The organism is Paenarthrobacter sp. PAE-2 (assembly GCF_026013155.1).
Taxonomy (GTDB): domain Bacteria; phylum Actinomycetota; class Actinomycetes; order Actinomycetales; family Micrococcaceae; genus Arthrobacter; species Arthrobacter ureafaciens.
Window position 1 is genome coordinate 173,015 of the sequence record NZ_JAPDNV010000001.1, and the last position, 57,263, is coordinate 230,277.

A 57,263-nucleotide genomic window follows, 5' to 3' on the forward strand; every position below is an offset into this window, starting at 1 on the left:
GGGAAGCGGATCGCCTTCAGGCAGCCCGGAGTCGACAAAACCGAGCCACCGCTGGCGGATGCCCAGGACGGCGGCCGCATTGGCCATTTCCAGCCGGCGTGCCCCTGCCATATCCCGTTTGGGATGCGGAGCGTCCTCCATGGCGGGGTTCTGGATATCACCGCGTGAGCCGTCCGTGCACGTGGCTACCATGACCTCGACGCCGTTGGCGGCATACATTGCCATGGTCGCCGCACCTTTGCTGGACTCATCGTCCGGGTGTGCGTGGACGGCGAGCAACCGAAGCTGCTCCGAATTGCTGGACGCGGTCACGGGACGGCTCCTCTTCCATGGTGTTGCGATGCAGGCTGTGCCGACGGTGCCGGGATCGGCACTAAACTGGACGGGTGACTTCTGAGGATCCATCGGCCACCGAATTTCCGGCAAGCAACAGCCTAGCCAATCGCTACGGCGGTCAAAAGCGCGGCCTGAGCCGGAAGGCCAAACGAAACATCGTCATTGGCGCCCTGGTAGTGGGCATCGGCTTCGCCGCCTACGTGGCCACCGGATCCGCCACTGCCCCTGTGACATTCAAGGACATCGGCTACAGCACTGTGGACGGGACGCAGGCCGAGGTGGACTACCAGGTCAGCAAGTCCCCTTCAGCAACCGCCAAGTGTGCCATCAAGGCCATGGATTCCAAGTTCGCCGTGGTGGGTTGGAAGGTCGTGGAAATTGGTCCCAACAATCCGGAGCAGGACGCGGACGGCGGGCGGACCACTGCCCAGCGGACGGTCCTGGCCACGGAATCCCCGGCAGTCTCCGGCGTAGTGGACAACTGCTGGATCGTGGATAGCGGTAAATAACAAGAATGTGACCCGCGACGCAACCGGTTTGGGTTCATCCAAAGGATTTACTACAATGGATGAAACCTTCAACCCCGTTAAGTTGGTTACTGAGTTTCACGAGTGGCCACCTCGGCGGGGTCTTTGCTTTGTCAGATCAAAAGGAGAAATCCGTGTCTACCACCAACAGCGCCACAGCAGCTTGGCTTACCCAGGAAGCTTTCGACCGCTTGAAGGCTGAGCTGGACCACCTTTCCGGCGCTGGCCGGGCGGAAATCGTCCAGAAGATCGAAGCCGCACGCCAGGAAGGCGACCTTAAGGAAAACGGCGGCTACCACGCAGCCAAGGAAGAGCAGGGCAAGATCGAAGCCCGCATCCGCCAGCTCACGGTGCTCCTGCGCGACGCCCAGGTCGGCGAGGCTCCCGCAGACGACGGAATCGTCGAGCCCGGCATGCTGGTTGTCGCCAAGATCGCCGGTGACGAAGAGCGGTTCCTGCTCGGTTCCCGTGAAATCGCCGGCGACTCCGATATTGACGTCTTCAGCGAGAAGTCCCCGCTGGGCGCCGCCATCATCGGCCACAAGGAAGGCGACAAGCTCAGCTACACCGCCCCCAACGGCAAGGAAATCACGGTGGAGATCGTTTCCGCCAAGCCGTACTCGGCCTAAAGTACCAAACGCTTAAAGCACGACGCCGGCCCTCCCCCTTTGCGTGGGAGGGCCGGCGTTTTGCGTCCCCGACTCCCCCAACCAGGTCGCATTAGTGCGCGTTTTCAGCCTTCAAAACGCGCACAGCTGCGACTCAGTTGGGTCAGACGGGGAAGCGGGAGCTGCTTGGCGTGTCCCGGGGCTTCGGGCGCAGGAGGATGGCAGCAACGACGCCGCCGATCGCGCCGCCAAGGTGGGCCTGCCAGGAGATGAAACCCATGACAGTGGGCAACACTCCGAAGAGGATGCCGCCGTACGCCATGAACAGCACAATGGACAGCAGGATCTGCCACCAGTTGCGGTTGAAGAACCCGCGGACCAACAAGAACGCGAACAGGCCGAACACCAGGCCGGAGGCGCCCACTGTGACGCTCCCCCCGCCAATCAGCCACACGGTCAGGCCCGAACCCAGCCAGCTGAACGCCAAGGCAGTGATAAAAACACGCAGGCCGGCCAGGAACACCAGGAACCCGAAGATCAGCAAGGGCAGGGTGTTGGACAACAGATGGTTCAGGTTGGCGTGCAGCAAAGGAAACGTCAGGATGTCCAGGACGCCGTCAAAGGTGCGGGACCGCAGGCCGAAGGTGCGGTTCAGTCCGTGCAGCATCAGGGTGTTCACGAATTCGATGGCGTAGAGCAGTGCCACGAAGCCGCCCATGAACAGCAGGCCGCCCCTGGCCCTGGCCGCCAGTGACTCCCGGGTCTCCGCACTGGAGCCGTCAGGTCTTCCAAGCACCATGGCGCCCCCTTAGTGCACCACGATCGGCTGGAAGCCCTCGGCCCGTAGCGCGCCAAGGACCTGTTCGCCGTGTTCGTGTCCCTTGGTTTCCAGGTTGATGGTGATGGACACATCGCCCATGCTGATCGAGCCGCCCAGGCGGGTGTGGTCCAGCCCGGTCACGTTGGCGTCGTTCTCGGCGATGATCCGGGCGATGGTGGCCAGCGAGCCCGGACGGTCGTCAAGCATCATCCGGACGGTCATGAACCTTCCGGCCGCGGACAAGCCGCGCTGGATGACTTTCAACATCAGCATGGGATCGATGTTGCCGCCGGAAAGTACGACGGCGGTGTTCCCCGGGTTTTCGATCTTGCCGTCCAGCAGTGCGGCTACGCCTACGGCACCGGCAGGTTCCACAACCATCTTGGCGCGTTCGAGCAGGAAGATCAGTGCCCGGGCCAGGGAGTCCTCGCTGACCGTCACTACATCGTCCACCAACTCGCGGATGATGCTGAACGGCAACTGTCCCGGCCGTCCCACGGCAATGCCGTCCGCCATGGTGGAAACCTTCTTCAGCGGCACCAAGGCATCGGCGGCCAGGGACGGCGGATAGGCGGCAGCGTTCTCCGCCTGGACACCGATGACGCGGATTTCCCGGCCGAGCTCCTTGGCCTTCGCCTTGATGGCCACGGCCACTCCGGCCAGCAGTCCGCCGCCGCCGACGCCCATGAGGACAGTGTCAACGTTGGGGATCTGCTCCAGGATCTCCAGGCCGATGGTGCCCTGTCCGGCTACGACGTCCACGTTGTCGAAGGGATGGACGAAGACCGCTCCGGTCTCATTGGCGTAGCGTTCGGCTTCGGCGAGTGCCTCGTCCACGTTGTGGCCGTGCAGCACCACCTCTGCGCCGTGGCTTCGCGTGGCGGCCAGCTTGGGCAGTGCCACGCCCAACGGCATGTAGATCCGGGCTTTGATTCCAAGGCTTTTGGCAGCAACTGCTACGCCTTGGGCATGGTTACCGGCTGAGGCCGCAACCACGCCGCGCTTTTTCTCCTCCTCGGACAAACGTGCCATCCGGACATAGGCGCCGCGGACCTTGAACGATCCTGCGCGCTGGAGGTTTTCACACTTGAAGAAGACGTTCCCGCCCACAAGGCTTCCCAGGGCACGGGACGACTCCACGGGAGTCTTGGTAATAATGCCCTCGAGCAGCTCCTGCGCCTTAAGGACATCGTCCAGGGTGACGGGCAGGGTTTCGAGGGTATTCACTGACTATTCTCCTTTTGTGGTGTCGGCTCCGGGTCGCTCCTCGGGGATGCTTCCTGAAGCCCTGGCCTTGCTTTCGGTACCGGTGGCGCCGCGTGATTGACCTACGGGCAGCTCCGCATCCTTGAAGTTGGAGTCACCGTCCGGTCCCGGCGAACCTTCAGCCGTTGGCGCTCCCACGGCACCCGGTCCCCCATCATGTTCCCACGATCGGCCGGCAATGTACCGAACGGCCGTGTTTACTACGGCGAGGATGGGGACTGCGAAGAGCGCTCCGGGAATGCCCGCGAGGTACGAACCAGCAGCCACGGTGAGGATGACGGCCACCGGATGCAGTGCCACGGCCTTGCCCATGACCAGAGGCTGGAGGATGTGGCTTTCCAGCTGCTGGACCAGCAGGACGATCGCCAACATGATCAGGGCGTTGACCGGACCGTTGGCCACCAGGGCAAGCAGCACGGCGATGGCACCGGTAACCAGGGCACCGACCACGGGGATGAATGAACCGATGAAAACCAGCACGGCCAAGGGCAGCGCCAGTGGTACTTGGATGATGGCGGCACCGACGCCGATGCCCACGGCGTCAACGAAGGCGACGAACATCTGGATGCGTACGTAGTTGACCATGGAGGTCCAACCGCGCCGGCCGGCTCCGTCAGTGGCAGCACGGGCCTTCTTCGGCAGGAGCCGGACCAGGAAAGCCCAGATCCGCTGGCCCTCGAGGAGGAAGAAGATCAGGATGAACAGCGCCAGGACCAGGCCTGCGGCGAAATGCCCGGCGGTGCTGCCGAAGGACAGGGCACCGCTGAGGATGCTGCTGCTGTTGTTCTGCAGGGCGTTGGCAGCATCGGCAATGTACTGGTCGATCTGGTCCGCGGTCAGGTGCAGTGGTCCGTCAGCAAGCCATGTCTGGATCTGCTGGATGCCGGCGAGCGCTTCCTGCCACAGTTCCCCGAATCCGGAAACAAGCTGACGGCCCACTAAAGCGAGCGAACCGGAGATCAACCCAATGAAGCCGAGGACCGTGATGGCCACAGCCAGGCCGTTGGGTACCTTCCGCTTGCGGAGCCACACCACCACCGGGTACAGCAGACCCGCCAGGAGGGAGGCCACCATGACGGGAATGATGAGGAAGCTGACCTTGCCGAGCAACCACACCAGGATGCCGATCATGACCAGGATCAGGCCTACCCGCCATGACCAGGCTGCTGCTATGCGCACGCCGTACGGGATATCTTCGGCAATTTGGCGGTCACTACGGGTTTTGGCGTCCGGTGTTGGCGTCATGAACCCATAATTCCGTAGCCCGGGCCGTATGGGAAACTGAGCGGCCCGGACGCGGAAAGTCCTGCTAAAGCGTCGCCGTGATTCCCCAGGACATGGTGAACGAACCGCCCGGCGGCAACCAGCGCAGCCCGTCTCCGCTGTTGAAGGCGTTGGCAGGACCGGTCATGGGCTCCATGGCCACTGATTTGGGACGTCCGGGGTACTTGTCGGTCACGAAGACGTGGACGTATCCGGCGCTCTGGTCATGGACCAGGCTGACGCTGCGTCCATCCGGTGCCGTCAACGTGTGACGCGCGATGCCGCCGTCGAACTCCAGATCCGTGAAGGAGGCGTCGATGTCCAGCCCGCCAACCGTCCTGCCTGCCGATAGGTTGAACTCCCCGTCCACCGCAGCTGTGCTGCGGGGTATCAGCCGCTCATCGGCTACCAGGCGCGTACCGGCTTTGACGGTGAGGGTGAGGTCCTCGCTCGCAACCTCGCCGATCCGGAGATAGGGGTGGGCGCCGAGGACGAAGGGGGCGTCCGCCGTCGAGTCGTTCACCAGCGTCTGCCGGACGCGAAGGTCCATATTCGCGTCCAGTTCGTAAGTGACGAGATGCCGTACCAGGAACGGGTACCCGTGTTGAGGGAAGACGGTGGCTTCGAGCGTGACGGAGAATTCGGATTCGTCCACCAGGGCGTACCCGGTGTTCCTGAGCAGTCCGTGGCTGGCGTTGTTGTGGGCGACCTCAGTGATGTCCAGCTGCTGCTTCTTGCCGTCGAGGTACCACACACCGTCCTCGACGCGGTTGGCCCATGGTGCGAGCGTAATTCCCGTGGCACCCGGCGGGATGTCCGCATCGCCGTAGGTTTCGGTCAGGTTCACGCCCGCCCGCGCATAGAGCCGCAGTCCGGCAGCCAACTCGGTAACGACGGCGACGGCGTCACCTCGCCGGAGTTCGAACTGGCGGCCGGTGGCGTACCGGCGCGGGGCGGTTTCGGGAGTGGATGCTGGGGGCGCGGAAGAATCGGGCATGGCAATACCGTACTCGTCCGGCCCGCAGCATCGGTCGTTGTTAAGTTTTGTTAGTAATTATGCGTTTTTGATCGATTGTGGAATCATGGTCCACATGAGCCGTCGCGTTACCAGCACCCGCCTCTCGGATAACCGCGAGTTGATCTACTTCGATGACCCGGAAACCCCCTCGCGTCCCCCAGGGGCTTTGGTGGACCACCGCAGCCTTCCGGCCCGCGGGGAACCCGGCGAAGTCCGGTTCGACGCGTTGTCCGGAGAATGGGTGGCCATCGCGGCCCACCGGCAAAGCCGCACCCATCTGCCGCCGGCCGATCAGTGCCCCATTTGCCCCACCACGGCAGCGAATCCGTCGGAGATCCCGGCACCTGATTACGACGTCGTGGTGTTCGAGAACCGCTTCCCGTCCCTGGGACCCGCTGCGGGTGACATCCCTCCGGCGCCTTCCGCCGGAGGCCACGGACTCAAAGGACCGGCATTGGGCCGCTGCGAGGTGGTCGCCTTTACCCCGCAGCACACCGGATCCTTCGCAGAGCTGGGGGAAACCCGCGCCCGGACCGTCATCGAAGCCTGGGCTCAACGGACTGAAGCCCTCAGCGCACTGCCCGGCGTCAAACAGGTGTTCCCGTTCGAGAACCGTGGTGCGGACATCGGGGTGACACTCCACCACCCCCACGGCCAGATCTACGCCTACCCGTACGTGACGCCGCGGGCAGCGAACCTGGGTGCGGTAGCCCGCCGCTACTATGACGACGTCGGTGCGAAAGAAACGCTGGCGGCATCCCTTCTCCGGGCGGAGAGGGAGGACGGCAGCCGCATGGTCCTCGAAGGCAAGCACTTCAGTGCCTATGTTCCCTTCGCGGCTCGGTGGCCCCTCGAAGTGCACCTTGTCCCGCACCGCCATGTGGCCGATCTGGCGGGACTCAGGGGCGAGGAAAAGGAAGAGCTGGCACACGTCTACCTTGACCTCCTCAAGCGCCTGGATGCCCTCTACCCAACGCCCATGCCCTACATCTCAGCGTGGCACCAGGCCCCGCTGGACCCGGTACTCCGGCCGTCCGGGCAGCTGCACCTCCAGCTGACCTCACCGCGGCGGGCGGCGGATAAGCTGAAGTACCTTGCCGGATCGGAGGCCGCCATGGGCGCATTCATCAACGACACCACCCCGGAGGCAGTGGCTGACCGCCTGCGCAGCGTTGCCGTGGCACCAGTCTCCGCCAAGACCATGGAGGACTCCCCCGCATGACCACCAGCACCGATGTCTTCACACTGACCGCGGCGTTCCATGAAGCATTCGGAACAGTCCCGGACGGCGTCTGGCAAGCACCGGGGAGGGTCAACCTCATCGGAGAACACACCGACTACAACGAGGGCTTCGTCCTGCCGTTCGCCATCGACAAGACAGCAAAGGTCGCTGTGCGGGTCCGCGACGATTCAACGGTCCGTTTGCTGTCCACCTTCGGCGGGCACGGTTTGGTCGAAGCCAGCCTTGACGGCCTTGAACCCGGTTCCGGGGAAGGGTGGTCATGCTACCCCTTGGGCGTCGCCTGGGCGCTGAAGGAACGCGGGGTCAGCGTCCCCGGCTTCGAACTCCTGCTGGACTCCGACGTTCCCCTCGGCGCCGGCCTGTCCTCCTCGCACGCGATCGAGTGCGCCGTCATCACGGCCCTCAATGAGCTCACCGGAGCCAACCTTGCGGCCGAAGAACTGGTTCTCGCTACGCAGCGGGCCGAGAACATCTTTGTGGGCGCCCCCACAGGCATCATGGACCAGTCCGCTTCGCTCCGCGGCGCCAAGGGACAGGCCGTGTTCCTTGACTGCAGGGACCAGCACGTCGAACTCGTTCCGTTCGACGCCGAGGCTTCCGGACTGGTCCTCCTGGTGATCGACACGAAGGTCTCGCACTCCCACGCGGACGGCGGATACGCCTCCCGGAGGGCTTCCTGTGAGCTCGGCGCCCAGGTGCTGGGAGTCACGGCGCTACGGGATGTTGGCGTGGAAGACCTGGAAGCGGCCTCCGGGCTGCTGGATGAGGTGACCATGCGGCGGGTCCGGCATGTGGTGACGGAAAACGACCGGGTGCTGCAAACGGTGGAATTGCTTGGTGCGCAAGGACCGGCCAGCATCGGGCCGCTGCTGGATGCCAGCCATGCGTCCATGCGGGACGACTTCGAAATCTCTTGCCCGGAACTCGATCTTGCGGTGGACACCGCCCGCGCCAACGGGGCCATCGGGGCCCGTATGACCGGCGGCGGCTTCGGCGGCTCGGCCATCGCCCTGACACCGGTGGGTGAGGAACAAAAGGTGCGTGACGCCGTCGTGCGTTCCTTCGCCGAAGCCGGCTACACCGCACCGGATATCTTCACCGTGACGCCTGCCGAAGGGGCTTTTCGTCTCGCCTAAGCGCCTGCAGCCCGGCCCGCACCGCGGGCGTAAGCTGGGGCAATGACTGAGGCTGTGATTGTTTCCACTGCCAGGAGCCCCATCGGGCGGGCCTTCAAGGGCTCCCTGAAGGACGAGCGCCCGGACGATCTTGCCACCGCCATGGTGGAAGCCGCCCTGGCCAAGCTTCCCGGATTCGATCCCGGAGCCGAGGATGGCCGTGGTCTGGACGATCTCCTGCTGGGCTGCGCCGAACCGAGCGGTGAGGCCGGCTCCAACATGGCCCGCGTCGTCGGTGTCCTCGCCGGGCTTGACCATGTTCCGGGCGCCACCATCAACCGCTTCTGCGCGTCCAGCCTGCAGACCCTGCGGATGGCCTTCCATGCCATCAAGGCCGGCGAAGCGCACGCGATCGTGTCCGCAGGCGTAGAAGCTGTATCCCGCTACCGGGACTGGGCCGGGGCCGGGGAAACCGACGCAGCCAACCACAACCCGGCCTTTGAATCTGCCGCCCAGCGGACCGCCGCCCGCGCGGCGTCGAACATTCCGTGGACCGACCCACGCCTCGGCGGACGGCTGCCTGACGTGTACATTTCCATGGGCCAAACAGCCGAGAACGTGGCCACGTCGTACGGCATCAGCAGGGCCGAACAGGACGAATGGGGCGTGCTGAGCCAGAACCGGGCAGAGGCTGCCATCGCTTCGGGCTTCTATGCCCGCGAAATCACTCCGTACACCCGCAAGGACGGATCCGTGGTTGATCGCGACGATTCGCCCCGGCCCGGCGTGACGCTGGAGGCGGTCTCGGCCCTGCAACCGGTCTTCCGGACCGAAGGCACAGTGACCGCGGGCAATGCGTGCCCGCTGAATGACGGCGCCGCGGCCATGGTGGTCATGAGCGATGCCAGGGCCCGTGAGCTGGAACTTGAACCCCTGGCCCGGGTGGTCTCCACGGGCGTCAGCGCACTCTCCCCCGAACTCATGGGCATGGGCCCCGTTGAATCCACGCGCCGCGCGCTGGCCACAGCCGGGCTCACCATGGCGGACATCGACCTGGTGGAACTCAATGAAGCCTTCGCAGTGCAGGTGATCGCGAGCGCGAGGGAGCTCGGCATCGATCCGGAAAAGCTCAACGTCCACGGCGGAGCCATTGCCTTGGGCCACCCCTTCGGCATGACCGGAGCCCGGATGACCACCACCCTGATCAACGGCCTGCAGGAACGCGACAAAACTTTGGGCCTGGCCACACTGTGCGTGGGCGGCGGACAAGGAATGGCCGTGGTGCTGGAACGCCTGCGCTAGGCCCGAGGCGTTGGCTCCCGGCACCCGGGCGCCGACAGGCCGGCTCTCAGCCGCGTGCTGGTACAACAATGCCCCCGAAGACTCTTCGGGGGCATTGTGTTGCTTGGGTCCGGGGCTAGTCGTCGCCCCGCAGGATTGCCAGGAGGCGGATGATTTCGACGTACAGCCACACCAGGGTGACCGTCAGGCCGAAGGCAGCCGTCCAGGAGTAGCGTTCCGGAGCGCCTGCACGAACGCCCTCCTCGATGCTGGTGAAGTCCATGATCAAGGAGAAGGCCGCAAGGCCGATCGCAAGGATGCCGATGAAGACGCCCAGCGGAATGCCGAAGATTTCAACGCTGGTGCGCAGGCCGAACGGCTCCTGCACGGCGCCGGTCCACATCATCACCAGGTTGATCAGGGCGAATACTGCGTAGCCGATGGTGGCGATCATGAAGAAGCGGACCATCTTGGGGGTCGCACGGACCTTGCCGCTCTTGAAGAGGGCGAGGGTCACGCCGAAGACGGCCAAGGTACCGATGACTGCCTGCAGGCCAACGCCCGGGTACATGGCGTCAAGGAAGCGGGTTAGGCCACCCAGGAAGAGACCTTCGAGGCCGGCGTACGCGAGGATCAGCGCGGGCGAAGGCTGCTTCTTGAAGGTGTTGACCAAGGCCAGGACGAAACCGCCCAGGGCGCCGACGATCATGAGCATGGTAGCCATGGCCGGTGCCACGAAGAGCGTGACTCCGGCGCCAAGCACCAGGACAACAAGGCACATGACGGTCTTCATGATGACGTCGTCGTACGTCATCCGTCCGGTGTCGGCCGGGCCTGCCGCAGGCTGGTTGTACATCTGCTGCAGTTGCTCGTTGGTCATGTTCTGCTGCTGCGCAGACCAAGCGGCGTGACCGTCCATGACCTGGCTCGGAGCACGTCCGGGGGCCTGGTTGAACTGCTGACCGTAGGGGTTGCCATACGGATTCTGCGGTACAGGCGGGGCCTGCTTCGCTCCACGGAAATTCTTTCCGTTGAAGATCGGGTTTCCGCCAAGGGCCATTGCGGGTGTCCTCCTGAGAAAGGGCTAAGTGATAATTTACGGTACCAATTACCACGACCGGACGGCAGGGATAGTTCCCTGCCCGCCCCAGCCGCAACCGAAACGTGATCCGCACCCTTGTTGCCGGTGGCGGCACAGTTGTTATCCGATCGCGATCTTCGCGCGCCTGACGTGGAGCTTTTTCAATCCCACCGAGCGGTAACATAGGCCACACACGGGTGACTTGGATCACATTTGAGGCAACTAGGTATGACCGTTTTCCGAGCCCCCTAACCGTTCGCACCGGCCGCAATGGCGCAGCCGGGACCACCCCCACTGTGGAGGTTTTCCATTTTGAGAAGCACACTGCGCGACCCGTCTACCAGACGGTCCAGAGGACTGCAGAGATCCGTGGGGGCGTTCTTTGCCGCCCTCATTGCCGTTCTGCTGATCGCCGCCCCCGCGGCGCAGGCAACTACCCCTTCGCCTTCGCCGTCAGCCACCAATTTCCAAAACAGCATCAGCGGCTTCCTCCGCGATGACAGCCGGAATCCCCTGTCGGGCGTCAAAATCAAGGCAACCGGCAACGGGTTCGAAGGCGAGGCCACCTCAAGCGAGAACGGATCCTGGCGCATCGGTGTTCCGGTCCAGGGCACCTACAAGGTCGAACTGGACGAATCCACCCTTCCGGACGGCATCAAGCTGGCGGACGGCCAGGAGAATCCCCGCGATGTCACCTTCAGCCAGACGTCCAACCTGTCCGTGATCTTCGCCTTCGGCGAAGGCATCGTGGTCCAGCAACAGGACTTCGGACAAAACCTGCTCAACCGCCTTGTGGCGGGCTTGAGTTTCGGCCTTCTGCTTGCCTTGGCGTCCGTGGGACTCTCCCTCATCTTCGGCACCACGGGCCTGACCAACTTCGCCCACGGCGAGATGGTAACCCTGGGCGCCGTGCTCGTGTTCCTTTTCAATGGACTCGGATTCCCCTTCTGGCTCGCCATCCTCCTGGCGCTGCTGGGCGGCGGCCTCTTCGGTTACGCCCAGGACGCGGGCCTCTGGCGTCCGCTGCGGCGCCGCGGTACGGGCCTCGTTCCCATGATGATCGTGAGCATCGGCCTGGCGTTGGCCGTCCGCTACGTCATCCAGTTCTTCTTTGGCGGCGCCACGCAGCAGCTGCCGGGGGCACAGAGCGCGGAGATCCAGATCGGCCCCGTCTCCATTTCCCCCAACAACCTGTGGTCCCTCATCATCAGCGCCGTCGTCATTGCCGTGATCGGCATCGTTCTTTTGAAGACGAGGCTCGGCAAGGCAACCCGTGCTGTCGCTGACAATCCGGCACTGGCCGCAGCCTCGGGCATCGACGTCGACTCCGTCATCCGCATCGTATGGGTAACGGGCGGCATCCTCGCCTCCCTCGGCGGCATCCTCTGGGCCTACTACCGCCCCGGCGTCACGTTCGACATGGGCTCCCAGATCCTGCTGCTCATCTTCGCCGGCGTTACCCTCGGTGGCCTTGGAACCGTCTTCGGTGCCCTGATCGGTTCCATCGTGGTGGGAATCTTCGTGGAGCTGACAACAGTGTTCGGCCTCCCCGCCGACCTCAAGTACGTTGGCGCCCTGTTCATCATGATCGTTGTCCTTTTGTTCCGACCGCAGGGCATCCTCGGCCGGCGTGAGCGTGTGGGTTAGGAGCGGGCCATGGATTTCGGATTCATTTTTTCCAGCGCCCTTGGCGAAATTTACAGTCCGACGACGGCGGCCTACGCACTTGCCGCTTTGGGCCTTGCGGTCCACTTCGGCTACTCGGGCCTGCTGAACTTCGGCCAGGCAGGCTTCATGGCCGTAGGTGCCTACGGCTTCGCGATCTCAACCCTGACTTTCAAGGCTCCGTTCTTCGTAGCACTGCTGATCGCCATTCTCTGCTCGGTCATCTTCGCCTTCATCCTCGGCATACCCACATTGCGCCTCCGGGCCGACTACCTGGCTATCGTGACCATCGCATCGGCGGAAATCGTCCGCTACGTGGTGACCACCAACCAGCTGACCAGCGTGACAGGTTCAGCCAATGGCCTGGCAGCCTTCGAAGGCGACTTCTACTCAATGAACCCCTTCCCGGAGGGGTCCTACCTGGGCATGAACAACAGGGACTTCTTCATCCGCGTCGTCGGATGGACCCTGGTGATCATCTGCTGCCTCCTCGTCTGGCTCCTGATGCGCAGCCCCTGGGGCCGCGTGCTTAAGGGCATCCGCGAGGACGAGAATGCGGTGCGCTCGCTCGGCAAGAACGTCTACGCCTACAAGATGCAAGCGCTCGTCATCGGCGGTGTCCTTGGCGCGCTGGCCGGCATGATTTTCACGCTCCCCCGCGGCGCCGTCCAGCCGTCCAACTATGGAACCGAACTGACGTTCTTCCTGTGGACCTGCCTCCTGCTCGGCGGCATGGCTACGGTGCTCGGCCCGGTGATCGGCGCCATGATCTTCTGGGTTGTCCTGTCCCTGACCCAGAGCATCCTGTACGGCCTCATCGAGTCGGGTGCCATCACGTGGCTGACCACTGTCCAGGCAGGCCAGTTGCGGTACATCCTTGTAGGTGTAGCCCTGATGCTCCTGATGATCTTCCGCCCGCAAGGCGTCTTCGGCAATAAGAAGGAGCTTGCATTCGCATGAGTGAAAGCAACAACCAAACCAGCCCCGGAATCGGCGGCTCCGGAACAACGGAGAACGTCGACTACATGACCGACACCCGCCCGATCGCCGTCGGCGAGAACACTCCCGGGTGCAAGAAACGCGATCCTATTGTGGTGGCCGAGAATGTCACGCGATCCTTCGGCGGCATTAACGCCGTCGACGTCGAGTACCTCGAGATTCCCCGGCACAAGATCACCGCCTTGATCGGCCCCAACGGCGCCGGCAAAACCACGCTGTTCAACCTGTTGACCGGCTTCGACACCCCCAACTCGGGGCAGTGGCAGTTCGAGGGCAACAGCCTGGCGGGCGTCTCCTCCTACAAGGTGGCGCGCATGGGCATGGTCCGGACCTTCCAGCTCACCAAAGTGATGGGCAAGCTGACGGTCATGGAAAACATGCGCCTGGGCGCTGCCAACCAGCCCGGAGAACGGTTGTCCAAGGCCCTCTTCAAGGGCATGTGGGGCGGCCGTGAGAAGGAGATCACCGCGCAGGCCAACGTCCTGCTGGAGAAGTTCAAGCTGGACGCCAAAAAGGACGACTACGCGGCATCCCTGTCCGGTGGCCAGAGGAAGCTCCTGGAAATGGCACGCTCCCTCATGGTCCGTCCCAAGCTGGTCATGCTGGACGAGCCCATGGCCGGCGTCAACCCTGCCCTGACCCAGTCGCTGCTGGACCACATCAAGAACCTCAAGGCCGAGGGCATGACCGTGCTCTTCGTGGAGCACGACATGAACATGGTGCGCCACATCGCCGACTGGGTGGTGGTCATGGCCGAAGGCAAGGTGGTGGCTGAGGGCCCTCCAGGGGAAGTCATGAAGAACCCCGCCGTGATCGACGCCTACCTCGGCGCCCACCACGACGTCGATCTGGGCGACGCCCAAGGTATCAAGGAACTCGAAGCCGAACTCGTTGCCGATGACGAGTCGGTAGTGGGAACCGAGGACGCCGGCATCCTTTCCACCGACGTCACCGAAACCAAACAGGAGGAGGGCAAGTGAGCGCCACCAGTGCCATGCCTGCCGCCGCAGGCAGTCCCACGGAAGAAGCCGTCGTCAAGGTCACCGACCTCGTGGCCGGCTATCTGCCGGGCGTCAATATCCTCAACGGGTGCAGCATTGAAGCCCGGAAAGGTGAATTGATTGGAATCATCGGTCCCAACGGTGCCGGCAAGTCCACTCTCCTGAAGGCGATGTTCGGGCTGGTCAAGGTCCACTCAGGCACTGTCGTGGTGCGTGGCAAGGACCTTACGGGCCTCAAAGCCAACAAACTGGTGACGCAGGGTGTGGGCTTCGTACCGCAGACCAACAACGTCTTCTCCACCCTCACCATCGAAGAGAACCTCCAGATGGGCCTGTTCCAGAGGCCCAAGGTATTCAACGAGCGCTTCGACTTTGTCACCAGCCTCTTCCCCGAACTCGGCAAGCGGCGTGCACAGCGTGCAGGCTCGCTGTCCGGCGGTGAACGGCAAATGGTGGCCATGGGCCGTGCCCTCATGATGGACCCGGCCGTGCTGCTCCTGGACGAGCCCTCGGCCGGCCTTTCCCCCGTGAAGCAGGACGAGACATTCCTGCGCGTCCACGAGATCAACCGTGCCGGCGTCTCGGTGATCATGGTGGAACAGAACGCACGCCGCTGCCTGCAGATCTGCGACCGCGGGTACGTCCTGGACCAGGGCAGGGACGCCTACACGGGCACCGGACGCGAACTCATGAAGGATCCCAAGGTCATTCAGCTCTACCTGGGCACCTTGGCCGACGAGGTCTAACAAAGGCATCGCTCCACAGCCGGAGGAGGGGTTCCGGGATGCTTCCCGGAACCCTTCCTTTCTGCGTTTGCAGGCCCTGCTCTTGTCCCCCGCGAAGTCCACCAATTGGCGAGTTCACAGTTCCCCACAACACCTCATCAACCGCGGGATGGCATGCTGGACCGATGACTGACGCAATTTCCAGCCGACAGTTGGAACTCTTGACGTCCTGGCTTGGTCACTTCACTGTGATCCAGGACCACTCCTGGCCGCTCCAGGACACTACCGTCCTGCAGCTGGACACCGAGGATGGCCGGCACGTTACGGTGAAGGCCAGCCTGACCAGCCACCACATCCGCCGCGAAATCAAGGCGTACACCCGTGGGCTGCCCGGCCTCCGCGGCAGGGTTCCTGACCTTTTGCACTCCGCACCGGATGCCGGCCTGTTGGTCACCGGATTCCTGCCCGGCACGCTGGTAGCCGGGACCGCGGCAGAACATGAATCGGATACCTATTACCAAGCCGGCAAGCTCCTTGCACTGCTGCATCGGCCGGCGGGAACATCCGAGAGTTACTTGCGCTCGATGGCGGCCAGGACTTCTGCGATGATCGAGCGCCTGGACGGCCTTGTGGCCGCACCCGTGGTGCGCCGCGTGGCTGAGGAGCTTGCCGCCGTCGAGGTTTACCCTGTTGAGTTGGTGACCACCCACGGCGATTTCCAACCCAGGAACTGGCTGTACGACGACGGCGCGGTGAAAGTAATCGACTTTGGCCGCGCGGACCTGCGCCCGTGGGTCCACGACGTGGTCCGCCTCAGCCACCAGCAGTTCCGGACAAACCCGGAACTTGAGGCGGCTTTTCATCACGGGTTCGGGCGGCTCGTCCGGACCCCGGAAGAGGCCGGCGTGTGGCGCCTCGAGAACCTGAACCAAGCCGTCGGAACCGTGGTCTGGGCACATCAGGTGGGAGACCAGGCCTTCGAACAGCAGGGTGTCCTCATGCTTGAAAGGGTGTTGGAAGGCTTCGAACCGTTCGCTTCCTGAACGCCCGCGTACCGCCACGACCCACTTTGCAGACGTCAGCGCCCAACACGCCGAGGATTGGAGTGCCAGCCAGGGCTTTTCCCCTCAAAGTGGGTCGTGGCGGCACGCCTGCCCTGCTGAGGGCCTGTGAATGCCGGGGCTTGGGGGTGCCGGACGCACAAGCAGGCCCCCTTCCACCGAGGTGGAAGGGGGCCTGCGGGTCAGCGGCGTGGAGAAAGATGCGGCTTAGAGCTTGCCGAACTCTTCACGAACCGGCTTGTAGGTGTTGTCATCCTGGTATTCGTAGATACCGATGTACGCCTCGGTGGGGTCACCGGCGTCGGAGAAGGTCACCGGACCGGACTGGCCGTCGTAGTCGATGTCCTTGCCTTCGCGCAGGAGCGTCACGCAAGCAGCGTAGCTGCTGCACTTTTCGCCGCCCTCGGAAACTTCCTTCAGCTTGGCTGCGATGTCCGGCCCCTTGGTGCTCTTGGCAGCCTCGGCGGCCAGGGAGATCAGGTTCACGGCGTCGTAGGACTCACCTGCGTAGCTGTAATCCTTCAGGGCGGGATCGATGGCCAGGAGCTTCTGCTTGAAGGCGTCCTTGGCGAAGGTACCCGGGATGGTGCCCTGGGCGCCCTTCAAGGTGCCTGCCTGGAAGTCCTTGCTGTAGTCGGAAGTGTTTCCATCAACCATGAACAGCTGCGTCGGCTTGATGCCCTTGCCGGTGATCAGCGGAACGATGCTCTTGGCCTGGTCGAAGGTAATCAGGGCAATGGCATCCGGCTTGGCAGCGAGGACCTTGTCCACTTGGCTGCTGAACTGCGAGTCGCCTTCGTTGAACAGTTCCTCAGCCACAACCTTGCCGCCGGCAGCCTCGAAGGCTTCCTTGACGTTCTTCTGCAGGCCGGTTCCGTAAGCGTCGTTAAGCACGATCATGCCAACGGTCTGGGCTCCACAGGTGGCCATGTAGTTGCCGAGGACCTTGCCCTGCAGGACGTCGGAAGGCGCAGTACGCCAGTACAGCCCCTTGTCATCCCACGTAGTGAAGTCCGGCGAGGTGTTGGCCGGCGAGAACTGGATGACACCCGCACCCGTGATCTGGTTGATGACGGTCTTGGAAACACCCGAGGAGGCTGCACCGATGATGGCGCTGACTCCCTGGCCCAGGAGGGCGGTGGTGGACTGCGTAGCGATATCGGTCTTGGTATCACCGGAGTCACGGTGGATTACCTCGACGGGAGCACCGAGCACGCCGCCTGCATCATTGACTTCCTTGATGCCGAGGTTTACACCGGCAATTTCGGGCGGGCCAAGGAACGCCAGCGACCCCGTTGTCGGCAGGAGCGATCCAATCTTGAGCGGAGTGGAGGTAGTGGTGGTCGAAGGAGGTACGGGGCCAGAGTTGGTAGCGGCCTGGCTGTTGCCTGCACCCGCCCCTCCACTGGGTGCCGGGCAGGAAATGCCTGCTGCGGCGGCCGAGCTGGAGCCGGTATTGGACTGGCTCGGCGTTGAAGACCCGCCACAGGCTGTGGCGAGCAGAGCGACCCCAATGCCAAGCGCTGTTAGCTTGGCGGCCCGGGGCGCCGCTTGGGAAAGATCAAACATTCGTTGTCTCCTCGATCGAAAGGTGCGAACCGCCTTTGATGCGATAACTCAGGTATTCCTGATTAAGACTCAAACTAGTGCAATTGATCGGCGAAGATAAGTGATTGAGGTCACATCCCTATAACACTCGTTGCCTGTGGGGAATCTACGAGCCAGCTGGGAAAACTCTTCAAAAAGAAAGCAGGAAAGGGAAGCGGATTTCCGCTTCCCTTTCCCGTTGTGCCCCAGGTGGGACTCGAACCCACAACACGCGGATTTTAAGTCCGATGCCTCTGCCAATTGGGCTACTGGGGCGCCCGGACCATGTTATCCCAGCTGAAGATGTCCTGCGCTAAAGGCGCTCAAACGGCGCCGCGTAGCGGAAGGTTCCCCGCACGCCGTCGGGCCATGCCGGAAGCCGCAACAGCTGGAAGTGATCGCCCCACGCAGCGTCCGGCGGAGCGACGCCGACGGTTGCCGCCGGGACGTAGCCGAAGCGCGGGTAGTAGCTGGTACTTCCCAGCAAAGCGATTCCGCGCTCCCCTGCCGCTGTGGCCCGCAGCGTGGTCTCGCGCATCAGCGCAGAACCGATCCCCCGCCGCTGGAGCGTGGGCTCCACCGCTATTGGCCCGAGGCCAAGGAGTTCCAGGTCCCCCACCCATGCCCGGGTACTGATGACGTGCCCCACGATCTCACCGGCGATTTCCGCCACGATGCTCAGGTTCGGAATGTATTCGTCGCACTCGAAGAGCTCCCGCAGCAGGCCCACCTCCACTGGCGTACCTTGGACGGGTTCCCCCGTGACCGGCGAAACGGAGAACGCCTTCGCGGCGAGTTCCAGGATGGCCGCACGATCCTCCGGGCGTTCGTCCCTCAGCACTATTCCGCGTCCCAGCAGGCGGAGCACATCAAGGGCGCGTCCGGCCTCGGCAGCCGGCACCAGCAGGTGGTCGTGGTGGAAGCCGGCCAGGACGTTGCAGCTGATGCCGGCATGGGTGAGGGCCGAACTGACCGCGGCAGTCAGTCCAACAGCTTCCAGGGCCGAATGGATCTGCAAGGTGATCCATGCAGCCACGAAGTCATAGTGCAGGCCGAGCCGGTCCGCTTCATCGCGCCGCAGCACCACGGTCAGGCCCTCCGCTTCCCGGACCGCAGCCTCGATGTCGCCTTCCAGCGGCTTTCCGTGTGGCCAGAGTGCGTAGACGTAGTCGCCCTCCCGGACAACGGGGTGCATGGATTCGAGGAGTGTTTCCAAGTCGGTTTCGCCGGGCATGCGTACAGTCTAGGCGCGCCCGCCACGGTGTGACGGCGAGGCGTTAAACGTCGACGGCGGCCACTCCCCTCAGGGGAGCAGCCGCCGTCGTACTTCTTGCTACTTGGCGTTAGCCGTTACCGGGGTCTTGACCTCGGCGGGCTTGGCTTCAGCAGGTGCGGGAGCGGCAGCAGCCGGCTTCGGGGCCGGGGTTGCTGCGGCCACGAACGCACCGCGCGGGTTGTCCAGGTCCATCAGCTGCGTGGTGTCGCGGCCGGCGAAGAAGGCCAGGATCCAGCCGAAGACCACGCGGAACTTGCGCTCAACGGTGGGCATGGCCATGCCGTGGTAGCCACGGTGTGCCAGCCAGGCGAGTCCGCCCTTGAGGCCGATGCGGCCCAGCAGGTTGATGTTCGCAACACCCTTCCACTCGCCGAAGCCGGCTACAGCACCAAGGTTCTTGTGCTTGTAATCGTGCAACGGCTTGTCCCAGCGGGAAGCCCAGAGGTTCTTGGCGAGCTTCTTGGCCTGGCGAAGTGCGTGCTGTGCGTTCGGTACGCAGGTACCGTCCGGGAGGCCCTTGCCGGTCAGGTCCGGAACAGCGGCGATGTCGCCGGCAGCCCAGGCGTTCTCGATGATGCCTTCGTCGCCTGCAATGCGCAGGTCCGGGAGGACGCGGACGCGGCCACGGGGTTCGAGCGGGAAGTCGGTGGAGCGGATCATCGGGTTGGCCTGCACGCCTGCAGCCCAGACCAGCGTGTCTGCTTCGACTTCACCGGCGGAGGTCTTGTCCGGCAGGTTGATGAGCTTAAGGTTGCCTTCGGCGCTGTCCAGCGAGGTGTTGAGCAGGACCTCGATGCCGCGGCTGCGGAGGTGTTCCACAACCCACTCGGCTTGGGAAGCGGTGACCTCGGGCATGATGCGGCCCATGGCTTCGACCAGGATGAAGCGGACTTCCTCCTGGCGGATGCGCGGGTTGTTGCGCACAGCTGCGCGGGCGAGGTCTTCCATTTCGGTGAGGCACTCGATGCCGGCGAAGCCGCCGCCAACAACCACGAACGTCAGGGCCTTGGCACGTGCGGCAGGGTCCGTCATGGTGGATGCGGCTTCGATGCGCTCAAGGAGCTTGTTGCGCAGCGCAACAGCTTCCTCGATGGTCTTCAGGCCGATGCCCTTGTCCGCGAGGCCCTTGATGGGGAACGTACGGGTGATGGCACCAGCGGCCATGACGACGTCGAAGTACGGGATCTCAAACGGAGCGCCGCCGTCCGAGGGCGCAACCACAGCGGTGCGGTTGGCGTGGTCGATGCTGGTGACGCGGCCCTGGATGAGCTCAGTCTGCTTCAGGTGCTGACGGTGGGAGACAACGGCGTGGCGTGCCTCGATGTTGCCGCCGGCCACCTCGGGGAGGAACGGCTGGTAGGTCATGTAGGGCAGTGGATCCACGACGGTGACGATGCCACCTGCATTCGCGATCTTCTTCTGCAGTTTGAGTGCTACGTACAGGCCGACGTAGCCGCCGCCGACGACGAGAACCCGGGGACGGTCAATGAGCTCTGGGGTGGTTGCCATGACACCAGAGTACAGTACTTTGTGAAAATCTTCACTAACTACGTTTGGTAGGTGGATCCACCGCTTCCATGACGCCGGTATCGGCCTCCTCCGGCGTCGCCGGCGGGTTTTTATAAGCCCGGCGCAACTGGATTGCGGCACCGGCAATGATGGCGATGAACAAGGCGCCAAAGCCAAGCACGACGGCGGCCGGCAAGGCATCGTCGACCGTCGCCGGAGCCTGCGCCACTGGAACGGTGGGGTCCGCCAAGGTGGGAGGCGCGCTGGTGGGACTCTCGACCGGAGCCTGGGTGGGTGCGCTGAGATCGCCGCGTCGATGGACCCTGATCCAATCGCCGATGGAGCCTAACGGGTTGGTACTGGTTGTGGGGACGGTTCCCTTCAAAGCAGCCTCGGCATCAAGGATCCCGTAGCCGTACAACGGGTCCTTGCCCGGGGCGCCTGCGTCCTTGGCGGTGCTCACGATCCGGTTGATGACCTGCGCTGCACTCATCTCCGGCCACTTGGACCGGATCAGGGCGGCGACCCCGGAAACGATGGGCGCTGCACCCGAGGTTCCGGCCCACTCAGCGTAACCGCCGCCCGGGATGCCGCCCACGAGGTCTTCAGCGGGGGCTGCTACACCGATGCTGATGCCCTGGGAGGAGGAATCCACGCTGGCTTTGCCGTCGCCGTCCAAGCCTGCGACCGTGAGAACCCCGGGGATGGTGGCGGGCGCGCCCACCTGGACGTTGCCGCCCACCCGGTTCCCGGCCGCAGCCACAATGACGACGTCCTTCTGTTCGGCGTAAAGGAAGGCCGCGTCCCAACTCTGCGGCCAGTCCGGCGACGTACTGCCCAAGGAAATGTTGATGACCTTCGCACCGTTGTCCACGGCCCAGCGGACGGCATCCGGGATTTGTTCCTGGTCCGTTTTTCCGCCGGGGTTCGGCGAGCCAAGCCATGTGGAGACGGACAGAAGTTCTGCTTCCGGCGCTACGCCCACTATCCCGTCAGGCCCGCCCGCAGGCGGCGTGGTGGGGGCCGCAGACGGCGAGGCGGACGGGGAAGCTGTAGGCGTTGTGTGTCCGCGGCCGGCCAGCATGGTGGCCACCAATGTGCCGTGCTCCGGTTTGGCGCCGATGCTCTTCTGGCCGTTCGGCGCTCCCGCTTTCGAGGCATCAGCGCCGCCGGTGACAACTCCCTTGAGGTCCGGGTGGTTGCCGTCAACACCGCTGTCGATGATGGCTACCTTGACGCCGGCCCCTTTCGAGACCTGCCAGGCGTTGGTGATTCCCGATTCCTTGAGCCAGTGCTCTTTGTCCCGCCACGAGTCGGCCATAGCCGCCGGTGCGGTCGCCAGCGAGCCCACCAGCGCTCCCCCGGCCAGGAAGGCCGCGAGCGAGGCGGAAAAGCTGCGCCGGAACCGCATGCTCACGCAGAACCCTGGATGCTCAGTGCAATGCCGTCCAGGATGTCGTGCTCACTGGCCAACGCGCCAGTGATGCGTCCGTTGCCCGATTCGACCAGTCGGGCGACGATGCGTCGCCACACCAGTGCGCCGGCTCCAATAACGTCCACCCGGCCTGGGTGCATGTAGGGCAGGGCGGCACGATCGGCACGGCCCATGTTCAGCAGGTTGGTCGCGGCATCGCTGATGGTGCCGGAATCGAGGTAGGCGCCATGGATGCGGTTCGGCTGGTACTCGCTCAGGCCCAGGGCGTGTGCCGTGATGGTGGTAATGGAACCGGCAACGCCCACGACGGCGGTGGCCCGGTGGAAGGGAACGGTTTCCGCTGCGAGGTTGATGGCTGCGTCGACGTCGGCTTCCGCTGCTGCGATCTCTTCCGCGGTGGGAGGATCGCCCTTGAGGTGCCGTTCCGTCAGGCGGACGCACCCGATGTCCACCGAACGGGCAGCGATGACGCCGTTGGAGTCACCCAGGACGAACTCCGTGCTGCCGCCGCCAAGGTCTACTACCAGGACGGCGTCGTCGTCTTTGACCGGCAGCACGCTGCTGGCACCGGCGAAGGACAGGGAAGCTTCCTCGTCGCCGGAGATGACCTCGGGTTCCACGCCCAGCAACCCGCGGATGCCATCGACGAAGACGTCCCGGTTCCGGGCGTCCCGCGTTGCCGACGTGGCGACGAAACGGACCTTGCCGGCGTCGTGCTTGTTGATCAGTTCCGCGTAATCCTTGGCGGCAGCGAAGGTCCGCTCGAGGGCCTCGGGAGCGAGCTCCCCGGTGGCGTCAACGCCTTGTCCCAGGCGGACCACGCGCATTTCGCGGACAACGTCAGTCAACGGCCCGGATCCCCCGTTGGGGGAGTCGGCGATCAGCAGGCGGATCGAGTTGGTTCCACAGTCGATGGCGGCCACACGGTTCATGGATGCTCTTCCGTCGTTTCTGCAGTTGTGTCCTCAGGGGTCTTTGACTTGCGCACCGGGGCCGGCCGGCCAACGATGCCGGGCAAGCCCTGCGGGCCATGGCGGCTGAGATCCCTCGACGGGGCCTCACCCTCGGTGTCCCATGCGCCGTCGCAATAGCAGCGGTCCTTGGTCCACCACTCCGAGATGGCTTCCAGCGCTTCATCACCCAACGGGTTCACGCCGGGACCGGCCGCCAGGGAGTGGCCCACCAGGACATGCAGGCATTTCACGCGGGTGGGCATGCCGCCTGCCGAGACTCCGGCAATCTCCGGAACCGCACCTGTACCGGAACGTTCGGCGATCTGGTCCCGGGCCTGGAGGTAGGACTCGTGGGCGCCGCGGTAGGACTCGGCGAGATCCGGCTCGGCGGACAGGCGGTCGTTCATCCGGTTCATGAGCCCGGCTGCTTCCAAACGCGACACCGCCGACGTAATGACCGGGTGGGTCAGGTAGAACGTCGTGGGGAACGGGGTCCCGTTGCTCAGTCGGGGTGCCGTGGCCGCAACCAGAGGGTTGCCGCACACGCAACGGGCGGGGATCTCCACGACGTCACGGACGGGACGGCCGAGCTGGCGGCTCAGGACATCCAGGTCGTGTTCTGATGGCTGGCGGGATTCCTGCGGCAAGGCTGCCGTGTTTGCTTCCACTTGTGCTGCCAACCTTCCTGCCCTTTGTGGTCGCCTCCCCGGAGGGCACGACGGCGGCGGGCACCGCGTCTAGTCTGTTGCCGATCGTCTGATGGACTCCCAAAGCGCATCCACCCAGGGCAAGTTGGCCGGGTTTTCGGATGTGCCGGAGCCGGTGCGGCCCCCAGGCGTTCCGGCGGCATCTTCCCCGCCAAACACCCAGTATCCCGTTTCACCCGGCATAACCATGTTAATGCGGTCGCGGGCTTGCTGTTTCACGTAGTTGGGGTCCTGCCACCGCGATAGCTGCTTGTTCAGGTCCTCCTGCTCGGCTTCCTTCGCCGCGATTTCCGCTTCCAGGGCCGAGATTTCGGAGCGTTTCTCGAGGAACACCTTGACCGTAGGGGCCAGCATGACCGTGATGGCAATCATGACCACTGCAAAGGCCAACAGGCGTCCCGAGAAGGCCTTGGCCGGTACCGGATCGATGCTTTCAGGATCACCGGGGACCTGTTTGGTGCCCCCTGACGTGCTGTCCGGGGCGTAGGTACCGCGGAGGGAAGGAGCGGATTTCGACGGCGTGCCACTACGCGCGGACGGCTTCCTCACGGCAGTCGCGGCGCCGGCACCGCCCTGCGCGCCCGTTGCTTTTCCCTTTGTGGCGCTACCGGACGTTCCTGCCGACGTGGTCGAGGGGCTGTTGCCGAATGAAGCCTCGATGATCTCGCCGCCCGCCTCATCGGCGGGACCGCCGGCCTGGTGGCGTGCGGGGGCGTGCGGGGAGCCGGACGGCCTGCCGAGGGCGTCGGCCCTGGGTACCTTTGGACGACGGGTGGCCATGACACTCCTGTAATGCCCGGTGCTTGCCTGGCGGGTTGCTGCGCTTGCCCTCGCGCCTGACATTCTTGCGTTGGTTCCTTGGCCCGCGGTCCAGCAGGCAAGCGTTAAACAGAACCGGCGGCTATGGTCTTTCCACCATAGCCACCGGTCAGCTGTTTTCGCGGAAGGCTAGCCCTTGAAACGCGGGAAGGCGCTGCGTCCGGCGTAGCGTGCGGCGTCGTCCAGTTCTTCTTCGATGCGCAGCAGCTGGTTGTACTTGGCTACGCGCTCGGAACGGGCCGGGGCACCGGTCTTGATCTGGCCGGCGTTGGTGGCAACGGCGATGTCGGCAATGGTGGTGTCCTCGGTCTCGCCTGAGCGGTGCGAGGTGATGGTGGTGTAGCCGGCGCGCTGTGCCAGGGACACGGCGTCGAGCGTCTCGGTCAGGGAGCCGATCTGGTTGACCTTGACCAGCAGCGAGTTGGCCGTGGCGGCGTCGATGCCCTGCTGCAGTCGGACCGGGTTGGTCACGAAGAGGTCGTCGCCAACCAGCTGGACCTTGTCGCCGATCGTGTCGGTGAGGGTCTTCCAGCCTTCCCAGTCGTTCTCATCCAGCGGGTCTTCGATGGAGACCAGCGGGTAGTCGGCAACCAGCTCGGCGTAGTAGGCGCTCATCTCGGTGGAGTTCAGGGCCTTGCCTTCGAACTGGTAGGCGCCGTCCTTGTAGAACTCGGAGGAAGCGACGTCCAGGGCCAGCGCGATGTCCGTGCCCGGGGTGTAGCCGGCGTTCTTGATGGCTTCCTGGATCAGGTCCAGTGCAGCGCGGTTGGACGGCAGGTTCGGAGCGAAGCCGCCCTCGTCGCCGAGGCCCGTCGAGAGGCCCTTTTCCTTCAGGACGGACTTGAGGTTGTGGTAAACCTCAACGCCCCAGCGGAGACCCTCGGAGAAGGTCTCGGCGCCGATCGGAGCGATCATGAATTCCTGGATGTCAACGTCGGAGTCTGCGTGCGAGCCGCCATTGAGGATGTTCATCAGCGGGACCGGAAGAACGTGGGCGTTCGGGCCGCCCAGGTACTTGTACAGCGGCAGGTCGGCCGAGGCTGCGGCGGCGTTGGCGACGGCGAGGGACACGCCGAGGATGGCGTTGGCGCCGAGCTTGCCCTTGTTGGACGTGCCGTCGAGGTCGATCATCGCCTGGTCGATGCTGCGCTGGTCCGTGGCGTCGAAACCGATCAGGGCCGGGGAGATCTCGTCGATCACAGCGTCGACGGCCTTCTGGACACCCTTGCCGAGGTAACGGCCCTTGTCGCCGTCGCGGAGCTCAACGGCCTCGTGCTCGCCGGTGGAGGCACCGGAGGGAACTGCTGCGCGGCCGATCTGGCCGTCGGAGAGCAGGACCTCTACTTCTACGGTCGGGTTTCCGCGGGAATCAAGGATCTCGCGGGCGTGGATGGCATCGATAAGCGCCATGGATGTGCTCCTTATGGTGAAGCGATTTACAGGAATCTAGAGGGGAATTCTCGACGTCCTCGTCGCTACTAGCGTAGTCGAGAGTGGCTTAGGTTACGGAACGGTTTCCTCGGGAGCACGTCACGAATGCCGTTCGTGACCATCGTGGAAGGCACGCACGGCCTTCCGGAGTGCGCGTTCGGCGTCGAGTCCCTGCCGGTGGGCGCCGGCGACGACTGCCAGCAGCAGCTCGCCCAGCGCCTCTTCGGAGTCCGGCACCGCAACAGGCCCGACGGCGGCCGGCGCACCTTGCTGATCGATGGCCAGGCCGGCGCGCGCGGCCCTGTCCAGGGATTTCTGTGCCGCCGCCAAGGCGGGCAGGTGCGGCGGTATTCCCTCGAACGGATCGGCGCGCTCCGGTTTCTCGGCGCGTTTGGCCGCATCCCACCGGATGATGATTTCCTCGACGCTGGCCGGGAAACTCTCCTGCAGGGAACCGTCGGCCTTGAAGACGTGCTGGTTCCGCCGGATCATCTTGGCGTTGATGCCCTCTGCGACGGCTTCGAAGTCGAAGCTGCCGCGCTCCTTGGCGAGCCGGGCGTGCAGCACCACTTGAAGCAGTACGTCGCCCAGCTCACCGCGGAGTTCGTCATCAACGGAACCGGCTTCGATCGAATCCACTACCTCGTAGGCTTCCTCGATCAGGTATTCAACCAGCGATTCATGCGTGAGCGCACCCATCCAGGGGCAGTGCTCACGCAGGGCACCGATTGTTTCGATAAGCCGGTCGATGCTGTTGGCGGGCTCCTTAGCCGAGGTTGGCGTAGGCATCGTTGATGTACTCCACCAAAGCCTCGCGCTCATCCAGCGGCAGGAAGGCTGCCTCGGCAGCATTGAGCGTCAGTTCCAGGAGGTCATCGAGGTCGTAATCGAAGGTTTCCACCAGGAGTTCGAACTCGTCCGTCAGGGTCACCCCGCTCATGAGCCGGTTGTCCGTGTTGATGGTGACGTTGAAACCGAGCTGGAAGAGCATGTCCAGCGGGTGGCTTTCGATGCCTTCGCCGAAGCTGGCGATCGCACCCGTCTGCAGATTGGACGAAGGGCAGATCTCCAAAGGAATTCCCCGGTCCCGGACCCAGCCGGCCACGTTGCCCAGGGTGACCAGGCCGACGGTGCCCTCGCCGTCGTCGTCGGCGTTATCTTCGAACTCAACCGTGATGTCCTCCGCGATGCGGACGCCGTGGCCCAGACGCAGTGCGCGGCCGTCCACCAGGGCTGACTGGATGCTCTCCAGGCCGGCGGCCTCGCCCGCGTGGACTGTCGCCGGGAAGTTGTTGACCGCCAGGTAGGTGAAAGCGTCCTTGAACCGGGAGGGCAGGAAGCCGTCTTCCGCTCCGGCGATGTCGAATCCCACGGCGCCCCGGGTCCGGTGGCGGACGGCGAGTTCGGCGATTTCCTGGCCACGGTCAGCGTGGCGCATGGCGGTGATCAGCTGTCCCACCTGGATCTGCCGACCGCTTTCGTCGGCTGCGTCCACGCCCGCTTCGAGTCCGGCCTGGACGGCTTCCACGGCCTCGTCAAGCGTCAGGCCTTTCCGGAGGTGCTGCTCGGGAGCCCAACGGACTTCGCCGTAGACCACGCCATCCTCGGCGAGGTCTTCCACGAACTCCTTGGCAACCCGGAAGAGACCTTCTTTGGTCTGCATCACGGCAATGGTGTGGTCGAACGTTTCGAGGTAGCGCACCAAGGAACCGGAATCCGCCGATTCGCGGAACCATTCACCCAGTGCCACCGGATCCGTCGAAGGCAGGGTGTGGCCCACGGCTTCGGCCAGTTCGATGATGGTGGCAGGGCGCAGGCCGCCGTCCAGATGGTCGTGCAGGGAAATCTTGGGAAGACTCTTCAGATCAAAGTCGAGGGCAGGGGCAGCGTCAACAATTGGCTCAGTCACAGACCAACTCTAGGGGGATGACAGGTCCTTAGCCAGCAGGCTTGGAGAGGTCAGCGCCGACAACCGGCTTGCGGTCCACAGCGGGCGCAGCAGATTCAGAGGCTTCCCGGGCGGCTGCGCGTGCAGCGTCCTTACGCTCCAGGTACTTGTGCCACCAGCGCAGGGCGTGGTCCACGACGATGCCAAGAAGCACCGCGAAGGCCACGGCGATGCCGACGCCCAGCAACGGATTGTTGTGCACCCACTGACCGGCGAGGAGTCCGATTCCGATCGAGTAGCCCACCCACGTGACACACGCGAAAGCATCAAGGATGAAGAAGGTGCGGTGGCGGAAGCCGGTCTGGCCTGCCACGTAGTTCACGGCCACGCGACCCCACGGGATGTAGCGGGCGGTGAAGATGAGCACGGCTCCGCGCTTGTCCAATTCGTATTGAGCCCACGCGAACATCTTCTGGACCTTGGGCCGGCGCATCCATTTCCACCGGGTGAGCCCGATCTTCCGGCCGAGCATGTAAGCCATGTTGTCCCCCGCCATGGCACCGATGAGGGCCGTGAAACCAAGGATCCAGAGGTTTGGCTGGCCGCTGTGGAGGGACAGTGCCGAGAGGCCTACGATCGCTGTTTCGCTGGGGAGGATGGTGGCGAATCCGTCGATGAAGAAGAACACCAGCAGTACCGGGTAAATCCAGGGCTGCCCGGCTGCATGCTCGAGCATTTCGTTCAAAAACTCCACGCGGCGGTAGCTCCTAGATGAATGTGACTTGACACTGTGACGTAGATCGCTCTTAGTGTCCCATGGCCGGGACGTCGTTCGCTACGCCCCAGCCTCGGGATCACACGTTTAACGCTAGCTGCGCGGCGGAGGTTCCGGCGTCACCCGAGGGGGTGATCTTGGGCTACCTCCAGGCTCATACCGTAGGTGGAGCCCCGGTGCCTTCTTCCGTTGGTTTCTGGTCCTCAAGAAGGTTCTTCCCGTCCAAGGGAGCGGCCCCGCGCACTTTGCTGATGATGCGGTCAATGATGATGCCCAGGATGACGGCCACCACGATCGCGATCACGGCTCCCAGCAGATGGTTGTCTTCGAACCAAACGCCGAAGAAATACCCGAGGACCACCGAATAGCTGGCCCACAAGACGGCCGACAAAGATGTGAGGGCAACAAACCGGCCGTGATGGAAGTGCGTGGCACCGGCCGTGAGGTTCACTGCCACCCTGCCGATCGGAATGAACCGGGCCACCATGATCAGCGAGGCCGACCGCCGTCGAAGTTCTTTCCCGGCCCAGCGGAAGGCGCCCTGCATGCGCTGGGTGCGCATCCAGCGCCACCGCCGGATCCCGATGCGGGCGCCGATGATGTAGGCGATGTTGTCCCCGGAGAATGCCCCGATGGCCGCCACCACCCCCAGCAGCCAGACGTTCGGTGAACCGCTGCTGCCGGAGACAGCACTCAAGCCAACCACCACCGATTCGCTGGGAATCGGCGGGAAGAAACCATCGATCAGGCAACAGGCCAGCACCAGGAACAACACCCACGGCTGTTCCGCCGCGGCGAGAATGAAATCATTGATGGCCTGCACGGTTATTAAGCCTAGGCGATCCTGTCGATGATGAGCCGGTGGGCGGGACGGGATCCCTCCGGTGCGATCACCACCGCGTTCGCCAGGGCTTCCTTGGCACGATCAAACTTCTCCGGAGTGTCCGTCAGCAGCGTCATGAGGGGCTCCCCTGCACGGACCAGGGCACCAGGCTTCGCGTGGAGGCGGACGCCCGCCGCGGCCTGGACGGTGTCTTCCTTCCTGGCCCGGCCCGCGCCCAGGCGCCAGGCAGCCACGCCTACCGAGAGGGCATCCAGCTCCACCAGGACGCCGTCCGCCGGGGCGTACACCACTTCCGACTCCTTGGCCACGGGCAAGGCAGCGCGCGGATCTCCGCCCTGGGCCTCGATCATCCGGTTCCACACATCCATGGCCCGGCCGTCCTTCAGGGCCGCTGCAGGATCTGCTTCGTGGATGCCGGCACCAGCCAACATTTCTTCAGCGAGCCGTACCGTCAGTTCGACGACGTCTTCCGGGCCGCCGCCTGCCAGGACCTCCACGGACTCCTCCACCTCAATGGCGTTGCCCGCGGTCAGCCCCAACGGCGTGGACATATCGGTCATCAGCGCAACAGTGTGCACCCCGGCGTCCTTGCCCAACGCCACCATGGTTTCCGCGAGTTCCCGGGCACGGGCCTCGTCCTTCATGAACGCACCCGAACCCACCTTCACGTCCAACACCAGCGACCCCGTGCCCTCGGCGATCTTCTTGCTCATGATCGAGGACGCAATCAGCGGGATGGCTTCGACGGTGCCCGTAACATCGCGGAGGGCGTACAGCTTCTTGTCAGCCGGGGCCAGCCCGGAGCCCGCCGCGCAGATCACTGCTCCGACGTCCTGGAGCTGGGCCATGATTTCCGCGTTGCTGAGGTTCGCGCGCCACCCGGGAATGGCTTCCAGTTTGTCCAGCGTGCCCCCGGTGTGACCCAAACCGCGGCCGGACAGCTGCGGTACTGCCACTCCGAAGACGGCCACCAACGGAGCCAGGGGAAGAGTGATCTTGTCCCCTACCCCACCGGTGGAGTGCTTGTCGCTGGTAGGTTTCCTGCCGCCGTCGGGCGTTGTCAGCGACGAAAAGTCCATCCGCTCGCCGGAGGCGATCATCGCGGCCGTCCAGCGGGAGATCTCGGCCCTGTCCATGCCGTTGAGCAGGATGGCCATGTTCAGTGCCGCCATCTGCTCTTCGGCAATGACCCCGCGGGTGTAGGCGTCAATGGTCCAGTCGATCTGTTCCGGCGTCAGGGTGCCTTTGTCCCGCTTGATCGTGATGATCTGGACGGCGTCGAAGGCTTCGGTGCTGGTCACGGGGTTTCCTCCAGGTGTTCCGGACCGAAGGCGTCAGGCAGCACCTGGTCCATGGTTTTGATGCCTTGGCTGGTCATGAGTTGCATGCCGGGCGCCCGGAATTCGTAGAGCAGCTGCCGGCAGCGTCCGCATGGCATCAGGATGCTGCCGTCGCCGTCCACGCAATAAAACGCCACCAGCCGTCCGCCGCCGCCCATGTGCAACTGGCCCACCAGCGTGCACTCGGCGCAGAGGGTGAGCCCGTAGCTGGCGTTCTCCACATTGCAGCCGCTGATGATCCGGCCGTCGTCGGTGAGGGCTGCGGCCCCCACCGGGAATTTGGAGTAGGGCGCGTAGGCCCGGTCCATGGCGTCTTTCGCCGCGGCTTCCAGCGCTTGCCAATCGATGTGGCTCATCACGTCAACCTTTCACGTACGGTATGCCGCTGGCCGCGGGCGGCCTGGACCTGCCCACCAAACCGGCGACGGCGAAGATGGTCACCAGGTACGGCAGCATGGCCATGAACTGGCTGGGCACCGGAGTACCAATAATGCCCAGAATCGACTGCAGGTTGTAGGCGAAACCAAACAGCAAGGATGCCAGGAAAGCGCCGATCGGGTTCCAGCGCCCGAAGATGAGCGCAGCCAGGGCAATGAAGCCGCGGCCTCCGGAGATGTCCTTGGTGAAGGAGTCGATGGTCACCAACGTAAACACCGCTCCGCCGATGCCTGCGATGGCCCCGCCCAGGGTGACGTTCCAGAAGCGGGTGGCGTTGACGTTGATGCCCAGGGTGTCGGCGGCCTGCGGGTGCTCACCAACGGCCCGGACCCGCAGGCCCCACCGCGTCTTGAACAAACCGAACCACACAACAGCCACTGCGATGTACATCAGGTAGCCGGCCACGGACTGCTCAAAAAGGACCGGCCCGATGATGGGGATATCGGAGAGCAGCGGAATCGGCAGGATGTCCAGACGGCCCGGGGTGTTGAACTGCTCTTTGTTCGGTGCCATGACCGTGCCGAACAGGAAGCCGGTAAGGCCCGACACCAGCACGTTCAGGACCACGCCCACAATGATCTGGTTCACGAGGTACTTGATGCTGAAGACTGCCAGCACCATGGAGACGGCGGCGCCCGCGGCAGCAGCGGCGAGCAGCCCGATGTAGGGGCTGCCGGTTACGGTGGCCACGAGGGCAGCGGTGAAAGCCCCGCCCAGCAGCTGGCCCTCAATGGCGATGTTGACCACGCCTACCCGCTCACAGAGCACACCGGACAGGGACCCGAAGACGAGGGGAACCGCCAGCGTCACCGAGCCTGCCACGAGGCCGGCCAACGAGATGGACGGTTGCCGGGCGCCGGCCACAATCCACACGAGCACGGCAAAAACGAAGACCACGGCGAAAGCAATGGGCAACCACTTCGGTGAACGTTCTCCGCGCGTCCAGAGGTAGATCGAGTAGGCCGCCATGGCCAGGAGCAAAACGGCCAGAACAATGCCGCCGGCCTGGCCGGGAATCATCAGCGCAGGGATCTGGACCGCGTCGCCGGGATCGCTGACCTTCATCTCGGCCGTTTGCCCGGAGCCCAGCAATCCAAAGAAGACCAGTGCAACAAGGGCCAGGACGCTGAGGGAAACAGGGACTTTCAACGAGGGGCGGAAGCCCGGAAGGGACGGAGCTCCGGCCCGGGGGGCGGTTGCTGTTGCGCTCATTTGGCACCTCCGGTGGCGTTGGCGAGGGCGGCCTTCCGGGCTACCTTTTTCTTCTTCTTGGTGCTGTCCAACCGGAAGATGGACTTGATGAGCGGCGGGGCTGCGATGAACAGGACGATCAGCGACTGCACCACCAAAACAATGTCGATAGGTGTTCCCGTCTGGATCTGCATCTGCACGGCTCCGGCGCGGAAAGCGCCGAACAGGAGGCCGGCGAAGAACGTGCCCCACGGCGTACTGCGTCCCAGCAGGGCCACGGTGATGGAGTCGAAGCCAATCTGTGCCGCTACCCCGCCGGTCAGGACCTTCTCGGTACCCGCTACCTGCGCCACGCCGCCGAAGGCTGCGAGGGCTCCGGCAAACGCCATGACGAGGATGGTGGCCCGCGGAACCTTGACGCCGGCCGTGCGGGCAGCAGCGGGATTTGCGCCCACAGCACGGAATTCGAAGCCAATGGTGGAACGGTTGAGCATCCACCAGACACCTGCCGTCAGCGCAACGGCCACCAGGAAGCCCAAGTGCAGCCTCGAGCCCGGTATGAGCACGGGGTAGGTAGCCGATTCATCCAGCCGGGGCGAAATGGGGCTGTTGTCCCCCGGACGCCGGAACGCCGCGGTGTTCAGGAGGAAGTCGAGCAGGAACAGTGCCACGTAGTTCAACATGATGGTCACAATGACCTCGTGGGCGCCCGTCCTGGCCTTGAGGAGGCCCACAATGCCGCCCCAGACCGCTCCACCCAGGACACCCATAATGATGACCACCAGCAGGTGCAGCCCGAACGGAAGGTCCCAGGCAAAGCCAACATAGGCGGCCAGGGTGGCGCTGATGATGATCTGGCCCTGGGCACCGATATTGAACAAACCTGCCCGGAAAGCCAGGGCCACGCCCAGGCCGGCGCAGATCAACGGGGTGGCTACGGTCATGGTCTCCAGCAAGGGCATGAGGCCCTGCCGGGGGTTGAAAACCGCTCCTTGGAAGAGGGCAACGTAGCTCTTGGTCATGGCGCCCCAGAGCGCCGAAAGGAAGTCGGTGGGGCGGGCAAAGAAGTACCCTGCGGTCCTGGCAACTCTGTCGTCGGTGCTGGCGATCAACAGGCCGCCGAGGAACAAAGCAACAAGGACAGCCAGGACGGAAACAAATCCATTCCCCATAACGATCCGGCGGAGCAGGCTGCCTTGTTGGTGCCCGACATCTCCGCTTTGGGAGGACACCGGAACAATGGACGGTTCCAGGGTGCCGCCCGCAGTGTCCAGCGCGACGTCGGCGGCCTGGACGTCGGTGGTGGATTCCTGCCGTGCCGCTTCCGCGGCCGGTTCATTCTTCTTCGGATCGCCGGGGTTGCCGGTCGGTTCACTGGGTGTCATCGGAGCCCCCTTCCGGGCTGACGCCGGCCATCATCAGGCCGAGGGTGTCACGGGATGTACCCGAGGGAACGATGCCCACGAGCTTGCCTTTGTAAATCACCGCAATGCGGTCTGCGAGCTCCATGACTTCGTCGAGTTCCGTGGAGACGATCATCACCGGCGTTCCCACATCCCTCTCCGCGACGATTCGCTTATGCAGGAATTCAATGGAACCGACGTCCACGCCGCGGGTCGGTTGGCTTGCAATGAAGAGCCGCAGGGGGCGGGACAACTCACGGGCCATAACCACCTTTTGTTGGTTGCCGCCCGACAGCGTCCCTGCCGCAGCGCCCGCGGACGGGGTGCGGATATCGAACTCCTCGATCTTGGCCTTGGCGTTCTCGGCCACTTTGCCCGGGTTCATGCTGACGCCGCGGGCAAAAGGAGCTTGGTCGTACAGGTCCAGCACGAGGTTCTCGGCCACGGAGAACGGACCCACCAGGCCATCTACGGTGCGGTCCTCCGGAACGAAGCCGACGCCGGAACGCAGGACGTCTTTCACCGGCAGTCCCAGCAACTGCTTTCCGTCGAGGGTGACCGATCCGGTCACGTGTTCCTGGACACCAAGGATTGCTTCGGTCAGCTCGGTCTGGCCATTGCCCTGGACACCTGCGATCGCGAGGATCTCGCCTTGGGCGATGTCGAAGCTGATTCCGTCCACGATGTTGGTGCCGTTTGGCGCCCGCACCGTCAGGTTCTCCACCTTGAAAGTGGTCTCCTTCGGTTGGGCCGCGGCTTTAAGCAGACTCAGGCTGACAGGCCGGCCAACCATCATGGACGCAAGCTCTGCCGCAGAAGCAGTCGGCGGGGCATCGCCGACTACTTTTCCGCGGCGGACCACGGTGATGACGTCCGAGACAGCCTTGACCTCACGCAGCTTGTGCGAGATGAACACGATCGATGTTCCGCCGGCCTTAAGCTGCCTCATGATGTCCAGGAGCTCATCGGTTTCCTGCGGCGTGAGCACGGCGGTGGGCTCATCCAGGATCAGCACCTTCGCCTCCCGGACCAGCGCCTTGATGATTTCCACGCGCTGCTGGACCCCAACCGGGAGGTCTTCCACCAAAGCATCGGGATCGACGTCGAAGCCGTACTTTTCGGAGATATCGCGGATCTTCCGGCGGGTTTCGTCCATGCTGAGGACGCCGCCTACTGACGTTGGCTCCGCACCCAGCGCAACGTTCTCTGCGACAGTGAACACCGGGACGAGCATGAAGTGCTGGTGCACCATGCCGATCCCGGCAGCCATGGCGTCCCCCGGTCCCCGGAAAGCTACCGGGTGGTCGTCAACGAGGATTTGTCCGGCCGTAGGCTCATAGAGTCCATACAGCACGTTCATGAGGGTTGATTTTCCGGCACCATTCTCGCCGAGGAGGCAATGGATCTGTCCGGATTCGACCACAAGGTCGATGTCTTGGTTGGCGTAGAAGCTCCCGAATGCCTTCGAGATCCCCTTCAATTCGAGTTTCACAACTCCCACCGTTCTGTGAGTCCGAGGGACGGCTGTATTGCTCACTACCTGTAGGCAGCAGCGTAGTCAGGGCAAAAACGTGCCGCCAGTACCGGGGCCCGGTACTGGCGGCTTGTTCGAGAGTTGTTACTTCTTCGGGCTGGCCGCCGATTCAACAACCAGCTTGCCCGAAATGATGTCTGCCTTGAGGGCGTCGAGTTCGGACTTGGTTTCGGCCGAAACCACGGAGTCAAGGTCGTGGAACGGCGCGAGGGCGACGCCGTCGTTCTCCAGCGTGCCAACGTAGGCTTCGTTGCTGAACTTGCCGTCCTTGTCATCCTTCACCACGGATTCCACGGCTTCACCCATCTGCTTGACCACGGAGGTCAGCATGAGGTCCTTGTACTCCGGAGCGGTGAGGTAGCCGTCGGAGTCGACCCAAATGAGTTTGACGTCCTTGCCGGCAGCCTTTGCTTCCTTCAGGGCAGCGCCCGCACCCTTGCCAACCGGACCTGCAACGGGCATCACGATGTCCGCGCCCTGGTCCAGGAGGTTGATGGTGATCTGCTTGCCGGTGTCCTGCTTCTCGAAGTCACCCGTGAACGAACCGTCCTGGGTAGCCTTGTCCCAGCCCACCACCTGCACGGACTTGCCCTTGGCCTTGTTGTAGGCCTGGACGCCGTCATAGAAACCGTCCATGAAGATGGTGACCGTGGGGAGCTTGATACCGCCGAACGTGCCCACCTTGCCGGTCTTGGTCGTGGCAGCCGCCGCGTAGCCGGCCAGGTATGCAGCCTGTGCAGTGTCGTAGACAACGGGCTTGACGTTGGCGATCGGCGTTTCGTAAGCGAAGTCGATGATCGCGAAGTGCTTGTCCGTGTTCTTCTCCGCAGCAGCCTTGGTGGCGTCGCCCAGGAGGAAGCCGACCGTGACGGTCAGGTTGCAGCCGGCCGAGATCATGCCGTTGAGGTTGGTCTCGAAGTCGCTGTTGGCCTTGGACTCGGCCGACTTCGTGGTGATTCCCAGATCCTTCTCTGCCTTCTTGAGGCCCTCGAAGGAAGACTGGTTGAAGGACTGGTCATCGAAGCCACCGGAGTCGGAGACAATGCAGCCCGTGTAGTCGCTGGCGGCGTTGGTGCTGGAACCGGCATCGGGTGCCTGTCCACAGCCACTGAGCAGGAGCGCTGCCGCGCCCATGGTGGCGACGCCGGCCATCGAACCGCGCTTCAGGGTGGCACGCAGTGGTTTCTTCAATGTTCCTCCAGGAAGAAAGTGTTTGGCGCTACGACTGGTGGTCAATGAGTGTCCGTTTCCAAAACCCCGGGGCAGAAATTCTGTTTTCACTGATGCTTCGCAGCACTGCGCCGAAGCGCACTGATGCAACCAGACTAGTGGCGAAAAACACATGGAGGTAGCACAAAAGCAGCCTGTGGCACAGATCGTTGACTTTTTGTTACCAACCAGTAGGGCGCCCCGCAGGTCACAGGCGGACGAGCATCTTCCCCGTGTTCGCACCCTCGAGCAGATCGATGAATGCCCCGGCCGCATTTTCCAGGCCGTCCACAATTGTCTCGTCGTAGCGGACAGTGCCGTCCGCCAGCCATGCCGCCATCTTTTCCCGGAACTCCGCTGCGTGTGCGCGCTGTCCCCCAACAAGGAAACCCCGGAGCGTCAGCTGCTTGCCGATGGCAACGGCCAGGTTCCGCGGTGCGGCAGGCGGCTCGGTTGAGTTGTACTGGGCAATGGCCCCGCACATGGCAACCCGGCCACCGACGTTCAACATTTCCAGGGCCGCTTCCAGATGGTCGCCGCCCACGTTGTCGAAGTACACATCGATACCGTGCTCCCCCGCCGCGTCGCGCAACTGATCCACCACGGGAGCGTCGTTGTAGTTGAAAGCCGCGTCGAAGCCCAATTCCAGCAGCCGCGCCACCTTCTCCGGCGATCCTGCGCTACCGATCACCTTGCCGGCGCCCATCGCCTTGGCGATCTGCCCCACCATGGAGCCGACGGCTCCGGCCGCACCGGAGACAAAAACGACGTCGCCTTCCTTGAACTCGGCCACCTTGAGCAACCCCGCATAGGCGGTGAGGCCCGTCATGCCCAAAGCACCAAGGAACGCCGAATCAGGCGCCAGGCCGGCAGGAACCGTGCTGGCGGCCGAGCCGTCCACCACCGCGTGCTCGCGCCAACCCAGTTGATGCACGACGACGTCACCCACCTTGTGCGCGCCGGACCTGGACGCGATCACCTCACCGACCGCACCGCCGTCGAGCGCTGCATCAAGGCGGAAGGGGGCCGAGTAGGATTTCCGGTCATTCATCCTGCCGCGCATGTACGGATCCACCGACATATACCGGTTCTCCACCAGGATCTGCCCGTCCTTAAGTTCGGGAAGGTCGGAGGAGACCAGCCGGAAGTTCTCCGGAACTGGCCGGCCCTCCGGACGGGAGGCAAGGTGGATTTCCCGGGTCTGCACAGGAGTGCTTGTGGAAGTGCTCATGCGGCGAACTCCACGAGCTTGAGGTCGACCGCCATGTTGCCGCGGGTGGCATTCGAGTACGGGCAAACCTGGTGGGCCTTGGCCATGAGTTCTTCCGCCGTGGCCCGGTCCAGCGCAGGAAGTGCGATCTCGAGTTCAGCGGCGAGCCCGAACCCGTCTCCCTCGGCCAGGGGGCCGATGTGGATCCTGGCCGCCACCGCCGAATCAGTGAGGTCGGCGCGTTCCTTGCGTCCTACCAAGCGCAGGGCGGAGTGGAAGCACGCGGCGTAGCCTGCAGCGAACAGTTGTTCGGGGTTGGTTCCCTGTCCGTTTCCGCCCAGTTCGACGGGGCTGGCGAGGGTGACATCAAGCTTGCCATCCTTGGTGCGGGCGTTGCCGTCGCGGCCTTCTCCCGAAGCCAGTGCCTCGGCTGTGTAGAGGGTCTTCATGGGTGTCTGCCTTTCTGGTTGTGGCAAATCTTTACTTGCAAGTGTTTGCTTGCAGGGGAATTTCAGAGCGATTTCTGCAATGCGGCGGTGAGCTTGCCCAGGGTGGCGTGAAGCTGCTCGATTTCTGCAGGCGAGAGCCCGGCTGCGTCCGCCAACCTTCGTGGCACGTCCCCTGCCCGTTCGCTGAGCTTGGTGCCGGCGTCGGTCAGCACCACGTCCACCCGGCGTTCGTCCTCGGACGATCTGCGCCGTTCGACGAGCCCCAGGGCTTCGAGTCGCTTCAGCAGCGGCGACAACGTGCCCGAATCCAGCCCGAGATCGGCGCCAAGTTCGCGCACGCTGCGGGGATCGTTTTCCCACAGCACCAGCATCACGAGGTATTGCGGATAGGTCAGCCCCAGCTCATCCAACACAGGGCGGTAGACCGCCGTCGCAGCCTTGGATGCCGAGTACAGCGCAAAGCAAACCTGATGACGGAGCCGGGGTGCATCACTCATACCGAAAACGATAGTGCACAATTAAGTTGTGCACAACCTAATCTCCCGTACTTCACCCAACCAGGTCGCATTAGTGCGCGTTTTCAGCGTTCAAAACGCGCACAACTGCTACCCAGTTGGGTCTATTGCTGCTGGTCGCGGATGGTCCGCAAGGCGGCCGCGCTCAGGACGCGGATCGCGTAGCCCAATGCCCGCTCGTCGACGATGAAGTCGCCACGGTGAAGGTCATACACTTCGCCGCCGGGGGTATGCGTGCCGAGGCGCATCATGGCGCCCGGCAGGTCCGCCAGGAACCAGGCAAAATCCTCTCCGCCCATGGATTGCGGGGTCAGGACCACGGCGCTCTCGCCAAGCTCTGCACGTGCAGCGGCCTCGATCAGCGCCGTCTCGTGTTCGGAGTTCACTACGGGCGGGACGCCGCGGGTGTGCTCCAAATGGACGTCCACTCCGTACGGGGCGGCAACCTGCTTGACCACTTCATCCAACAGCTCGCCGGCATCGTGCCAGGCATCGCGGTCCAGGCACCGCATGGTCCCGGCCATGTAGCCGGTACCCGGAATGGCGTTCGGGGCGGAGCCTGCCGAGATTTGGCCCCACACCACGGACACGCCGCTGCGGACGTCGACGCGGCGCGACAGGACCGCGGGGACGTTGACCGCAATTTGGGCCAGAGCGAAGACCAGGTCTTCGGTCAGGTGCGGGCGCGAAGTGTGGCCGCCGCGGCCCGTCAACTCGATCTTGATGGTGTCCGACGCCGAGGTAATGGCACCGATGCGGGTACCGATCTGCCCCACGTTGATGCGCGGATCACAGTGCAGCGCGAGGATCCTCGGCACGCCCTCAAGGACGCCTTGCTCAATACAGGACAACGCCCCGCCCGGCATGGTTTCCTCGGCAGGCTGGAAGATGATGCGCACTGATCCACCCAGCGGGGTGTTCTTGTGCATGCGCTGCAGGACCAACGCAATGCCCAGCATGGTGGTGGTGTGGACATCGTGGCCGCAGGCATGCGTCACGCCATGGTTCTTGGAGGCGAACGGAAGCCCCGTCTCCTCGATGATCGGCAGGGCGTCGATGTCGCCGCGCAGGGCCGTTGCGATGGGCCCCTCCCCCACGTCCACGGTCAGCCCTGTTCCCTCGAGCCGGCGGGGTTTCAGGCCTGCGGCCTCCAGCCGCTCGACGAGCTTGTCCGTGGTGCGGAATTCCTTGAAGGACAGTTCCGGGTGCGCATGGAGGTCACGCCTGAATTCGATGAGTCCGGGCAGGAGCTCATCCACCCAAGGACTCACGACGGGTGTGGGCTCGGTTTCAGTCGTGTAATTGCGCACGAAACAACTCTAGCCATCCACGGCCCCCGAAGACCGAAAGCCACCTCTTGGTTACGCTGCGTTCAGTCGCAGGCAACCAGGGGTGGCTTCCGGTACGGGGTTCAAACCCCGGGAATCGGACCTAGAGGACGTCGGTGTCTCCGCTGGCCTTCAGCGCATCCACTGCGCCCTTGACCCGCTGGGCGTGCTCCTTGGTGGTCACCAACAGCGCGTCCGGCGTGTCCACGATGACCACGTCCTTGATGCCGATGAGGGCGATCACCCGCTTGGTGTCGGTAACCACCACGCCGCTGGCATTCTCCGCGAAAACGCGTGCGCCCTCACCGAGGACGGTCACTTCGTCGACGTCGCCCGCGTTGTTGAGGCGGCCAATCGCGGCGAAGTCGCCGACGTCGTCCCACCGGAAGGTACCGGGTACGACGGCGACATCCCCGGCTGCCGCTGCCGGTTCAGCAACGGCGTAGTCGATGGCGATCTTGGGCAGGGTTGGCCACACACGGGACGTGACTTCCGCCCTGCGCGGCGTATCCCAAGCCTCTGCGATCTCCTGGACGCCCGCGAAGAGTTCGGGCTGGTTGGCTTCGAGGTGCTTGAGCATGAGGGCTACGGGTGCAACGAACATGCCCGCGTTCCAGACGTAGTCGCCCGCTTCCACGTATTTGCGGGCGACGTCTTCGCTGGGCTTCTCTACAAACTCGGCTACGGCCAATGCGTTCGGAGCGCCGTCCACCTTCAGGGCTTTTCCGGAGCGGATATACCCGAAGCCGGTGGAAGGGTGGGTCGGCTTGATGCCGATGGTCACGATCTTGCCCGTTGCGGCCGTGAAGATCGCTTCGCGCACGGTGTCCTGGAAGAGATCGTCAGGGCTGATCACCTGGTCAGCGGCAAAGGAGCCCATGATGGTCTCCGGATCGCGGCGATGCAGGATGGCCGCGGCAAGGCCGATCGCAGCGCCGGAATCCTTGGGCTCGCTTTCCAGCACGAGCTCGTCATCCCCTACCTCGGGGAGTTGGCGGCACACGGCTGCACGGTGGGCTTCGCCGGTCACCACGAGGACCCGCTCACCGGCCAACGGCTCCAAGCGGTCGTACGTGGACCTCAGCAACGTGCTGCCGGATCCGGTCAGGTCATGGAGGAATTTGGGCGCGGCGGCCCGCGAAAGCGGCCACAGCCGGGTCCCCACACCGCCGGCTGGAATTACCGCATGAAAGCGGTCCAATGGCGATTCCGGAATTGTCGCGTCTTCTGTACTCACCTCAACACTTTATCCGACACGGTGCCTGGGACCCGGGCACGACGCAGATGTGGCTTTCGTCTCATGTTGTCCAAAAATCGCCGGAAATACAGGCAGGAAACGCCGGACGGCCGAGCAATGCAGCCGGTCCTGAATTGAATAAGCTGTGAGCGAAGCCTAGATTTAGGCGTGAGCTACGAGTGCTCTCGCAGCAGGCGTTCCCCCCGCGTGGATCCCATGCCAGCGCCGCTGTGTTGCAGGAAGGTTTATTCAGTGCCGACAAAACCAGCTGGCACCTTGTACCGCGGCCGTGAAGGCATGTGGTCCTGGGTTGGACACCGTATTACCGGTGTAGTGATCTTTTTCTTCTTGTTGGTCCACGTGCTGGACACCTCATTGGTGCGTGTGTCCCCGGAGGCCTACACCGCCGTCATTGGCGCTTACAAGAACCCCCTCATGGCCCTGGGTGAAACGGGCCTGGTCGCTGCGATCATCTTCCACGCCTTCAACGGCCTGCGCGTGATCGCCATCGACTTCTGGAAGAAGGGCGCAAAGTACCAGCGCCAAATGCTGTGGGTCGTACTTGCACTGTGGCTGGTTACGTTCGCAGGTTTCGCTATCCGCCACCTTTCCCTCGCGCTGGGAGGCCACTAAGCCATGACTACTATCCAGGCCCCGCGTTCGGGCAAGATCGCCCCCAAGTACAACCGTTCCGGCTCCAGCCGCGGCAACTTCGAGATGATCGCATGGCTCTTCATGCGCCTGTCCGGCGTCGTGCTGGTGGTCCTCATCTTCGGTCACCTCTTCGTGAACCTGCTGGTGGGCGAAGGCATCCACGCCATCGACTTCGGCTTCGTGGCCGGCAAGTGGGCCGATCCGTTCTGGCAGTTCTGGGATCTCGCCATGCTCTGGCTCGCGATGCTCCACGGCACCAACGGCGTCCGCACCATCATCAACGACTACGCGGAAAAGGACTCCACGCGCTTCTGGCTCAAGGGTGTCCTGTACGCCGCCACGTTCGTCATCGTCATCCTCGGCACCCTGGTGATCTTCACCTTCGACCCGTGCCCCGTAGTCGACGGTGTCCAGCTGCCGGGTGGATTCTGCCCGGCACCGTAGCGGTTCCGGAGGGCCGGTTCCAACCGGCCACCCGACCAGCGGAACAGACTCCGCCGACCATCTGAATTTTTGAAAGAGAGAGCATCTGGTATGCAGGTCCATAAGTACGACGTCGTTATTGTCGGTGCAGGTGGCGCCGGCATGCGCGCCGCGATCGAATCCGGTCAGCGTGCACGCACCGCGGTACTGACCAAGCTCTACCCCACCCGCTCGCACACAGGTGCAGCCCAGGGTGGCATGTGTGCAGCACTGGCCAACGTCGAGGAAGACAACTGGGAGTGGCACACCTTCGACACCATCAAGGGTGGCGACTACCTGGTTGACCAGGACGCAGCCGAGGTCATGGCCAAGGAAGCCATCGACGCCGTGCTGGACCTGGAAAAGATGGGCCTGCCCTTCAACCGCACGCCCGAAGGGCGGATCGACCAGCGCCGCTTCGGTGGCCACACCCGTGACCACGGCAAGGCTCCTGTCCGCCGCGCCTGCTACGCAGCAGACCGTACGGGCCACATGATCCTGCAGACGCTGTACCAAAACTGCGTCAAGCACAACGTTGAGTTCTACAACGAGTACTACGTCCTTGACCTGCTGCTGGTTGAGGAAGATGCCGTTCGCGAAGACGGCACGCCCTACAAGCAGAAGCGCGTTGCCGGCGTCGTCTCCTACGATCTCGCTTCCGGTGAGCTGCACGTCTTCCAGGCCAAGTCCGTGGTGTTCGCCTCCGGCGGCGCGGGCAAGGTCTTCAAGACCACGTCCAACGCACACACCCTGACCGGTGACGGCATGGGCATCGCATTCCGCCGCGGTATCCCCCTGGAAGACATGGAGTTCTTCCAGTTCCACCCGACCGGTCTCGCCGGCTTGGGCATCCTCCTCACCGAAGGTGCCCGCGGTGAGGGTGCCATCCTGCGTAACTCCGAGGGTGAGCGCTTCATGGAGCGTTATGCCCCCACCATCAAGGACCTTGCGCCCCGCGACATCGTGGCCCGCGCCATGGCCAACGAAGTCCGTGAAGGCCGCGGCTGCGGCCCGAACAAGGACTACGTCCTCCTTGACCTGACGCACCTTGAGCCCGCGCACATCGAAGCGAAGCTGCCGGACATTACCGAGTTCGCCCGCACCTACCTTGGTGTGGAACCGTTCACGGATCCCGTGCCGGTGTTCCCGACGGCCCACTACGCCATGGGCGGCATCCCCACGAACATCACCACTGAGGTCCTGCAGGACAACGACACCACTGTTCCGGGCCTGTACGCCGCCGGCGAAGTGGCCTGTGTTTCGGTCCACGGCTCCAACCGCCTTGGCACCAACTCGCTCCTGGACATCAACGTGTTCGGCAAGCGTGCAGGCATTGCGGCCGCGGAGTACTCCAAGACCGCGGACTTTGTTGAACTCCCGGAGAACCCGGAAGCAATGACCCGCGGAATCCTGGACAGCCTGCTCAGCGGCACCGGCACCGAGCGTGTGGCCCAGATCCGCAAGGAACTGCAGGACACCATGGATGCCAACATGCAGGTGTTCCGTACCAAGGAATCCCTGGAGCAGGTCCTCCGCGACATCGCTTCCTTCGAGGAGCGGTACAAGAACGTCACCGTTCAGGACAAGGGCAAGCGCTTCAACCTGGACCTCCTGGAAGCCGTTGAACTTGGCTTCCTGCTCGACATGGCCAAGGTCATGACTGTCGGTGCCCTGCACCGTGAGGAATCCCGTGGCGGCCACTACCGCGAGGACTTCCCGGACCGCGACGACGAAAAGTTCATGAAGCACTCCATGGCTTACCTGGACAACACCGTCACCGCCGACTCGTCTGCCGAGTCCGTTGCGGGCATCCGTCTTGAGACCAAGCCCGTTGTCTTCACCCGTTACGAGCCAATGGAGCGTAAGTACTAATGACCACCGAAATGGCGGAACCCGCTTCCAAGATCGAGCTGCCCGCAAGCGTTGCCGGCGAGGGTGAGATCCCCACGTTCCACATCACCTTGAAGGTGCGCCGCTTCGACCCCGAGATCTCGGACGAAGCCCGCTGGGACGAGTACAAGCTGACCATGTACGGCACGGACCGCGTCCTGGATGCCCTGCACAAGGTCAAGTGGGACATCGACGGAAGCCTTTCCTTCCGCCGCTCCTGCGCCCACGGTGTTTGCGGATCCGATGCCATGCGCATCAACGGCCGTAACCGCCTGGCCTGCAAGACCCTGCTGAAGGACCTGGACACGTCCAAGCCCATCATCGTGGAGCCGATCAAGGGCCTTCCCGTGGAGAAGGACCTGATCGTGGACATGGAACCCTTCTTCCAGTCCTACCGCGAAGTCATGCCGTTCCTCATCAACAAGGGCCACGAACCCACCAAGGAACGCCTGCAGACCGTTGAAGACCGTGAGCGCTTCGACGACACCACCAAGTGCATTCTCTGCGCCGCCTGCACCTCGTCCTGCCCGGTCTTCTGGACCGACGGCCAGTACTTCGGTCCTGCAGCAATCGTCAACGCACACCGCTTCATCTTCGATTCCCGTGATGACGCCGGCGACATGCGCTTGGAGATCCTCAACGACAAGGAAGGCGTGTGGCGCTGCCGCACCACCTTCAACTGCTCCGAGGCATGCCCCCGCGGCATCCAGGTGACCAAGGCCATCGCCGAGGTCAAGCAGGCCATCCTGTCCCGCAAGATCTGATCCACGGTTCCCCAAGGAACACAGCGAAAACGGCGCCGCCCACCTCCAGGTGAGCGGCGCCGTCGTCGTTAATCATCAACCGGCCTCAGCGTGCCGGATCCAATCACCAAGGAGGCCGCATGTCGCGCCCAGAGAAAATCACCTTTACGGGCAGCACCGGGGACGCTTTGGCGGGCATCATCGATGTTCCGGAAGGTCCCGTCCGCGGGTGGGGCATCTACTCCCACGGCCTGACGCTGGGTAAGGACAGCCCCGCTGCCTCCCGGATCTGCAAGGGCCTCGCGGAGCAGGGAATCGGGATGCTGCGTTTCGACAACCTCGGGCTGGGCGGCTCCGCAGGAGAGTGGTCGGCCGGCTCCTTCAGCGTGAAGGTGGCGGACACCATCCTTGCCGCGAAGTTCATGCGCGAGCAGGGCCGGGGAATCTCCCTGTTGGTGGGGCACTCCTTTGGTGGGGCGGCCGTTCTTGCCGTCGCCCGCGACGTTCCCGAGGCAAATGCGGTGGTGACGGTCGGCGCACCTTACGAGCCCAGGCACGTTGAACACATGTTCGACGCCGAGATCGAGGCCATCCGCCGCGACGGCAGCGCAGTGGTGGACCTCGGCGGTCGTCCGATGGAGATCCGCAGGCACTTCGTGGAGGATGTGGAACGGGCCGACCTGCGCGATTGCATCCGCACCTTGCACAGGCCCCTCATGGTGATGCACTCCCCTACGGACAACACCGTGGGGATCGACAACGCCAGCGAGATTTTCCGCACGGCCCGGCATCCGCGGAGCTTCGTTTCCCTTGAAGGCAGTGAGCACCTGCTCACCGGCAAGGGCCAGGCTGCCCGGGTGGCACGGATCATCGGCGCGTGGGCGGATCCCTACGTGGAGCTGCGCGAAGAGGACCCAGCGTCCTAGGCCCCCAACTGGGTCGCAGCAGAGCGCGTTCCGGACGTCCAGAACGCGCTCTGCTGCTACTTACTTGGGTGCTACTTGCCGATAGCCGCCTTGCTTTCGGCCAGCCACTGTTCTGCGCCCTTCTCCGGGCTCAGCCGCTTGAACAGGACCTCGGTGTTGATGCGGGCCGTGATCTCGGAAACGGCGGTGGAACCTGTGGGGCCGATGTAGGTGGGTGCGAATTCCATCTTGCCGATCTGGTCGATGTAGGCCGCCTCGACCTTGCCCTGCGGGGTGAGCTGATCCTGGATCGCGCTGCGAATGGCCGAGTTGCCGGGTACGCCCCGGTCGCTGTGGATGATCTTGCCCGCGGCCTCGTTATTGACCAGGAAGTTCACCAGCTTGGCTGCGGCGTCGGTGTGCTTGCTGCGGGCGGAGATGGTGTAGAACTGCGAGGACTGGAGCCAGATGCCCGGCGTGGGGGTTTCGCCCGGGAGTTTGAGCAGCTTCAGTTCGGCACCGGAGGCCTTGCTGAGGGCAGAGAGCGAGTTGCTCCAGGTCAGCATCATGCCGGCCTTGCCCATGCCCATAAGGGTCTGCTCGGTGCTGACGTTCAGTTTTTCCACCGTCTCGGAGGCGCTGGGGGCAGCGCCCGATTCGCTGAGCTTCAGTGAGTAGTCGAAGTAGGCCTGCACTGTGTCCTTTTCCAGGCCCAACTGACCGTCCTGCGTATACAGGGACTGGCCGCGCTGGCGTGCGAAGGCATCCAGGGAGTCGTGCGTCAGCACCGTCGCAGTGCCGTACGTTCCCTTGGGACTCTTTCCAGTAACTTCCTTGGCGATTTTGGCGAAGTCGTCCCAGCTCCAGGTGTTGTCGTCCGGCATTTCGACGCCGGCGGCCTGGAAGACAGCTGGGTTGACCACGATCGCCAGGGCGTTGGCGCCCGTGGACACACCGTACTGGGTACCCTTCACCTGACCGTTTTCCACGGCGCCCTGGTCCAGCTTGGAGAGATCAAGCGACCCGCTGACTTTTGACAGGTCCAGGAGGGCGCCGCGGTTGGCGTACTCGGCGGGGTAGGCTCCACCCATGGTAATGACGTCCGGAGCGTCATTGGCTGCGACTTGGGTGGCCAGCTTGTCGAAGTAGCCGTTGATGTCGCCATACTCGGGTTTTACTTTGATGTTCGGGTTGGCGGCCTCGAACTCCGCGATTGCCTTATTGGTCAGCTCGGCCCGTGATGCGTTGCCCCACCAGGAGAACCTGATCTCCACCGGACCATCCTCGGGCTGGTTGTTGCTGCCGCCGCCGGCACAGCCCGTGGCCAGGCCGGCAAGGCCCATGGCCACCACGAAAGCCATTGTTTTTCGGACACTCAGTACAGGTTTACGCACCATTGGGTAAGCTTCCTTTACGCTCAGAAAACGGTTCCTGAAACGTATCAACTACGATAAAGTGCGTCAATAGTTCCTACTGTTAACTATTTCGCCGACGCCCCGGAGGCTCCCCCTTGACCAAGCTGGCAGACATCCAAATCCGTGACCCGTTCCTCCTCACACTGCCCGACGACGCCGGGTATTTGCTCTTCGGCAGCACGGACAAGAACATCTGGTCCGGTCCTGCCACAGGGTTCGACTGCTACCGCAGCCGCGACCTTGAGGATTGGGAGGGACCCATTCCCGCGTTCCGGCCCTCCCCCGGGTTCTGGAGCAAGGAGCAATATTGGGCCCCTGAAGTGCATGGCTACCAAGGCCGCTACTTCATGTTCGCCACGTTCACCGCACCTGGATCCTGCCGCGGAACCCAGATCCTTTCCGCCGAGTCACCGGAAGGTCCTTACACGCCCTGGAGCGACGGACCCGTGACTCCCGGGGACTGGGAATGCCTGGACGGGACCCTGCATATCGACGCAGGCGGAACGCCCTGGTTGGTCTTCTGCCATGAATGGAAACAGGTCAATGACGGCACCATCGTTGCCCAACAGTTGAGCCACGATCTGCGGACAACCGTGGGTGAACCGACTGTTCTGTTCGCCGCCTCCGAGGCCCCTTGGTCCCGCGCGCTGGATGTGCCCTCAGTAGCTGACCGGGAAGCACCCGTCTACGTGACCGACGGTCCGTTCCTCCACCGGATGGCCAACGGCAAGCTGATCATGTTGTGGTCCGGTTTCGGGGATCACGGCTACGCCATGGGAATCGCACGCAGTGCATCAGGCACCGTCCTGGGTCCGTGGGTACAGGAGCCCGAACCTATCTGGGGCAGGAACGGCGGCCACGGCATGATTGCCCGGAAACTCGATGGCGGGCTCATCCTTACGCTCCACCAGCCCAACCAGAGCCCCCACGAGCGGGCCGCATTCTTCGCCCTCCGGGAGACCGAGGACTCGGTGGTCCTGGACGTTCCCTTCCCGGGCACAGGGAACCCCATTGACCGTGAGGACCTGGTACGCCGCCACAACGTCACGCAACAGGAGCTCGATCCACGCAGCCCCGTTTCCGTTGGCAATGGCGAGTTCGCGTTCACCATGGACTTGACGGGCCTCCAGACGTTGCCCGCCTCCTACCCCGTGGGAGCCCGCGGCGAGCTTCCAGCGGGCACCCTGCTGGGCACGCAAGCCCAGTGGGGATGGCATTCCGTCCCACCTGCATCACCCCACGATTTGGCCGGATCCACCGTGCTCTACGACTCCCCTCGGGGCCCGGTGCCCTACGTCGACATGGTGGGAGACATCGTCAATGACCGGGAAACCGGGACGTCCGCTGCGGAGACATGGCTCCGGGCAAACCCGCACCGGCTGGACCTGGGACGCATCGGATTCCGGATGGTCCGGGACGGGCTGGATCGCGGGATCACCCCCGAGGACATCACGCAGGCCACGCAAACGCTGGACCTGTGGTCGGGAACAGTGACCAGCACCTTCACGCTTGCAGGCCAGCAAGTCAAAGTCACGACGGCGTGCCACCCCTCCCGCGATGAGCTCGGCTTCCGCGTCGAGTCACCCGCGTTGGGCTCGTGCCTGGTGGTGGGCATCGACTTTCCTTACGGGTCTGAATCATGGCATGACGCCGCGGACTGGTCCAAGCCTGAGGCACACAGCACGGTGTTGGACGGACAGTGGGTAGCGCACAGGGAACTGGACGATTCGCGCTACGACGTCGCCATCGCCGGAGAAGAACTGGTGGTGGAGCAGACCGGGCTGCACTCGCTTCGTATCGCGCCGCAAAGCCAGAGCACGGTCCTCGATTTTTCGCTCACTTTCACCCCGGGTGAAGGCGGTGACTGCACCCCGCGGGGCAACAACCATCACAGCGGCGCAGCACCCGCTGAAGGCTTCGACGCCGACCCGGCCTCCGGCGTCGTACCTTTTTCCGACGGCGCCGGAAGTCGGGTAGCGGCGGCTGCGGCCGCCCATTGGCCCCGCTTCTGGACGTCCGGCGGGGCAATCGAACTGAACGCCACGAACGATCCGAGGGCGAAGGAGCTGGAACGGCGGATTGTCCTTTCCCAGTACGTGACCGCCATCAACTGTGCGGGCTCGTTGCCGCCGCAGGAAACCGGGCTGGTCTGCAACTCCTGGCGGGGCCGCTTCCATCTGGAGATGCATTGGTGGCATGCTGCGCACTTTGCGCTCTGGAACCGCACGGAACTGCTGCTGCCGTCGTTGAGATGGTATTCGTCCATCCTGGAGGCCTCGCGGCAGACAGCCAAACAACAAGGCTTTGAGGGTGTCCGCTGGCCGAAGCAGGTGGGACCGGACGGGCGCGAGAGCCCCAGCACGATCGGCACCTTCCTGATCTGGCAGCAACCACATCCCATCTACCTGGCCGAACTCGCCTACCGCGCCACTCCGGATCGCGAGGTTCTGGAGGAATTCGCCGGGATTGTGTTCGAGTCCGCGGCATTCATGGCCAGTTTCGCCCACCCCACGGGGCGAGGCTTCGAGCTGGGTCCGCCGCTGGTTCCGGCGCAGGAAAGCTATGGGTTCATGCGCGGTGAGGTCAGCAACCCCACGTTCGAGCTCGCCTACTGGCAATGGGCGCTGCGCGTCGCTTCCCAGTGGCGGGAACGGCTGGGCCTTGACCCGGTCCCACTATGGGATGAAGTGGCTGACAATATGGTCACGCCGCACGTGACCGACGGCGTCTATGCAGCCATTGACGTGGACCCCTTCACCATCCGGACCGACCATCCCTCGATGCTGTGCGCCCTGGGCGTACTGCCCCGCACCGGGCTCATCGATCCGGTCATCATGAAAGCCACCCTCGCCGACGTCCTGGCGGATTGGGACTGGGCCAGCACCTGGGGTTGGGACTACCCGGTGATGGCGATGACGGCAGCGCGGCTCGAAGACCCCGAGGCCGCCGTCGACGCACTCCTCATGACCGCCGGCAAAAACACTGTCCTGGCCAACGGACACAACCGCCAGACCGATTCCTTGCCCTTGTACCTTCCCGGCAACGGCGGCCTGTTGGCGGCAGTGGCGCTCATGGCTGCGGGGTGGGACGACGGTCCGGCACGGCATGCGCCAGGTTTCCCTGCGGGCTGGACCGTAAAGTGGGAGGGACTGGTACAGGCACCTTAGGCTCCTACTCCCGCTTGGGCCCGAGCGAGGCGCCCACCAAAGCGCCCAAGCCCACCCCGACCAGGATGCCCACGAACGGGGAATTGAACACGAGCTGGCCAATCACCAGCCCGGCCGCAGCTCCGATCAGGCAAGCAATCCACAACTGGTTGTTCATGGCGGGGCTCCAGGCTCGGTCAGGTCTGGGGAGTTGCGCGCCGGGCACCGAGGAACCGCTTGCGTGGCTCCTCCCCCGCCTGGGCGTCGGCTTCGCGGACGGCTGACCAGGACGCGGAGATGAGATACACCTGGCTGACCAGGTTGAACCAGATCAACAAGCCGATGATGATGGCGAACGATGCAAGGACGGGGTTGTTTCCGGCACGCGCAAGGAGTTCGGTGCTGAAGAGCTGGAGCACCGTAGTACCGGCGCCTGCCAGGAGCACCCCTTCCACGAACGCGCGGCGCCCCAGCTCAAGGCCGCCTGCGACCCGGAACAGGACTGCCGCCGTCGTGCAGTTCAACAGCAGCGGAACAACGATCTTGACCACTGCGGCAATGGGACCGGCCACCGCCTCATCCAGGCGCAACAGTTCGAAGAACCAGTCCGCCGCAGTGCCGAAGACGAGCGACGCTCCGGCGCTGACCACCAGGATGACTCCGAGAAGCAACAGCGTTCCGGCATCGACGAGCTTCTGCATGAGGGCATTGCGCTGCAACGGGCCTTCCTCCATGACCCCGCGCAGCCCTTCCCGGACGCTGGCGATCCAGCCGAGCGAGGTGAAGATGGTGACCACCGCGGCGATCAGGGCAGTCCAGCCGAGGCCGGAGGGATTCAGGAGGGTCTGCGGATCCACCAGGCCCTCCCCGCCGTTCACTTGAAGGAGGCCGGGAGCAGCGGAGGCGACGCTGCGGATGACTGCGTCCTCAAGCACGGGATTGCCGCCCAGTACGATGCCGGCAACCGCGAAGCCGGTGGTCAGGAGGCCCGTGACGGAGAAGAACATGTTGAAACCGATGCCTGCACTGAGCAACGGCCCATGCTGCCGCGTGTAGTGCTGAAAGGAACGCATGCCGCGGTTGGTGTTCAGGCGGGCCAGGACGAGGGCGAAGAATGCGCCGGCCTTCCGGGGCAGGCCGTCCCCGGCCCGTTTGCTTTTGCCCCAGTCCTGACGCTTGTGGAGAAGTTCGAGCCTTAGCTTGGCGAGCTCAGTTGGAAGCGGCGGACTGTCCGCTTGAGGACGAGGGTTCCGCCTGCTGTGCTTCGTCAGTGTCGCCGCCAAAGTCGAGCTCTTCCCGTAGCTGCCATATTCCGTTGGTGTCGTGCTCGTAAAGTCCCATGCTAACCACAGGGAAGGTGGCCCGGTAATCACTGAGGACCGTTTCGGCCTCATCAAGATTTTCCTGGGCTACATCGTGAGCCACCGTGACATGCGGGTGGTAGGGGAAGGGGAGGCGCCGTTCAAGGGGGCCGCTCTGGAGCTTCTCGTGCAACTGCACGCACTCCTCAAAACCCTGTTCCACGTTGACGAACACTACCGGCGACACCGGACGGAACGAGCCGGTTCCGGAGATTGTGATGGTGAAGGGCGCTTGGGTGCGGGCGACTTCACGGACATGGTCCCTCGTGGCTTCCCAGTCGGAAGTAGGGGTGGTGGTGATGAGGGTGATGTGGGCGGGAATCACCTCGGCCATGGGATCGCCGAAGGAAGCCCGCCATTCCTGGAGCTCCTTGGCGATCTCCGGCGGGAAGCCAAGGATGACGCCAACACACATGGCGCCACCGGCACCGCAATCGGTGCCGGTGACTTCCGGCTGGCGGGCATCGTCCGGACCGGCGCCCTGCTGGGGGTCGGTCGTGACGTTGAGCTGGCCGGCGGCGCACATGGACTTAGCGGACTCCCTGCTCGCTGAGGTTTGCGGTGCCGCGGTACGGGAGGAATCCGACCTTGGAGTAGACATCTGCCAGGGTGACCGAGGCGATCTCGCGTGCCTTGTCCGCCCCGTGGGCCAGCAGGCGGTCAAGCTCGGCAGGATCGGCCAGGAGCTCGTTGGCGCGTTCGCGAATGGGAGCCAGGTGGCCGGAAACCAGTTCCGCGAGGTCCACCTTCAGGTGCCCGTACATCTTGCCCTGGTAGTCCGCCACGATCTTCTCCACCGGGGTACCGCTGATGGCTGAGTAGATGGTCAGGAGGTTGGAAACGCCCGGCTTGTTCTCCCGGTCATAGCGGATCTCGGTCTCGGCGTCCGTCACCGCGGACTTGATCCGCTTGGCCACGGTCTTGGGGTCATCCAGGAGGTTGATGAGCCCGGCAGGCGACTCGGCCGACTTGGACATCTTGGCGGTGGGGTTCTGGAGATCGTAGATCTTGGCCGATTCTTTCTGGATGAAGGCCTCGGGCACCTGGAAAGTCAGGCCGAACCGGCTGTTGAAGCGGTTGGCCAGGTCACGGCTGAGCTCTACGTGCTGCCGCTGGTCTTCGCCCACCGGAACGCCGTGCGGTTGGTACAAGAGGATGTCGGCGGCCTGGAGGATGGGGTAGGTGAACAGGCCGACGCTCGCGTGGTCAGAGCCCTGCTTCTGTGCCTTGTCCTTGAACTGCGTCATCCGGCCGGCCTCGCCCATACCGGTGATGCAGTTCAGCACCCAGGCGAGCTGGGCGTGTTCGGGAACCTGCGACTGGACAAAGAGGGTGCATTTCTCCACGTCCACTCCCCCGGCGATGTACTGGGCAGCGGTGACGCGGGTGCGGTGCGCAAGCTCTGCGGGGTCCTGCGGGACCGTGATGGCGTGGAGGTCCGGAATGAAGAAGACGGCGTCGTACTCATCCTGCATCCGGACCCAGTTGACCAGCGCGCCCAAGTAGTTGCCGAGGTGCAGCGAATCGGCCGAAGGCTGCATGCCGGAAAGGACGCGGTGCTTGGCGCCTGTGGCAGGCTGGGCGGGGTTTGCGGGGCTGCCGGCCGGGAGGACGGCAGCGTCTGTTTCAGCAGTAGTCATGGGGTAGGAACTTTCGTCAAGCTTAGAGCCGGTAGTCAACAACCAGCGGTGCGTGGTCAGAGAAGCGGGTGTCCCACGAGGGTGCCCGGTCCACTACTGCCGAGAAAGCGGCTGCAGCGAGGGCCGGGGTAGCCAGGTGGTAGTCGATGCGCCAGCCTGTGTCAGTGTCAAAGGCTTTTCCGCGCTGGGACCACCACGTGTAGGGGCCGGCGACATCTCCTGCCAGGCCCCTGTGAACATCCCTCCATCCGATCTCTTCACCGAAGAAGCGGTCAAAGTAGGCCCGTTCCTCCGGGAGGAAGCCGGCACGCTTGACGTTGCCCTTCCAGTTCTTGATGTCCAGCTCGGTGTGGCCGACGTTGAGGTCACCGACAACCAGCGCGTGATCGCTGTGCTTTGCCAGCTCGGGCAGGCGGGTGGTCATTGCGTCCAGGAAGCGGTACTTGTCATCCTGCTTGGGCGTTCCGGCCTCACCGGAATGCACGTAGGCGCTGACGGCCGTGAGCGTGGTGGCTTGACCGGCGGCATTTGTCAGGAGGAAGTCCGCTTCGACCCATCGCCCGGATTGGTCGAAGTACTCATCGCCGTTGCCGACGCGCGTGGCTGTGGGCTCCTGGCGGGAAGCGATGGCGACGCCCGCCCGGCCCTTGGCCTCGGCTTCCGCGTGCAGGATGTGCCAGCCTTCACCGATCAACGAATTGACGATCTGGTCAGGAGCACGGACTTCCTGCAAGCAAAGGATGTCCACGTCGCGCGGCTCCAGCCACTCCGCCATGCCCTTTTTGTAGGCAGCCCTGAGGCCATTGACGTTGACCGATGCGATGCGAAGGAAATCCTTCTTCAATGCCGTACTCACGCGCTCTACTCTAGTCGATGATGGTTCCGGCCACCGGTTCGTCCGAGTCTCCGGAGGACTTGATCATGTCCCGTGCATTGGTGGACGTAATGGCGATGGTTTCGAGTGCGCGGTTGATGGTGTCCTGGTTCGCGGCAGCACCCTTGGCGCGCTCCTCTTCCACTACCCGGACCTGCACCTGGACAATCTTGAACGAGTGGTCCAGCTTCAAGTCGCGGACATCATCGGCCTGCGAGCGTTCAGCCACCACCCGGGTGCCGCCGTTGTCTGCAACGGACGACGACGGCGCGCGGCCGGTTGCCGCGGCGAACGCATTCTGGGCCTCAGTCAGCTTGGCCCCGGCGCGCTTCGCGGCGCGCTGGATGCTGAAGACCACGAATGTTGCGAGCGCCAGCCATCCAAAGGAGACCACGGCAACGACCCAGCCCACGACGTCATTCTGGTTGGCCGCGAAAAGCACTGCCACCAGGAAGGCGATGATGACGACGGTCATTCCCAGGCCGCCTATGCGGAAGCCCTTGAAGGGTCCCCGGGCGGATGCGGACGTGGTTGGGTGGGGGTCACCGAGAGATTGCATGGTGCAATTGTCTCAAATACCCGGAGGTGCCTGCGCCGCCTTCCACGCACGGCGAACATTCACGGTTATTTGAGGAACAGTTGGCGCAGCCGTCCCGTGGTGAGCATGATGCCCAGGACGATCATCACCAGGTAGTACGCCACATGGATGGCCGTGGCCGGGCTGAAGGCTCCCGCGCTGATCTGGCGCAGCAGCTCAACCCCGTGCCATAAGGGCATGGCCTGGATAAACCACTGGATGGGCTGCGGGTAGACGCTCAACGGGTAGAACGTGGCGCTGAAGAGGAACATGGGCAGGAGGAAGAAGTTGATCCAGTCCATCTGCTGGAAGGTCTTCATGAAGCTGGTGATCCCCATGCCGAAGCTCGCGAAGCCGAACGCAATCAGTACCGACGCCGGGATCACCAGGATCGCCCACCACGTAGTCAGCAGTCCCATGACGCCCATGACCGCGGTGAAGCCCGTGGCGTAGAGGAGTCCGCGCAGCAAAGCCAGGAAAATCTCGCCCATGGCAACATCCAGCGGGCCGAGGGAAGTGTAGAGCATGCCCTGGTACAGCTTGGCGAAGTTCATCTTGAAGAACACGTTCCACGTGGAATCGTAGATCGCTCCGTTCATGGCCGAGACCGCCAGGAGCGCCGGGGCAATGTAGGCCGCATAGCTGATTTCCGTACCGCCGGGGCCCTCGACCGTGCCGACGATCGACCCCATCCCCACTCCCATGGCCAGCAGGAACAGGACGGGTTCGAAGAATCCGGAGAGCAGGACCAACCAGGTGCTGGACTTCGCGGCCATGAGTCCCCTTGCCACAACGGCCTTGGCGTTGCGCGAATACAGGGGCCCGAACTTGCGTTCGCGGGCGAGGTCCGTAGCGCTGTGCCCGCCGGTTAGGATGCTCATGAGCCCATCCTTTTGACGAAGCGGCGCCGGGTCAGGATGAAGCCCGCCGTCGCCGTGGCCAGGAGGTACAGAACGTGCACGAGTGTCAGCAAGGGATTTTCCTCCATGCCATAGGTGAAGACGCGCCCCAGTTCCGTCCCGTGCCATACCGGGGAAATCCAGCCGATCCACCGTACTGCCAAGGGCAAGGTATCCAGCGGGAAGAACGTTCCGGAGAAGAGGAACAGCGGCATGACGATGAACCTCTGCACCAGGGCGAACTGCCCCTTGTCCTGCGTGATGCTGGCGGCATAGGCCATCAGCGGGAGTCCGAACGACAACGCGGCAAGTGTGGCTACCAGTGCCGACACCCACCCCCACGCTCCCGGGGATGCGCCGAACATCGCAACCACGGCAAAGTACACCACCGATTGCAGCAGGAACCTGAGGCTGCTGGCCATGATGTGGCCCGTGGCGATCTGCTCCGGGACCAGCGGAGAGGCATGCGGGCCGAAAAAGACCCGCCGCCACTTGAAGCCATCCATGATCGGGTAGGAGAACTCCCCGGACGCCGTCATCACAGCGGCTGACACCAGGAGCGCCGGCGCCACGAACTGCAGGTAGCTGACGCCGCCGAACACGGAATGGCTGTTGGCATCCACCAGGCTGGCCAAGCCAACACCCATCGCGAAGAGATAGGCCACGGGTTGCCCCACGCTGTACAAGACAACTGACCAGCCATAGTTCCGCATGACGCGGAGCACCTGTTCGGCGTAGAAGAACGAACCCCACTTCCGCGCCCTGGCCGCCGAGACGGCAGGCGGGTGAGCCCGCAGCGGAGGGACCGGCGTCGTTGGTTTGCTTCCCGTCATCCCGTCCCCGCTAGTCAACGAGGCTCCGGCCCGTCAGCCGAAGGAACACGTCCTCCAGGGACGAGCGGCGTACCAGCGATGTCAACGGGCGCAGCCCCCGTGCCGACACCTGCTCCAGCGCGGCCTCGCCGTCGTGGGTGTAGATGAGCACGCGGTCCGGCAGCGTTTCCAGCCGGTCGCCGATGCCTTCAAGCTCGACGCCGATTGTCCCGTTGCGCTCGGACCCGAACCTGAGCTCGAGTACTTCGCGGGAGGAATGTTCGCGGATGAGGGTTGCCGGGGACCCTTCGGCCATGATCCGCCCCTTGTCCACAACGATCAGCCGATCGCACAACTGTTCGGCCTCGTCCATGTAATGGGTGGTGAGGATCAGGGTGACGCCGCTTTCCTTGAGCCGGAACAGCCGGTCCCACAGGATGTGGCGCGCTTGCGGGTCGAGTCCTGTGGTGGGCTCATCCAGCAGCAGGATGCGCGGTTCGTTGATGAGCGAACGCGCGATGGTGAGCCTGCGCTTCATCCCGCCGGACAGCGCATCCACCTTGGAGTTGGCTTTGTCCGTCAGCTGGGCGAACTCCAGGAGCTCATCGGCTTTGGGCCTGAGGTAGCTGAGCGGGAGTCCGAAGTACCGCCCGTAAACGATCAGGTTCTCGCGGACCTTCAGCTCTTCGTCAAGGTTGTCCTGTTGCGGAACCACGCCCAGGTGCGCCCGGACCTCCGGGCCGTGTGTCTCCGGGTCCAGGCCCACGATGTCCAGCGCGCCGGAAGTCCGCTGCGAGA

General features: G+C 63.9%; 55 protein-coding genes, 1 tRNA gene and 1 pseudogene (2 of these 57 running past the window's edge). 17 read left to right on the forward strand and 40 right to left on the reverse strand.

What is annotated here, in order from left to right:
- Nucleotides 1-312, reverse strand: the beginning of a protein-coding gene (gene mca, locus OCL88_RS00640; protein WP_264961246.1) for a mycothiol conjugate amidase Mca. Its footprint begins 591 nt before the window's first position; only the first 312 of its 903 coding nucleotides appear in the window; its start codon is at nt 310-312; its stop codon lies off the left edge, out of view.
- A gap of 74 nt (nt 313-386) precedes the next feature.
- Here mca and OCL88_RS00645 point away from each other — a divergent pair, with 74 nt between their 5' ends.
- Together OCL88_RS00645 and greA are read left to right on the forward strand one after the other, a co-directional pair.
- A complete protein-coding gene (locus OCL88_RS00645) occupies nt 387-845 on the forward strand; it encodes a DUF4307 domain-containing protein (protein WP_021471506.1) in 459 nt (152 codons plus the stop codon).
- A gap of 152 nt (nt 846-997) precedes the next feature.
- On the forward strand, nt 998-1,492 hold the full coding sequence (gene greA / locus OCL88_RS00650) for a transcription elongation factor GreA (protein WP_021471507.1): 495 nt from the start codon (nt 998-1,000) through the stop codon (nt 1,490-1,492).
- Nucleotides 1,493-1,634: 142 nt separating this feature from the next.
- On the opposite strand, the gene OCL88_RS00655 is transcribed toward greA, so the two are convergent.
- The 4 genes from OCL88_RS00655 to OCL88_RS00670 form a co-directional block, all read right to left on the reverse strand.
- Entirely contained in the window at nt 1,635-2,270 is a 636-nt protein-coding gene (locus OCL88_RS00655) for a rhomboid family intramembrane serine protease (RefSeq protein WP_264961247.1), read from the reverse strand.
- 9 nt (nt 2,271-2,279) lie between these two features.
- Nucleotides 2,280-3,518 (reverse strand): threonine ammonia-lyase, encoded by a 1,239-nt coding sequence (gene ilvA, locus OCL88_RS00660; RefSeq protein ID WP_062095695.1) that lies wholly within the window; start codon nt 3,516-3,518, stop codon nt 2,280-2,282.
- A 3-nt stretch (nt 3,519-3,521) separates the two neighbouring features.
- Complete coding sequence (locus tag OCL88_RS00665) at nt 3,522-4,802, reverse strand: AI-2E family transporter (RefSeq protein ID WP_264961248.1); 1,281 nt, start codon at nt 4,800-4,802, stop codon at nt 3,522-3,524.
- A gap of 64 nt (nt 4,803-4,866) precedes the next feature.
- Nucleotides 4,867-5,817 (reverse strand): aldose 1-epimerase family protein, encoded by a 951-nt coding sequence (locus OCL88_RS00670; RefSeq protein ID WP_264961249.1) that lies wholly within the window; start codon nt 5,815-5,817, stop codon nt 4,867-4,869.
- A gap of 94 nt (nt 5,818-5,911) precedes the next feature.
- Between OCL88_RS00670 and galT the strand changes: the two genes are divergently transcribed.
- From galT to OCL88_RS00685, 3 genes are read left to right on the forward strand one after another with little or no spacing between them, the layout of a single operon-like run.
- Nucleotides 5,912-7,060: a galactose-1-phosphate uridylyltransferase gene (gene galT, locus OCL88_RS00675; protein WP_410868091.1), complete on the forward strand. Its 1,149-nt coding sequence runs from the start codon at nt 5,912-5,914 to the stop codon at nt 7,058-7,060.
- Nucleotides 7,057-8,217: a galactokinase gene (gene galK, locus OCL88_RS00680; protein WP_264961251.1), complete on the forward strand. Its 1,161-nt coding sequence runs from the start codon at nt 7,057-7,059 to the stop codon at nt 8,215-8,217. Before galT ends, galK begins: the two co-directional genes overlap by 4 nt.
- Nucleotides 8,218-8,259: 42 nt before the next feature.
- Nucleotides 8,260-9,498 (forward strand): acetyl-CoA C-acetyltransferase, encoded by a 1,239-nt coding sequence (locus OCL88_RS00685; RefSeq protein ID WP_264961252.1) that lies wholly within the window; start codon nt 8,260-8,262, stop codon nt 9,496-9,498.
- A 115-nt stretch (nt 9,499-9,613) separates the two neighbouring features.
- Here OCL88_RS00685 and OCL88_RS00690 read toward each other — a convergent pair whose 3' ends face one another.
- Nucleotides 9,614-10,537 carry a Bax inhibitor-1/YccA family membrane protein gene (locus OCL88_RS00690; RefSeq protein ID WP_021471515.1) on the reverse strand — a complete coding sequence of 308 codons (924 nt, stop codon included), beginning with the start codon at nt 10,535-10,537 and terminating at the stop codon, nt 9,614-9,616.
- A gap of 390 nt (nt 10,538-10,927) precedes the next feature.
- Between OCL88_RS00690 and OCL88_RS00695 the strand changes: the two genes are divergently transcribed.
- From OCL88_RS00695 to OCL88_RS00715, 5 genes are all read left to right on the forward strand, one after another.
- Nucleotides 10,928-12,205 (forward strand): branched-chain amino acid ABC transporter permease, encoded by a 1,278-nt coding sequence (locus tag OCL88_RS00695; RefSeq protein WP_021471516.1) that lies wholly within the window; start codon nt 10,928-10,930, stop codon nt 12,203-12,205.
- 9 nt (nt 12,206-12,214) lie between these two features.
- Nucleotides 12,215-13,183 carry a branched-chain amino acid ABC transporter permease gene (locus OCL88_RS00700; protein ID WP_021471517.1) on the forward strand — a complete coding sequence of 323 codons (969 nt, stop codon included), beginning with the start codon at nt 12,215-12,217 and terminating at the stop codon, nt 13,181-13,183.
- Nucleotides 13,184-13,248: 65 nt separating this feature from the next.
- Nucleotides 13,249-14,202 carry an ABC transporter ATP-binding protein gene (locus tag OCL88_RS00705; protein WP_370583587.1) on the forward strand — a complete coding sequence of 318 codons (954 nt, stop codon included), beginning with the start codon at nt 13,249-13,251 and terminating at the stop codon, nt 14,200-14,202.
- The gene (locus OCL88_RS00710; protein ID WP_021471519.1) at nt 14,199-14,969 is read left to right on the forward strand and encodes an ABC transporter ATP-binding protein; all 771 of its coding nucleotides are present in this window, start codon (nt 14,199-14,201) and stop codon (nt 14,967-14,969) included. Before OCL88_RS00705 ends, OCL88_RS00710 begins: the two co-directional genes overlap by 4 nt.
- Nucleotides 14,970-15,133: 164 nt before the next feature.
- Nucleotides 15,134-15,991: an aminoglycoside phosphotransferase family protein gene (locus OCL88_RS00715; RefSeq protein ID WP_264961253.1), complete on the forward strand. Its 858-nt coding sequence runs from the start codon at nt 15,134-15,136 to the stop codon at nt 15,989-15,991.
- Nucleotides 15,992-16,216: 225 nt separating this feature from the next.
- Here OCL88_RS00715 and OCL88_RS00720 read toward each other — a convergent pair whose 3' ends face one another.
- The 24 genes from OCL88_RS00720 to OCL88_RS00835 all read right to left on the reverse strand — a co-directional run bounded on the left by OCL88_RS00720 (nt 16,217) and on the right by OCL88_RS00835 (nt 41,087).
- Nucleotides 16,217-17,578, reverse strand: a complete 1,362-nt coding sequence (locus OCL88_RS00720) for an ABC transporter substrate-binding protein (protein ID WP_264961254.1) — start codon at nt 17,576-17,578, stop codon at nt 16,217-16,219.
- Nucleotides 17,579-17,798: 220 nt separating this feature from the next.
- Nucleotides 17,799-17,872 (reverse strand) — tRNA-Leu (locus tag OCL88_RS00725).
- A 37-nt stretch (nt 17,873-17,909) separates the two neighbouring features.
- The gene (locus OCL88_RS00730) at nt 17,910-18,830 is read right to left on the reverse strand and encodes an N-acetyltransferase (protein ID WP_264961255.1); all 921 of its coding nucleotides are present in this window, start codon (nt 18,828-18,830) and stop codon (nt 17,910-17,912) included.
- A 99-nt stretch (nt 18,831-18,929) separates the two neighbouring features.
- Nucleotides 18,930-20,381: an NAD(P)/FAD-dependent oxidoreductase gene (locus tag OCL88_RS00735; RefSeq protein WP_264961256.1), complete on the reverse strand. Its 1,452-nt coding sequence runs from the start codon at nt 20,379-20,381 to the stop codon at nt 18,930-18,932.
- Between the two features lie 34 nt (nt 20,382-20,415).
- The gene (locus tag OCL88_RS00740; RefSeq protein WP_264961257.1) at nt 20,416-21,798 is read right to left on the reverse strand and encodes a S8 family serine peptidase; all 1,383 of its coding nucleotides are present in this window, start codon (nt 21,796-21,798) and stop codon (nt 20,416-20,418) included.
- Nucleotides 21,795-22,748, reverse strand: a complete 954-nt coding sequence (locus tag OCL88_RS00745) for a Ppx/GppA phosphatase family protein (RefSeq protein ID WP_264961258.1) — start codon at nt 22,746-22,748, stop codon at nt 21,795-21,797. Before OCL88_RS00745 ends, OCL88_RS00740 begins: the two co-directional genes overlap by 4 nt.
- Nucleotides 22,745-23,437 (reverse strand): DUF501 domain-containing protein, encoded by a 693-nt coding sequence (locus OCL88_RS00750; RefSeq protein WP_021471526.1) that lies wholly within the window; start codon nt 23,435-23,437, stop codon nt 22,745-22,747. The genes OCL88_RS00745 and OCL88_RS00750 overlap by 4 nt, the downstream gene beginning before the upstream one ends.
- Before the next feature lie 69 nt (nt 23,438-23,506).
- Nucleotides 23,507-24,256: an FtsB family cell division protein gene (locus tag OCL88_RS00755; protein ID WP_264961294.1), complete on the reverse strand. Its 750-nt coding sequence runs from the start codon at nt 24,254-24,256 to the stop codon at nt 23,507-23,509.
- Between the two features lie 168 nt (nt 24,257-24,424).
- Entirely contained in the window at nt 24,425-25,705 is a 1,281-nt protein-coding gene (gene eno / locus OCL88_RS00760) for a phosphopyruvate hydratase (RefSeq protein ID WP_021471528.1), read from the reverse strand.
- Between the two features lie 120 nt (nt 25,706-25,825).
- Nucleotides 25,826-26,515, reverse strand: a complete 690-nt coding sequence (locus OCL88_RS00765) for a MazG nucleotide pyrophosphohydrolase domain-containing protein (protein ID WP_264961259.1) — start codon at nt 26,513-26,515, stop codon at nt 25,826-25,828.
- On the reverse strand, nt 26,493-27,635 hold the full coding sequence (locus tag OCL88_RS00770; RefSeq protein WP_264961260.1) for an adenosine deaminase: 1,143 nt from the start codon (nt 27,633-27,635) through the stop codon (nt 26,493-26,495). The genes OCL88_RS00765 and OCL88_RS00770 overlap by 23 nt, the downstream gene beginning before the upstream one ends.
- 28 nt (nt 27,636-27,663) lie before the next feature.
- The gene (locus OCL88_RS00775; RefSeq protein ID WP_264961295.1) at nt 27,664-28,350 is read right to left on the reverse strand and encodes a DedA family protein; all 687 of its coding nucleotides are present in this window, start codon (nt 28,348-28,350) and stop codon (nt 27,664-27,666) included.
- A 193-nt stretch (nt 28,351-28,543) separates the two neighbouring features.
- Nucleotides 28,544-29,212 (reverse strand): DedA family protein, encoded by a 669-nt coding sequence (locus OCL88_RS00780; protein WP_062095675.1) that lies wholly within the window; start codon nt 29,210-29,212, stop codon nt 28,544-28,546.
- Nucleotides 29,213-29,223: 11 nt separating this feature from the next.
- Nucleotides 29,224-30,534: a thymidine phosphorylase gene (locus tag OCL88_RS00785; protein WP_264961261.1), complete on the reverse strand. Its 1,311-nt coding sequence runs from the start codon at nt 30,532-30,534 to the stop codon at nt 29,224-29,226.
- Nucleotides 30,531-30,929: a cytidine deaminase gene (locus tag OCL88_RS00790; RefSeq protein ID WP_069694714.1), complete on the reverse strand. Its 399-nt coding sequence runs from the start codon at nt 30,927-30,929 to the stop codon at nt 30,531-30,533. Before OCL88_RS00790 ends, OCL88_RS00785 begins: the two co-directional genes overlap by 4 nt.
- 4 nt (nt 30,930-30,933) lie before the next feature.
- Nucleotides 30,934-32,223 (reverse strand): ABC transporter permease, encoded by a 1,290-nt coding sequence (locus OCL88_RS00795; protein WP_021471535.1) that lies wholly within the window; start codon nt 32,221-32,223, stop codon nt 30,934-30,936.
- The gene (locus OCL88_RS00800; RefSeq protein WP_264961262.1) at nt 32,220-33,587 is read right to left on the reverse strand and encodes an ABC transporter permease; all 1,368 of its coding nucleotides are present in this window, start codon (nt 33,585-33,587) and stop codon (nt 32,220-32,222) included. The genes OCL88_RS00795 and OCL88_RS00800 overlap by 4 nt, the downstream gene beginning before the upstream one ends.
- Nucleotides 33,574-35,097 carry an ABC transporter ATP-binding protein gene (locus OCL88_RS00805; RefSeq protein WP_264961263.1) on the reverse strand — a complete coding sequence of 508 codons (1,524 nt, stop codon included), beginning with the start codon at nt 35,095-35,097 and terminating at the stop codon, nt 33,574-33,576. The genes OCL88_RS00800 and OCL88_RS00805 overlap by 14 nt, the downstream gene beginning before the upstream one ends.
- 126 nt (nt 35,098-35,223) lie before the next feature.
- Nucleotides 35,224-36,330 (reverse strand): BMP family lipoprotein, encoded by a 1,107-nt coding sequence (locus tag OCL88_RS00810; protein WP_021471538.1) that lies wholly within the window; start codon nt 36,328-36,330, stop codon nt 35,224-35,226.
- A gap of 226 nt (nt 36,331-36,556) precedes the next feature.
- A complete protein-coding gene (locus OCL88_RS00815) occupies nt 36,557-37,579 on the reverse strand; it encodes an NADP-dependent oxidoreductase (RefSeq protein ID WP_264961264.1) in 1,023 nt (340 codons plus the stop codon).
- A complete protein-coding gene (locus tag OCL88_RS00820; RefSeq protein WP_021471540.1) occupies nt 37,576-38,007 on the reverse strand; it encodes an organic hydroperoxide resistance protein in 432 nt (143 codons plus the stop codon). Before OCL88_RS00820 ends, OCL88_RS00815 begins: the two co-directional genes overlap by 4 nt.
- A gap of 62 nt (nt 38,008-38,069) precedes the next feature.
- Nucleotides 38,070-38,504, reverse strand: coding sequence for a MarR family winged helix-turn-helix transcriptional regulator (locus OCL88_RS00825; RefSeq protein WP_264961265.1), 435 nt, complete (start codon nt 38,502-38,504; stop codon nt 38,070-38,072).
- 122 nt (nt 38,505-38,626) lie between these two features.
- On the reverse strand, nt 38,627-39,832 hold the full coding sequence (locus OCL88_RS00830; protein ID WP_031216244.1) for an amidohydrolase: 1,206 nt from the start codon (nt 39,830-39,832) through the stop codon (nt 38,627-38,629).
- A gap of 121 nt (nt 39,833-39,953) precedes the next feature.
- On the reverse strand, nt 39,954-41,087 hold the full coding sequence (locus OCL88_RS00835; protein WP_166185080.1) for a mannose-1-phosphate guanylyltransferase: 1,134 nt from the start codon (nt 41,085-41,087) through the stop codon (nt 39,954-39,956).
- 252 nt (nt 41,088-41,339) lie between these two features.
- Here OCL88_RS00835 and sdhC point away from each other — a divergent pair, with 252 nt between their 5' ends.
- From sdhC to OCL88_RS00860, 5 genes are all read left to right on the forward strand, one after another.
- Entirely contained in the window at nt 41,340-41,720 is a 381-nt protein-coding gene (sdhC, locus tag OCL88_RS00840; RefSeq protein WP_018777254.1) for a succinate dehydrogenase, cytochrome b556 subunit, read from the forward strand.
- A 3-nt stretch (nt 41,721-41,723) separates the two neighbouring features.
- Nucleotides 41,724-42,185, forward strand: coding sequence for a succinate dehydrogenase hydrophobic membrane anchor subunit (locus tag OCL88_RS00845; RefSeq protein WP_021471545.1), 462 nt, complete (start codon nt 41,724-41,726; stop codon nt 42,183-42,185).
- A 90-nt stretch (nt 42,186-42,275) separates the two neighbouring features.
- Nucleotides 42,276-44,075 (forward strand): succinate dehydrogenase flavoprotein subunit, encoded by a 1,800-nt coding sequence (sdhA, locus tag OCL88_RS00850; protein WP_021471546.1) that lies wholly within the window; start codon nt 42,276-42,278, stop codon nt 44,073-44,075.
- Nucleotides 44,075-44,857, forward strand: coding sequence for a succinate dehydrogenase iron-sulfur subunit (locus OCL88_RS00855; RefSeq protein ID WP_021471547.1), 783 nt, complete (start codon nt 44,075-44,077; stop codon nt 44,855-44,857). Before sdhA ends, OCL88_RS00855 begins: the two co-directional genes overlap by 1 nt.
- Nucleotides 44,858-44,976: 119 nt before the next feature.
- Nucleotides 44,977-45,762 (forward strand): alpha/beta hydrolase family protein, encoded by a 786-nt coding sequence (locus OCL88_RS00860; RefSeq protein WP_069694711.1) that lies wholly within the window; start codon nt 44,977-44,979, stop codon nt 45,760-45,762.
- A 71-nt stretch (nt 45,763-45,833) separates the two neighbouring features.
- Here OCL88_RS00860 and OCL88_RS00865 read toward each other — a convergent pair whose 3' ends face one another.
- Nucleotides 45,834-47,138 carry an ABC transporter substrate-binding protein gene (locus OCL88_RS00865; RefSeq protein WP_264961266.1) on the reverse strand — a complete coding sequence of 435 codons (1,305 nt, stop codon included), beginning with the start codon at nt 47,136-47,138 and terminating at the stop codon, nt 45,834-45,836.
- 113 nt (nt 47,139-47,251) lie between these two features.
- On the opposite strand from OCL88_RS00865, the pseudogene OCL88_RS21225 reads away from it, so the two are divergent.
- Nucleotides 47,252-48,064 (forward strand): annotated as a pseudogene (locus OCL88_RS21225) (glycoside hydrolase family 43 protein); the annotation flags it as partial.
- Nucleotides 48,065-48,166: 102 nt separating this feature from the next.
- Nucleotides 48,167-50,323, forward strand: a complete 2,157-nt coding sequence (locus OCL88_RS00870) for a hypothetical protein (protein ID WP_413775439.1) — start codon at nt 48,167-48,169, stop codon at nt 50,321-50,323.
- Nucleotides 50,324-50,327: 4 nt separating this feature from the next.
- Here the strand turns inward: OCL88_RS00870 and OCL88_RS00875 are convergent, their stop codons facing one another.
- From OCL88_RS00875 to OCL88_RS00915, 9 genes are all read right to left on the reverse strand, one after another.
- Complete coding sequence (locus tag OCL88_RS00875) at nt 50,328-50,480, reverse strand: hypothetical protein (protein ID WP_021474142.1); 153 nt, start codon at nt 50,478-50,480, stop codon at nt 50,328-50,330.
- A 19-nt stretch (nt 50,481-50,499) separates the two neighbouring features.
- Nucleotides 50,500-51,585 carry a YihY/virulence factor BrkB family protein gene (locus OCL88_RS00880; RefSeq protein WP_179011639.1) on the reverse strand — a complete coding sequence of 362 codons (1,086 nt, stop codon included), beginning with the start codon at nt 51,583-51,585 and terminating at the stop codon, nt 50,500-50,502.
- Nucleotides 51,512-52,189 carry a 2'-5' RNA ligase family protein gene (locus tag OCL88_RS00885; RefSeq protein WP_021474139.1) on the reverse strand — a complete coding sequence of 226 codons (678 nt, stop codon included), beginning with the start codon at nt 52,187-52,189 and terminating at the stop codon, nt 51,512-51,514. The genes OCL88_RS00880 and OCL88_RS00885 overlap by 74 nt, the downstream gene beginning before the upstream one ends.
- Before the next feature lie 4 nt (nt 52,190-52,193).
- Nucleotides 52,194-53,303: a tryptophan--tRNA ligase gene (trpS, locus tag OCL88_RS00890; RefSeq protein ID WP_021474138.1), complete on the reverse strand. Its 1,110-nt coding sequence runs from the start codon at nt 53,301-53,303 to the stop codon at nt 52,194-52,196.
- A 22-nt stretch (nt 53,304-53,325) separates the two neighbouring features.
- On the reverse strand, nt 53,326-54,159 hold the full coding sequence (locus OCL88_RS00895; protein WP_062095664.1) for an exodeoxyribonuclease III: 834 nt from the start codon (nt 54,157-54,159) through the stop codon (nt 53,326-53,328).
- Between the two features lie 10 nt (nt 54,160-54,169).
- On the reverse strand, nt 54,170-54,736 hold the full coding sequence (locus tag OCL88_RS00900) for a hypothetical protein (RefSeq protein WP_069694822.1): 567 nt from the start codon (nt 54,734-54,736) through the stop codon (nt 54,170-54,172).
- Between the two features lie 65 nt (nt 54,737-54,801).
- On the reverse strand, nt 54,802-55,635 hold the full coding sequence (locus OCL88_RS00905) for an ABC transporter permease (RefSeq protein WP_264961268.1): 834 nt from the start codon (nt 55,633-55,635) through the stop codon (nt 54,802-54,804).
- Nucleotides 55,632-56,486, reverse strand: a complete 855-nt coding sequence (locus OCL88_RS00910) for an ABC transporter permease (RefSeq protein ID WP_264961269.1) — start codon at nt 56,484-56,486, stop codon at nt 55,632-55,634. The genes OCL88_RS00905 and OCL88_RS00910 overlap by 4 nt, the downstream gene beginning before the upstream one ends.
- Nucleotides 56,487-56,496: 10 nt before the next feature.
- On the reverse strand, nt 56,497-57,263 hold the 3' portion of the coding sequence (locus OCL88_RS00915) for an ABC transporter ATP-binding protein (RefSeq protein WP_264961270.1). It continues 163 nt past the right edge of the window; only the last 767 of its 930 coding nucleotides appear in the window; its start codon lies beyond the right edge, outside the window — the gene reads right to left on this strand; the stop codon is at nt 56,497-56,499.

Bases quoted from the DNA above. Each gene is read 5' to 3' on its own strand.
- OCL88_RS00655 (WP_264961247.1), bottom strand. From the start codon at position 2,270: ATGGTGCTTGGAAGACCTGACGGCTCCAGTGCGGAGACCCGGGAGTCA.
- OCL88_RS00665 (WP_264961248.1), bottom strand. From the start codon at position 4,802: ATGACGCCAACACCGGACGCCAAAACCCGTAGTGACCGCCAAATTGCC.
- OCL88_RS00670 (WP_264961249.1), bottom strand. From the start codon at position 5,817: ATGCCCGATTCTTCCGCGCCCCCAGCATCCACTCCCGAAACCGCCCCG.
- galT (WP_410868091.1), top strand. From the start codon at position 5,912: ATGAGCCGTCGCGTTACCAGCACCCGCCTCTCGGATAACCGCGAGTTG.
- galK (WP_264961251.1), top strand. From the start codon at position 7,057: ATGACCACCAGCACCGATGTCTTCACACTGACCGCGGCGTTCCATGAA.
- OCL88_RS00685 (WP_264961252.1), top strand. From the start codon at position 8,260: ATGACTGAGGCTGTGATTGTTTCCACTGCCAGGAGCCCCATCGGGCGG.
- OCL88_RS00690 (WP_021471515.1), bottom strand. From the start codon at position 10,537: ATGGCCCTTGGCGGAAACCCGATCTTCAACGGAAAGAATTTCCGTGGA.
- OCL88_RS00700 (WP_021471517.1), top strand. From the start codon at position 12,215: ATGGATTTCGGATTCATTTTTTCCAGCGCCCTTGGCGAAATTTACAGT.
- OCL88_RS00705 (WP_370583587.1), top strand. From the start codon at position 13,249: ATGACCGACACCCGCCCGATCGCCGTCGGCGAGAACACTCCCGGGTGC.
- OCL88_RS00715 (WP_264961253.1), top strand. From the start codon at position 15,134: ATGACTGACGCAATTTCCAGCCGACAGTTGGAACTCTTGACGTCCTGG.
- OCL88_RS00720 (WP_264961254.1), bottom strand. From the start codon at position 17,578: ATGTTTGATCTTTCCCAAGCGGCGCCCCGGGCCGCCAAGCTAACAGCG.
- OCL88_RS00730 (WP_264961255.1), bottom strand. From the start codon at position 18,830: ATGCCCGGCGAAACCGACTTGGAAACACTCCTCGAATCCATGCACCCC.
- OCL88_RS00735 (WP_264961256.1), bottom strand. From the start codon at position 20,381: ATGGCAACCACCCCAGAGCTCATTGACCGTCCCCGGGTTCTCGTCGTC.
- OCL88_RS00745 (WP_264961258.1), bottom strand. From the start codon at position 22,748: ATGAACCGTGTGGCCGCCATCGACTGTGGAACCAACTCGATCCGCCTG.
- OCL88_RS00755 (WP_264961294.1), bottom strand. From the start codon at position 24,256: ATGGCCACCCGTCGTCCAAAGGTACCCAGGGCCGACGCCCTCGGCAGG.
- eno (WP_021471528.1), bottom strand. From the start codon at position 25,705: ATGGCGCTTATCGATGCCATCCACGCCCGCGAGATCCTTGATTCCCGC.
- OCL88_RS00765 (WP_264961259.1), bottom strand. From the start codon at position 26,515: ATGCCTACGCCAACCTCGGCTAAGGAGCCCGCCAACAGCATCGACCGG.
- OCL88_RS00775 (WP_264961295.1), bottom strand. From the start codon at position 28,350: ATGCTCGAGCATGCAGCCGGGCAGCCCTGGATTTACCCGGTACTGCTG.
- OCL88_RS00790 (WP_069694714.1), bottom strand. From the start codon at position 30,929: ATGAGCCACATCGATTGGCAAGCGCTGGAAGCCGCGGCGAAAGACGCC.
- OCL88_RS00795 (WP_021471535.1), bottom strand. From the start codon at position 32,223: ATGAGCGCAACAGCAACCGCCCCCCGGGCCGGAGCTCCGTCCCTTCCG.
- OCL88_RS00800 (WP_264961262.1), bottom strand. From the start codon at position 33,587: ATGACACCCAGTGAACCGACCGGCAACCCCGGCGATCCGAAGAAGAAT.
- OCL88_RS00815 (WP_264961264.1), bottom strand. From the start codon at position 37,579: ATGAGCACTTCCACAAGCACTCCTGTGCAGACCCGGGAAATCCACCTT.
- OCL88_RS00820 (WP_021471540.1), bottom strand. From the start codon at position 38,007: ATGAAGACCCTCTACACAGCCGAGGCACTGGCTTCGGGAGAAGGCCGC.
- OCL88_RS00825 (WP_264961265.1), bottom strand. From the start codon at position 38,504: ATGAGTGATGCACCCCGGCTCCGTCATCAGGTTTGCTTTGCGCTGTAC.
- OCL88_RS00845 (WP_021471545.1), top strand. From the start codon at position 41,724: ATGACTACTATCCAGGCCCCGCGTTCGGGCAAGATCGCCCCCAAGTAC.
- sdhA (WP_021471546.1), top strand. From the start codon at position 42,276: ATGCAGGTCCATAAGTACGACGTCGTTATTGTCGGTGCAGGTGGCGCC.
- OCL88_RS00855 (WP_021471547.1), top strand. From the start codon at position 44,075: ATGACCACCGAAATGGCGGAACCCGCTTCCAAGATCGAGCTGCCCGCA.
- OCL88_RS00860 (WP_069694711.1), top strand. From the start codon at position 44,977: ATGTCGCGCCCAGAGAAAATCACCTTTACGGGCAGCACCGGGGACGCT.
- OCL88_RS00865 (WP_264961266.1), bottom strand. From the start codon at position 47,138: ATGGTGCGTAAACCTGTACTGAGTGTCCGAAAAACAATGGCTTTCGTG.
- OCL88_RS00875 (WP_021474142.1), bottom strand. From the start codon at position 50,480: ATGAACAACCAGTTGTGGATTGCTTGCCTGATCGGAGCTGCGGCCGGG.
- OCL88_RS00885 (WP_021474139.1), bottom strand. From the start codon at position 52,189: ATGTGCGCCGCCGGCCAGCTCAACGTCACGACCGACCCCCAGCAGGGC.
- trpS (WP_021474138.1), bottom strand. From the start codon at position 53,303: ATGACTACTGCTGAAACAGACGCTGCCGTCCTCCCGGCCGGCAGCCCC.
- OCL88_RS00900 (WP_069694822.1), bottom strand. From the start codon at position 54,736: ATGCAATCTCTCGGTGACCCCCACCCAACCACGTCCGCATCCGCCCGG.
- OCL88_RS00905 (WP_264961268.1), bottom strand. From the start codon at position 55,635: ATGAGCATCCTAACCGGCGGGCACAGCGCTACGGACCTCGCCCGCGAA.
- OCL88_RS00910 (WP_264961269.1), bottom strand. From the start codon at position 56,486: ATGACGGGAAGCAAACCAACGACGCCGGTCCCTCCGCTGCGGGCTCAC.